Annotated in this window: 50 protein-coding genes (1 of these 50 running past the window's edge); 26 read left to right on the forward strand and 24 right to left on the reverse strand. The window is 68.6% G+C overall.

Annotated features, from left to right (window positions below; genetic code table 11):
- Positions 1–131: 131 nt before the first annotated feature.
- Complete coding sequence (locus QT382_RS20050; RefSeq protein WP_289255896.1) at positions 132–986, forward strand: 23S rRNA (adenine(2030)-N(6))-methyltransferase RlmJ; 855 nt, start codon at positions 132–134, stop codon at positions 984–986.
- A 13-nt stretch (positions 987–999) separates the two neighbouring features.
- Here the strand turns inward: QT382_RS20050 and QT382_RS20055 are convergent, their stop codons facing one another.
- The gene (locus QT382_RS20055; protein WP_289255897.1) at positions 1,000–1,641 is read right to left on the reverse strand and encodes an NAD(P)-dependent oxidoreductase; all 642 of its coding nucleotides are present in this window, start codon (positions 1,639–1,641) and stop codon (positions 1,000–1,002) included.
- A 121-nt stretch (positions 1,642–1,762) separates the two neighbouring features.
- On the opposite strand from QT382_RS20055, the gene QT382_RS20060 reads away from it, so the two are divergent.
- From QT382_RS20060 to QT382_RS20070, 3 genes are read left to right on the forward strand one after another with little or no spacing between them, the layout of a single operon-like run.
- Positions 1,763–2,662: a LysR family transcriptional regulator gene (locus QT382_RS20060; protein WP_353957283.1), complete on the forward strand. Its 900-nt coding sequence runs from the start codon at positions 1,763–1,765 to the stop codon at positions 2,660–2,662.
- On the forward strand, positions 2,659–3,819 hold the full coding sequence (locus QT382_RS20065; protein ID WP_289255898.1) for a CaiB/BaiF CoA transferase family protein: 1,161 nt from the start codon (positions 2,659–2,661) through the stop codon (positions 3,817–3,819). The genes QT382_RS20060 and QT382_RS20065 overlap by 4 nt, the downstream gene beginning before the upstream one ends.
- Before the next feature lie 13 nt (positions 3,820–3,832).
- Positions 3,833–4,516, forward strand: a complete 684-nt coding sequence (locus QT382_RS20070; protein ID WP_289255899.1) for a CAAX prenyl protease-related protein — start codon at positions 3,833–3,835, stop codon at positions 4,514–4,516.
- Here QT382_RS20070 and QT382_RS20075 read toward each other — a convergent pair.
- On the reverse strand, positions 4,488–5,258 hold the full coding sequence (locus QT382_RS20075; RefSeq protein ID WP_289255900.1) for a helix-turn-helix domain-containing protein: 771 nt from the start codon (positions 5,256–5,258) through the stop codon (positions 4,488–4,490). The genes QT382_RS20070 and QT382_RS20075 overlap by 29 nt on opposite strands.
- 120 nt (positions 5,259–5,378) lie before the next feature.
- Here QT382_RS20075 and QT382_RS20080 point away from each other — a divergent pair, with 120 nt between their 5' ends.
- Positions 5,379–6,635, forward strand: coding sequence for an amidohydrolase family protein (locus QT382_RS20080; protein WP_289255901.1), 1,257 nt, complete (start codon positions 5,379–5,381; stop codon positions 6,633–6,635).
- Positions 6,632–8,530, forward strand: coding sequence for an MFS transporter (locus QT382_RS20085; protein ID WP_289255902.1), 1,899 nt, complete (start codon positions 6,632–6,634; stop codon positions 8,528–8,530). Before QT382_RS20080 ends, QT382_RS20085 begins: the two co-directional genes overlap by 4 nt.
- Here QT382_RS20085 and QT382_RS20090 read toward each other — a convergent pair.
- Both QT382_RS20090 and tgt read right to left on the reverse strand, forming a co-directional pair.
- Positions 8,516–9,022: a hypothetical protein gene (locus QT382_RS20090; RefSeq protein ID WP_289255903.1), complete on the reverse strand. Its 507-nt coding sequence runs from the start codon at positions 9,020–9,022 to the stop codon at positions 8,516–8,518. The two genes, QT382_RS20085 and QT382_RS20090, sit on opposite strands and share 15 nt — an antisense overlap.
- A 36-nt stretch (positions 9,023–9,058) precedes the next feature.
- On the reverse strand, positions 9,059–10,186 hold the full coding sequence (tgt, locus tag QT382_RS20095; RefSeq protein WP_289255904.1) for a tRNA guanosine(34) transglycosylase Tgt: 1,128 nt from the start codon (positions 10,184–10,186) through the stop codon (positions 9,059–9,061).
- A 68-nt stretch (positions 10,187–10,254) separates the two neighbouring features.
- Between tgt and QT382_RS20100 the strand changes: the two genes are divergently transcribed.
- From QT382_RS20100 to QT382_RS20110, 3 genes are read left to right on the forward strand one after another with little or no spacing between them, the layout of a single operon-like run.
- Positions 10,255–11,031: a substrate-binding periplasmic protein gene (locus QT382_RS20100; RefSeq protein WP_289255905.1), complete on the forward strand. Its 777-nt coding sequence runs from the start codon at positions 10,255–10,257 to the stop codon at positions 11,029–11,031.
- Between the two features lie 55 nt (positions 11,032–11,086).
- On the forward strand, positions 11,087–11,860 hold the full coding sequence (locus QT382_RS20105) for a substrate-binding periplasmic protein (protein WP_289255906.1): 774 nt from the start codon (positions 11,087–11,089) through the stop codon (positions 11,858–11,860).
- Positions 11,861–11,878: 18 nt separating this feature from the next.
- On the forward strand, positions 11,879–12,475 hold the full coding sequence (locus tag QT382_RS20110) for an IMPACT family protein (RefSeq protein WP_289255907.1): 597 nt from the start codon (positions 11,879–11,881) through the stop codon (positions 12,473–12,475).
- Here the strand turns inward: QT382_RS20110 and QT382_RS20115 are convergent.
- The 6 genes from QT382_RS20115 to QT382_RS20140 all read right to left on the reverse strand — a co-directional run bounded on the left by QT382_RS20115 (position 12,436) and on the right by QT382_RS20140 (position 23,600).
- Positions 12,436–14,748 (reverse strand): hybrid sensor histidine kinase/response regulator, encoded by a 2,313-nt coding sequence (locus QT382_RS20115; RefSeq protein WP_289255908.1) that lies wholly within the window; start codon positions 14,746–14,748, stop codon positions 12,436–12,438. The genes QT382_RS20110 and QT382_RS20115 overlap by 40 nt on opposite strands.
- 8 nt (positions 14,749–14,756) lie before the next feature.
- Positions 14,757–15,809 carry a tRNA preQ1(34) S-adenosylmethionine ribosyltransferase-isomerase QueA gene (gene queA, locus QT382_RS20120; RefSeq protein WP_289255909.1) on the reverse strand — a complete coding sequence of 351 codons (1,053 nt, stop codon included), beginning with the start codon at positions 15,807–15,809 and terminating at the stop codon, positions 14,757–14,759.
- Positions 15,810–15,895: 86 nt separating this feature from the next.
- Positions 15,896–18,103 (reverse strand): YCF48-related protein, encoded by a 2,208-nt coding sequence (locus QT382_RS20125; protein WP_353957288.1) that lies wholly within the window; start codon positions 18,101–18,103, stop codon positions 15,896–15,898.
- Positions 17,988–18,395, reverse strand: a complete 408-nt coding sequence (locus QT382_RS20130) for a hypothetical protein (RefSeq protein ID WP_289255911.1) — start codon at positions 18,393–18,395, stop codon at positions 17,988–17,990. The genes QT382_RS20125 and QT382_RS20130 overlap by 116 nt, the downstream gene beginning before the upstream one ends.
- A gap of 250 nt (positions 18,396–18,645) precedes the next feature.
- Positions 18,646–21,003: a YCF48-related protein gene (locus QT382_RS20135; RefSeq protein ID WP_289255912.1), complete on the reverse strand. Its 2,358-nt coding sequence runs from the start codon at positions 21,001–21,003 to the stop codon at positions 18,646–18,648.
- Positions 21,004–21,152: 149 nt separating this feature from the next.
- On the reverse strand, positions 21,153–23,600 hold the full coding sequence (locus tag QT382_RS20140; RefSeq protein WP_289255913.1) for a PKD domain-containing protein: 2,448 nt from the start codon (positions 23,598–23,600) through the stop codon (positions 21,153–21,155).
- A gap of 129 nt (positions 23,601–23,729) precedes the next feature.
- Here QT382_RS20140 and recG point away from each other — a divergent pair, with 129 nt between their 5' ends.
- Positions 23,730–25,784, forward strand: coding sequence for an ATP-dependent DNA helicase RecG (gene recG / locus QT382_RS20145; protein ID WP_289255914.1), 2,055 nt, complete (start codon positions 23,730–23,732; stop codon positions 25,782–25,784).
- 142 nt (positions 25,785–25,926) lie between these two features.
- Positions 25,927–26,820: an alpha/beta hydrolase gene (locus QT382_RS20150; RefSeq protein ID WP_289255915.1), complete on the forward strand. Its 894-nt coding sequence runs from the start codon at positions 25,927–25,929 to the stop codon at positions 26,818–26,820.
- Between the two features lie 19 nt (positions 26,821–26,839).
- Here the strand turns inward: QT382_RS20150 and QT382_RS20155 are convergent, their stop codons facing one another.
- Together QT382_RS20155 and QT382_RS20160 are read right to left on the reverse strand one after the other, a co-directional pair.
- Positions 26,840–27,775, reverse strand: coding sequence for an alpha/beta fold hydrolase (locus QT382_RS20155; protein WP_289255916.1), 936 nt, complete (start codon positions 27,773–27,775; stop codon positions 26,840–26,842).
- Between the two features lie 131 nt (positions 27,776–27,906).
- A complete protein-coding gene (locus QT382_RS20160; RefSeq protein WP_289255917.1) occupies positions 27,907–29,136 on the reverse strand; it encodes a cytochrome-c peroxidase in 1,230 nt (409 codons plus the stop codon).
- An 89-nt stretch (positions 29,137–29,225) separates the two neighbouring features.
- On the opposite strand from QT382_RS20160, the gene QT382_RS20165 reads away from it, so the two are divergent.
- Positions 29,226–30,917, forward strand: a complete 1,692-nt coding sequence (locus QT382_RS20165) for an SMP-30/gluconolactonase/LRE family protein (RefSeq protein ID WP_289255918.1) — start codon at positions 29,226–29,228, stop codon at positions 30,915–30,917.
- Between the two features lie 9 nt (positions 30,918–30,926).
- On the opposite strand, the gene QT382_RS20170 is transcribed toward QT382_RS20165, so the two are convergent.
- Positions 30,927–31,541, reverse strand: coding sequence for an ABC transporter ATP-binding protein (locus tag QT382_RS20170; RefSeq protein ID WP_289255919.1), 615 nt, complete (start codon positions 31,539–31,541; stop codon positions 30,927–30,929).
- A gap of 7 nt (positions 31,542–31,548) precedes the next feature.
- Positions 31,549–32,589, reverse strand: coding sequence for a hypothetical protein (locus tag QT382_RS20175; RefSeq protein ID WP_289255920.1), 1,041 nt, complete (start codon positions 32,587–32,589; stop codon positions 31,549–31,551).
- A 143-nt stretch (positions 32,590–32,732) separates the two neighbouring features.
- Between QT382_RS20175 and QT382_RS20180 the strand changes: the two genes are divergently transcribed.
- The gene (locus QT382_RS20180; protein ID WP_353957284.1) at positions 32,733–33,221 is read left to right on the forward strand and encodes an FKBP-type peptidyl-prolyl cis-trans isomerase; all 489 of its coding nucleotides are present in this window, start codon (positions 32,733–32,735) and stop codon (positions 33,219–33,221) included.
- Between the two features lie 22 nt (positions 33,222–33,243).
- On the opposite strand, the gene panC is transcribed toward QT382_RS20180, so the two are convergent.
- Positions 33,244–34,071: a pantoate--beta-alanine ligase gene (gene panC, locus QT382_RS20185; RefSeq protein ID WP_289255921.1), complete on the reverse strand. Its 828-nt coding sequence runs from the start codon at positions 34,069–34,071 to the stop codon at positions 33,244–33,246.
- A 7-nt stretch (positions 34,072–34,078) separates the two neighbouring features.
- Positions 34,079–34,897: a 3-methyl-2-oxobutanoate hydroxymethyltransferase gene (gene panB, locus QT382_RS20190; RefSeq protein WP_289255922.1), complete on the reverse strand. Its 819-nt coding sequence runs from the start codon at positions 34,895–34,897 to the stop codon at positions 34,079–34,081.
- A 124-nt stretch (positions 34,898–35,021) separates the two neighbouring features.
- Here panB and QT382_RS20195 point away from each other — a divergent pair, with 124 nt between their 5' ends.
- The 6 genes from QT382_RS20195 to QT382_RS20220 all read left to right on the forward strand — a co-directional run bounded on the left by QT382_RS20195 (position 35,022) and on the right by QT382_RS20220 (position 41,538).
- Positions 35,022–35,945 (forward strand): hydrogen peroxide-inducible genes activator, encoded by a 924-nt coding sequence (locus QT382_RS20195; RefSeq protein WP_289255923.1) that lies wholly within the window; start codon positions 35,022–35,024, stop codon positions 35,943–35,945.
- A gap of 168 nt (positions 35,946–36,113) precedes the next feature.
- On the forward strand, positions 36,114–37,241 hold the full coding sequence (locus QT382_RS20200; RefSeq protein WP_289255924.1) for a trypsin-like serine protease: 1,128 nt from the start codon (positions 36,114–36,116) through the stop codon (positions 37,239–37,241).
- A gap of 185 nt (positions 37,242–37,426) precedes the next feature.
- Positions 37,427–39,577 (forward strand): catalase/peroxidase HPI, encoded by a 2,151-nt coding sequence (gene katG / locus QT382_RS20205; protein WP_289255925.1) that lies wholly within the window; start codon positions 37,427–37,429, stop codon positions 39,575–39,577.
- Between the two features lie 46 nt (positions 39,578–39,623).
- Positions 39,624–40,121, forward strand: coding sequence for a Dps family protein (locus QT382_RS20210; RefSeq protein WP_289255926.1), 498 nt, complete (start codon positions 39,624–39,626; stop codon positions 40,119–40,121).
- A gap of 4 nt (positions 40,122–40,125) precedes the next feature.
- On the forward strand, positions 40,126–41,037 hold the full coding sequence (locus QT382_RS20215; protein ID WP_289255927.1) for a DPP IV N-terminal domain-containing protein: 912 nt from the start codon (positions 40,126–40,128) through the stop codon (positions 41,035–41,037).
- 30 nt (positions 41,038–41,067) lie between these two features.
- Complete coding sequence (locus tag QT382_RS20220) at positions 41,068–41,538, forward strand: nuclear transport factor 2 family protein (RefSeq protein WP_289255928.1); 471 nt, start codon at positions 41,068–41,070, stop codon at positions 41,536–41,538.
- Positions 41,539–41,562: 24 nt separating this feature from the next.
- Here the strand turns inward: QT382_RS20220 and QT382_RS20225 are convergent, their stop codons facing one another.
- Together QT382_RS20225 and QT382_RS20230 are read right to left on the reverse strand one after the other, a co-directional pair.
- Complete coding sequence (locus QT382_RS20225; RefSeq protein ID WP_289255929.1) at positions 41,563–41,964, reverse strand: tetratricopeptide repeat protein; 402 nt, start codon at positions 41,962–41,964, stop codon at positions 41,563–41,565.
- Entirely contained in the window at positions 41,964–43,760 is a 1,797-nt protein-coding gene (locus QT382_RS20230) for an OPT/YSL family transporter (RefSeq protein WP_289255930.1), read from the reverse strand. The genes QT382_RS20225 and QT382_RS20230 overlap by 1 nt, the downstream gene beginning before the upstream one ends.
- 86 nt (positions 43,761–43,846) lie before the next feature.
- Here QT382_RS20230 and QT382_RS20235 point away from each other — a divergent pair, with 86 nt between their 5' ends.
- From QT382_RS20235 to QT382_RS20250, 4 genes are all read left to right on the forward strand, one after another.
- Positions 43,847–44,461: a DJ-1/PfpI family protein gene (locus QT382_RS20235; RefSeq protein ID WP_289255931.1), complete on the forward strand. Its 615-nt coding sequence runs from the start codon at positions 43,847–43,849 to the stop codon at positions 44,459–44,461.
- Positions 44,462–44,620: 159 nt separating this feature from the next.
- On the forward strand, positions 44,621–45,679 hold the full coding sequence (locus QT382_RS20240) for a hypothetical protein (protein WP_289255932.1): 1,059 nt from the start codon (positions 44,621–44,623) through the stop codon (positions 45,677–45,679).
- Between the two features lie 11 nt (positions 45,680–45,690).
- Positions 45,691–46,113 (forward strand): hypothetical protein, encoded by a 423-nt coding sequence (locus QT382_RS20245; RefSeq protein WP_289255933.1) that lies wholly within the window; start codon positions 45,691–45,693, stop codon positions 46,111–46,113.
- Between the two features lie 70 nt (positions 46,114–46,183).
- On the forward strand, positions 46,184–47,836 hold the full coding sequence (locus QT382_RS20250; protein WP_289255934.1) for a peptide chain release factor 3: 1,653 nt from the start codon (positions 46,184–46,186) through the stop codon (positions 47,834–47,836).
- Position 47,837: 1 nt separating this feature from the next.
- Here the strand turns inward: QT382_RS20250 and QT382_RS20255 are convergent, their stop codons facing one another.
- The 6 genes from QT382_RS20255 to QT382_RS20280 form a co-directional block, all read right to left on the reverse strand.
- Positions 47,838–48,398: an outer membrane beta-barrel protein gene (locus QT382_RS20255; protein ID WP_289255935.1), complete on the reverse strand. Its 561-nt coding sequence runs from the start codon at positions 48,396–48,398 to the stop codon at positions 47,838–47,840.
- Positions 48,399–48,491: 93 nt separating this feature from the next.
- The gene (locus QT382_RS20260; RefSeq protein WP_289255936.1) at positions 48,492–48,893 is read right to left on the reverse strand and encodes a thioredoxin domain-containing protein; all 402 of its coding nucleotides are present in this window, start codon (positions 48,891–48,893) and stop codon (positions 48,492–48,494) included.
- Between the two features lie 108 nt (positions 48,894–49,001).
- Positions 49,002–49,754 carry a substrate-binding periplasmic protein gene (locus tag QT382_RS20265; protein ID WP_289255937.1) on the reverse strand — a complete coding sequence of 251 codons (753 nt, stop codon included), beginning with the start codon at positions 49,752–49,754 and terminating at the stop codon, positions 49,002–49,004.
- Between the two features lie 126 nt (positions 49,755–49,880).
- On the reverse strand, positions 49,881–51,143 hold the full coding sequence (locus QT382_RS20270) for a hypothetical protein (RefSeq protein WP_289255938.1): 1,263 nt from the start codon (positions 51,141–51,143) through the stop codon (positions 49,881–49,883).
- Positions 51,140–52,081, reverse strand: coding sequence for an MBL fold metallo-hydrolase (locus QT382_RS20275; protein WP_289255939.1), 942 nt, complete (start codon positions 52,079–52,081; stop codon positions 51,140–51,142). Before QT382_RS20275 ends, QT382_RS20270 begins: the two co-directional genes overlap by 4 nt.
- 53 nt (positions 52,082–52,134) lie before the next feature.
- Positions 52,135–53,898 (reverse strand): DUF885 domain-containing protein, encoded by a 1,764-nt coding sequence (locus QT382_RS20280; protein WP_289255940.1) that lies wholly within the window; start codon positions 53,896–53,898, stop codon positions 52,135–52,137.
- A 234-nt stretch (positions 53,899–54,132) separates the two neighbouring features.
- Here QT382_RS20280 and QT382_RS20285 point away from each other — a divergent pair, with 234 nt between their 5' ends.
- The 3 genes in view from QT382_RS20285 to QT382_RS20295 are tightly spaced (at most 27 nt apart) and all read left to right on the forward strand, a layout consistent with a single transcriptional unit that may run on beyond the window.
- Positions 54,133–54,903: an ABC transporter ATP-binding protein gene (locus QT382_RS20285; protein WP_289255941.1), complete on the forward strand. Its 771-nt coding sequence runs from the start codon at positions 54,133–54,135 to the stop codon at positions 54,901–54,903.
- The gene (locus QT382_RS20290; protein WP_289255942.1) at positions 54,903–55,613 is read left to right on the forward strand and encodes an ABC transporter ATP-binding protein; all 711 of its coding nucleotides are present in this window, start codon (positions 54,903–54,905) and stop codon (positions 55,611–55,613) included. Before QT382_RS20285 ends, QT382_RS20290 begins: the two co-directional genes overlap by 1 nt.
- 27 nt (positions 55,614–55,640) lie before the next feature.
- Positions 55,641–55,801, forward strand: partial view of an ABC transporter substrate-binding protein gene (locus tag QT382_RS20295; protein ID WP_289255943.1) — the 5' end (the start) only. Its footprint extends 1,051 nt past the window's final position; the window shows 161 of its 1,212 coding nt (coding positions 1–161); its start codon is at positions 55,641–55,643; its stop codon lies beyond the right edge, outside the window.

Genomic DNA, 55,801 nt, shown 5'->3' on the forward strand with positions numbered 1-55,801 from the left:
CGAGGCCCGCAGGCTAACCGGGCCACCGGCGTTCTGCAGCCCCGCAGGCGACAGCCGCACCGCCCGCAATGCCTCGCGGCCAAGCTCAGCAAAATGCCGGCAAAGCTGGTAGCGGCTGAGACAATGGCGCCATGCTCGCCTACCGACACGCCTTCCACGCCGGCAACCACGCCGATGTCCTCAAGCACCTGGTCCTCACCCAGGTGCTTCGCTACATGGGCGAGAAGGACAAGGCCTACACCCTGGTGGACACCCACGCCGGCGCCGGTGGCTACTCGGTCGAGGGCCGCTATGCGCAGAAGAAGGGCGAGTACGCCGGCGGCGTGGCCAGGCTCTGGGACGCCAAGGACCTGCCCGAGCCGCTGCAGCCCTATGTAGAGCTGGTCAAGGAATTCAATCCGGACGGCCAGCTGCGCCAGTACCCGGGCTCGCCGGCCCTGGCCAATCTGCTGATGCGCGAGCAGGACCGGCTGCGCTGCTACGAGATCCACCCTACCGACCAGCGCATCCTCGCCAGCTACCTGGAGCCACGTGCCAACACCCAGGTCTTCGACAAGGACGGCTTCAGCTCGCTGAAGGCCGAGCTGCCGCCGCCCTCGCGCCGGGCGGTCGTGCTGATGGACCCGTCCTACGAGCTCAAGACCGACTACGGCAAGGTGCTGGCCGCGCTGCGCGAAGGCCTGCAGAAGTTTCCCGAGACCGTGTTCCTGATCTGGTATCCGCAGCTCGCGCTGCTGGAATCCAACCAGCTGCCCCAGCGCCTCAAGGCCACGGCCGACCAGATGGCCAAGAAGGGCTGGCTGCATGTGCGCCTGACCGTCACGCAGCCCGACGACAAGGGCTTCGGCATGCTGGGCAGCGGCATGTTCGTCGTCAACCCGCCGTTCACGCTGCACGACCAGCTCAAGGACTGCCTGCCCTGGCTGGTCGAACACCTGGGCCAGTACGACGGCGCCAGCTTCCTGCTGGAGCAGCAGGTCAGCTGAGCGCCGGCCTCACTCAGTAGGCGGCCGTGAAGCGCCGCTGGATGTGCTTGGGCGCCTCCAGTTCGTCGACGATGGCCACGGCCAGATCGGCCACGCTGAGATTGGATTCGCCGTTGGCATCGGCCAGCAGCTCCTCGCCACCCAGGCGGTAGCTGCCGCGGCGCTCGCCGGGCACCAGGTGGGCGGCCGGCGAGACGAAGCTCCAGTCCAGGCCCTTCTCGCCGCGGATGCGGTTCAGCAACTCGCGGGCCGCCAGGGCACCGGCCTTCCATTGCTCCGGGAACTCCGGCGTATCGACCAGCTGCACGCCGGGCGCCACATAGAGGCTGCCAGCACCGCCGACCACGACCAGCCGGCGCAGGCCGGCCTGCTTGGTGCCGGTGAGGATGGCAGCCGAGCCGCGCAGGAAGTCCTCGTACAGATTGGCATTGGCCCAGCCGGCGTTGAAGGCGCTGACCACCGCATCGGCTCCGCGCACCGCGGCGGCCACGCTGTCCGGGTTCATCACATCGGCCTGCACCGCGCTCAGGCCTTCGCGGGCCACCAGCTTGGCCGGGTCGCGGCTCAGGGCCTTGACCTGGTGGCCGCGGTTCAGCAGTTCGTTCAAGAGGGCGCTGCCTACATAGCCGGTGGCTCCGATCAGGGCGACTTTCATGAGGATCCTTTGCGGGCCGCGTGGCCCTCAGTTGCGATGCTTGAACTGTAGGAACTTCACAATCACCGGATAAGTCCTCAGAATCGCCGCAGACTCTTTAGCCAACCTTCACAATCAAGCGATGCTGGACCAACTGAAACGCATGGCGGTGCTGGCCACCGTGGTCGAACAGGGCAGCTTCGTGGCCGCGGCACGGCAGCTGAAGACCACCACCTCGGCCGTCAGCCAGCAGGTGCGGCTGCTGGAGCGCGACATGGGTGTGACCCTGTTGCACCGCTCGACCCGCAAGCTCGCTCTGACGCCGGCCGGCGAGCGCTTTCACGAGGGCTGCGCCGCCATGCTGGCCGCGGCCCGCGGGGCCCAGCAGGGCCTGCTCCAGCTGCGAGACGCACCGGAAGGCGAGCTGCGGATTGCGGCGCCGGTGGGCTTCGCCCGTCATGTCGGTCCGGCCCTCGCGCCGCTGCTCGCCGCCCATCCCGGCCTGAGCCTGCACCTTGAAGTCGAGGACGGCTTCACCGACCTGATCGCCAAGCGCATAGACCTGGCGATCCGCTTCGGCCGCCTGCCCGACAGCGCCTGGGCGGCGCAGCGCATAGGCGCTCAACCGATCTCGCTCTACGCAGCGCCGGCCTACCTGGCGAGGCGCGGCGTGCCGGCGCGTCTCGAGGAGCTGGAGTCGCACGACTGGCTGCTGCTGCGCCCCGGCACCGACGGTCCGCAGCAGCTGGACCTGCAGCAGCAGTCGGTGCAAAGGCAGCTGCGCGTGCGGCCACGCGCCAGCAGCAACAACCAGCTGAGCCTGCAGCAGCTCTGCGAATCCGGCCAGGGTCTGGCCCTGCTCGGCGATGAGGATGTTCGCGAAGCCCGCGAGGCCGGCCGCCTGCTGCCGCTGATGCCGGGCCTGCATCTGCCGCCGCTGCCCATCTACGCGCTGGCTCCGCAGCGCGACGCCCAGCCGGCCAAGGTGCGCCACGCGATCCAGGCGCTGAAGGAACACCTGGCCGCGATACTGCCGCCATGAACGCGTCCGTCGACAACAAGAACGGCCCGCTGGCCGGCCTCAAGGTGCTGGAACTCGGCCAGCTGATCGCTGGCCCCTTCGCCGGCAAGACCCTGGCCGACTTCGGCGCCGAAGTGATCAAGGTCGAGCCGCCCGAAGGCGACCCCTTGCGCCAGTGGCGCATGTTGCACGAGGGCACCAGCGTCTGGTGGCAGGTGCAGAGCCGCAACAAGCAGAGCGTCACCCTGGACCTGCGCACCGAGCAGGGCCGTGCCGACGTGCGCGCGCTGGCCGCCGAGGCCGATGTGCTGATCGAGAACTTCCGCCCCGGCCTGATGGAAGACTGGGGCCTGGACTACGCCACCCTGTCGGCCGCCAATCCGCGCCTGATCATGTTGCGCATCAGCGGCTACGGCCAGACCGGCCCCTACCGCGACCTGCCCGGCTTCGCCGTCGTGGCCGAGGCCATGGGCGGGCTGCGCCACCTGATGGGCGAACCGGGCCGGGTGCCGGTGCGGGCCGGCGTCAGCCTGGGCGACACGATGGCCGCCCTGCATGGCGTGATCGGCGTGCTGATGGCCCTTCAGGCGCGCCAGCGAACCGGCCGCGGCCAGGTGGTCGATGTGGCGCTGTACGAGTCGGTCTTCAATTGCATGGAGTCGCTGCTGCCCGAGTTCAGCGCCTTCGGTGCGGTGCGCCAGCCGGCCGGTTCGGCCCTGCCCGGCATCGCGCCCAGCAATGCCTACCGCTGCGCCGACGGCCAGGTCGTGATCGGTGGCAATGGCGACTCGATCTTCAAGCGCCTGATGGCGGCCATAGCCCGCGACGACCTGGGGCAGGACCCGCAGCTGGCCGGCAATGCCGGCCGCGCGGCACGGGTCGATGAGCTGGATGCCGCCATCACCAGCTGGACGGTCCAGCGCTCGGTGGACGAGGTGGTTGCCACGCTGCAGACGGCCCGCGTGCCGGTGGGCCGGATCTACACCGCCAAGGACATCGCCGAGGATCCTCACTACCGCGCCCGCCAGATGATCGAGACCATCACCACGGCCGCCGGCCTGCAGCTCGACGTGCCCGGCATCGTGCCCAAGCTGAGCGAGACGCCGGGGGCGATCCGTTCACTGGCGCCCGAGCTGGGCGAGCACAACGACCGCCTGCTGACCAAGCGCAGCTGCTAGGCTGCGCCTCGCCATGACCCTGCTCCAACGCTTCCACCCCGCCGCCCTCGCCCGCTGCCTGCCCTTCGCCGTCTTCATGGCCTTGCTGGGCCTGCGCGGCGCCTTGCCTGAAGGCCTGCAAGGACTCGATCCGCGCTGGATCTACGGCCTGGGCGTGCTCGTGGTCGGCGGACTGCTGCTGCACTACCGCCGCGAGTACGGCGAGCTGAGCCGGCAGAACCTGCCCGACGCCAGCGAATGGCTGATCAGCCTGGGCGTGGGCGTGCTGGTCTTCGTGCTGTGGATCAAGCTGGACGCGCCCTGGATGCAGCTCGGCACGCCCACTGCCAGCTTCGTGCCGCTGGATGCGCAGGGTGGCCTGATCTGGCCGCTGGTCGTGATGCGCCTGCTGGGCGCCGCCCTGCTGGTGCCGGTGATGGAAGAACTGTTCTGGCGCAGCTTCCTGATGCGCTGGATCGCGCAGCCGCAGTTCCAGACCGTGGCACCACGGGACGCCGGCCTCAAGGCGCTCGTGCTGTCCACCTTCATCTTCATGCTGGCCCACACGCTGTGGCTGGCCGCCATCGTCGCCGGCCTGGCCTATGCCCTGCTCTACATGCGCACCGGCAAGCTCTGGACCGCCGTGATCGCCCATGCGGTCACCAATGGCGCGCTGGGCCTGTGGGTGATCAGGACCGGGAACTGGCAGTTCTGGTGAGCCGCCGCGGCTTCTGCAGCTGCCGGAAGCCCTCGAACAGCCAGGAGCGCATGCCCATCACCAGGGTGTACTGGCGCTTCTCGGCCTCGCTCAGCTTCTGCTGCTGAAGGTGCTGACGCGCGAAGTCCTCGGCCAGCTGGCGCAGTCGCTCGACCAGCTCGCGCGCCGCCGCCGGACTGAGCTGGCCGTGGACCAGGGTGATCAGCTCGCCCTCGCCGTCGAAGCCGCCGGCGAAGAAGTCGTGCATGACCCGGTCGCGGAAGAAATTCATCACGGGGCCCTGCGGCCGCCAGCGCAGCGTCTTGGCCACCAGCAGCTTGTAGCGGTTCTGCGGCCGCAGCTCGAGCACGCCGAGCCGGTCCAGCTGGGCCAGGCAGCGCGTGGCCTCGGCCGGGCTGATCGAATAGTGCTCGACGATCTGCTCGAAGCTCCACTGGCTGAGGCAGCAGATCGCCACCAGCAGCAGGCGCGGGTCGGCCACGACGGCGCGCTCCTGGGCCAGCGTCAGCTCGCGCAACTCGGGCCGCTGCTCGGCCACGCGACCGGCCAGCTCGGCGAAGTCGGTCCTGAGCACGCGGCAGATCTCGTCGACCCGCGACAGCGGCATCTCGCCGCCGCTGGCGAACATGCGCTTGACGCTGGATTCCGACAGGCCCAGCTGCCGGGCCAGTTGGGCATAGCTGAGGCCGGCGCTCTTGAGCTCGGCCTTGATCACTTGGACCAGGGTCTGGGTGCTGGGCATGGCGCTACGGTAGCGTAAAACGATACCGGCGGCGGCCAGCCTCGACACCGCAGCATTGAGAACCCGGCTTGGGCCCGCCTGGCCGCGAGCATCGCGTCCCATCCAAGGGAGCAGCGATCCATGCATCAAGCCAATCGACGTCATCTGCTGTGCTGCGGCGCTGCCGCCGCGGCCGGCCTGTTCACCGCGCTGGGCAGCACGCCGGCCCGGTCCATGCGCCTGATGATCAACGACTGCGCCGGCGCCCTGCCTCCGCAACTGAAGGACCATCCTCTGCTGCAGCGCTGCTGGCAAGACCTGGACCCGGCCCAGTTATGGGATGTCCATGCCCATCTGCTGGGCACCGGTGATTCCGGCTCGGGTTGCCGCATCTCGGCCCAGATGACGCAGTGGTGGCATCCGGTGGAATCCATACGCCGCAAGGTCATCCTGGCCGGTGCCTGCGTGCCGGCCGATGCGCCGAGCATCGACCGTGCCTACGTGGAGCGCCTGCTGGCCCTGACCGCCGACTTCCCGGCCGGCGCACGCTGGATGCTCTATGCCTTCGACGTAGCCATGGACAAGCAGGGTCGGCCGCGGCCCGAGTGGACCACCTTCCATGTGCCGGACGGCTATGCCAGCCGCACCAGCCAGCAGCATCCGCAGCGCTTTGCCTGGGTCGCCTCCATCCATCCTTACCGCGAAGATGCGCTGACGCGCTTGGACGCTGCGATACGCGGCGGCGCCGTGGCGCTGAAGTGGTTGCCCAGCAGCATGAACATCGACCTGCGCGAGCCACGGCTGCGGCCCTTCTACGAGCGCCTGGCCGCGGCCCGGCTGCCACTGATCGTCCACTGTGGGGAGGAGAAGGCCGTGCCCGGCGCGGGCCGCGAGGAGCTGGGCAACCCGCTGCATGCACGCGTGCCGCTCTCCATGGGCGTGCGGGTCATCATGGCCCATTGCGCCTCGCTGGGCACGGCCCTGGACCTGGACCAGAAACGGCCGCGGCCGGCCCAGGCCTTCGACCTGTTCGCCCGGCTGATGGACGAGCCGGCCTGGCAGGGTCTGCTGCTGGGCGATGTGTCGGCACTGTTCCAGTCCAACCGCCGGCCCGAGGCCTGGCAGACGGTGCTGGCCCGCCAGGACTGGCATGAGCGTCTGCTGCACGGCTCCGACTATCCGCTGCCGGGCGTGGGTCCGCTGTACCGGCTGGGCGGCCTGGTGCGCGCCGGGCTGCTGGTCGAGGCGGATGTGAAGCCGCTCGAGCAGATTCGCTCGCACAATCCGCTGCTGTTCGACCTGGCGCTGAAACGGGTTGTCCGCCACCGGGGCCAGGCCCTGCTACCCACCGTGTTCGCCACCCGTCGCCACTTCGTCATCGCACAGGCCCAAGCATGAGCAAGCAAGCACACAGCAACCAGTTCGCCCTGCTCGGCCAGCGCCGCTTCGCGCCCTTCTTCTGGACCCAGTTCCTGGGCGCGGCCAACGACAACCTGTTCAAGTTCGCCTTCACCGTGCTGGTGACCTACCAGCTGCAGCTGAGCTGGCTGCCACCGGCCCAGGCCGGCCTGGTCATTGGCGCGCTGTTCATCCTGCCCTACGTGCTGTTCTCGGCCACCAGCGGCCAGCTGGCCGACAAATACGACAAGACGCGGCTGATCCGCTTCATCAAGTCGCTGGAGATCGCCATCATGGCGCTGGCCGCCTGGGGCTTCCATGCGAGCAATGTCCCGGCCCTGCTCGGCTGCGTGCTGCTGCTGGGCCTGCATTCCACGCTGTTCGGCCCGGTCAAGTACGCCTACCTGCCGGCCCAGCTGAACGAGCGCGAACTGACCGGCGGCAACGGCATGGTGGAGATGGGCACCTTCGTGGCCATCCTGCTCGGCAACGTGGCCGGCGGCCTGCTGATCGCCAAGCCGGTGGTCGGCGCGCAGCAGGTGGCCATCGCCTGCCTGGGCCTGGCCCTGCTGGGCCGGCTCACGGCCCAGGCCATTCCGCTGAGCCCGGCGGCCGACCCGCTGCTCAAGATCAACTGGAACCCGGTCACCGAGACCTGGAGCAACCTGAAGCTGGCGCATCAGCAGCTGGCCGTTTTCCGCTCGCTGCTGGGCATCTCCTGGATGTGGTTCTTCGGCGCCGTGTTCCTGTCCAACTTCCCGGCCTTCGCCAAGGACGTGCTGCACGGCAACGAGCAAGTGGCCTCGCTGCTGCTGGTGGTGTTCTCGGTCGGCATTGGCGTGGGTTCGCTGCTGTGCGAGCTGCTGTCGCGCCGCCATGTGGAGATAGGCCTGGTGCCGCTGGGCGCCATAGGCATGAGCGTGTTCGCCATCGACCTGTTCTTCGCCTCCAGCGGCCTGGCGCCTGGTCAGCAGCCGCTGGCGCTTGCCGGTTTCATGGCCGTGCATGCGCACTGGCGAGTGCTGATCGACCTGGGCCTGATCGCCCTGTTCGCCGGTCTCTACAGCGTGCCCATGTATGCGCTGATCCAGCTGCGCGCCGCGCCTTCGCACCGGGCCCGCATCATCGCGGCCAACAACATCCTCAACGCCATCTTCATGATCGTCAGCTCGGTGGCGGCCGGCACCTTGCTCAAGTCGGGGCTGACGATTCCGCAGCTGTTCCTGGTCGTGGGCCTGGCCAATGCGGTCGTGGCCTTCTACATCTTCATGCTGGTGCCCGAGTACCTCCTGCGCTTCGTGGCCTTCATCGCCACGCGCCTGGTCTACCGCTTCCGCGTGGTCGGCGACGAGCACATCCCCGACAGGGGCGCGGCCGTGCTGGTCTGCAACCATGTGAGCTTCGTCGATGCCGTGCTGCTGATGGCGGCTTCGCCCCGGCCGATCCGCTTCCTGATGGACCACGAGATCTTCAGGCTGCCGCTGCTGGGCACGCTGTTCCGGCTGGCCAAGGCGATTCCCATAGCGCCGCAGAAGACCGACCCGGCCACCTACGAGGCCGCCTTCGCCCAGGCCCGTGCCGTGCTCGACCAGGGCGAGCTGCTGTGCATCTTTCCCGAAGGGGGCCTGACCCGCGACGGCGCGCTCCAGCCCTTCAAGGGCGGCGTGATGAAACTGCTGGAGGGCCGGCCCGAGCTGCCGGTCGTGCCCCTGGCCTTGCAGAACCTCTGGGGCTCGTTCTTCTCTCGGGTCGAAGCCGGCCAGGCCATGGTCAAGCCGTTCCGGCGCGGGCTGTGGAGCCGCGTCGGCCTGCAGGCTTCGGCGCCGCTGGCGGCGGCGGAGGTGACGCCCGAATTGCTGCAGACCCGAGTCGGCCAGCTGCTAGGCCGCGCCTGACGCAAACATCCGCTTGACGACTCGCCGCACCCGCAGCCGGATCGCGCGGGCCAGGCGCCAGGCGGCACTGGCGCGTACCCAGGCCAGCAGCTGTTCCTTCCAGGCGGTCCAGCGCGTGTAAAGCCTTGCGAACCAGGGCAGGCTCATCAGGGCCGGCTGGGTCAGCGCAAAGAGGCGCGCCACGATGGCCGTGCCTATCACCTTGGCAGCAATGATCACCGCCAGCCCGAGGCCGGCCCGGCCGATGCTGATCAACCAAAGCGCCATCAGCTTGACCGGCAGCAGCAACAGCCCTGGCAGGAAGAACACCAGCAGCGCCAGATAGGGCGGCAGGCGCTGGATCAGCGCCTCCAGCTGGCGCAGCACCGGCAGCCGGCCCAGCCAGGCCATGGCGCGCTGCAGCGGCGCCCAGCCCCATTCCTCGAACAGGATCAGCAGGGCCAGCACCAGGCGGAACGCCCAGCGCAGCGGTTTCAGCAAGGTCTTCAGCATGGCGGCATCTTGCCTGCCCGGCTTGCAGGTGCCGGACTACACCCCGCGAGCGCGGTCCGCCGCAAAGCGGGCGCGGAAAGCCTCGAAGCCGCCGGCATCCAGCGACTCGCGCACTTCCTTCATCAGGTTCAGGTAGTAGTGCAGGTTGTGGACCGAGGTCAGCATAGGACCCAGCATCTCGCCGCAGCGGTCCAGGTGGTGCAGATAGGCACGGCTGAAGTTGGCGCAGCAGTAGCAAGTGCAGGTCTCGTCCACCGGGCGCTCGTCGGTCTTGTAGCGCGAGTTGCGCAGGCGCAGGTCGCCGAAGCGGGTGAACAGATGGCCGTTGCGGGCATTGCGGGTGGGCATCACGCAGTCGAACATGTCTATGCCTTGGCGCACGCCCTCGACCAGGTCTTCCGGCGTGCCCACGCCCATCAGGTAGCGCGGCTTGTGGGCCGGCAGCTGGTGGGCTATGTGGTCCAGCACCCGCAGCATGTCTTCCTTGGGCTCGCCCACCGACAGGCCGCCGATGGCATAGCCCGGCAGGTCCAGCTCGGTCAGGCCGGCCAGCGAATGGTCGCGCAGGTTCTCGAACATGCCGCCCTGGACGATGCCGAACAGCGCGTTCGGGTTCTGCAGCTTGGCGAACTCGTCCTGGCAGCGCTTGGCCCAGCGCAGGCTCATCTCCATCGAGGCTCTGGCCTCGCGCTCGGTGGTCAGCTTGCCCTTGCTTTCATACGGCGTGCATTCGTCGAACTGCATGACGATGTCGCTGTTCAGGATGGTCTGGATCTGCATCGAGATCTCGGGCGTCAGGAACAGCTTGTCGCCATTCACCGGCGAGGCGAACTTGACGCCTTCCTCGCTGATCTTGCGCATCTCGCCCAGGCTCCAGACCTGGAAACCGCCCGAGTCGGTCAGGATGGGCTTGTCCCAGCTCTCGAACTTATGCAGGCCGCCGAACTGCTTCATGATGTCCAGCCCCGGCCGCATCCACAGGTGGAAGGTGTTGCCCAGGATGATCTGGGCGCCCATTTCCTCCAGCGAGCGCGGCATCACGCCCTTGACCGTGCCATAGGTGCCCACCGGCATGAAGATAGGCGTCTGCACGACGCCATGGTTGAGGGTGAGCGTGCCGCGGCGGGCGCGGCCTTCGGTCTTGAGCAGGTCGAACTTCAGCATGGTGGGGCGATTGTCGCAGCCGCAGCCGCCCTACACTGGGCCCACAACCTCGTTGGGTCGCTGCCGGCATGAGCCTTCTCGTTCGCCGCCGTTCCTTGCTGATCGCCCTCCCCCTCCTGCCTGCTTCAGCACGGCAGGCCCGAGCCGGCGCGCCGCCTGTCGCCCTGCAGGCCTTCGCCCATCCGCTGCCACCGCTGGCTTTCGAGCAAGAAGGCCAGGTGAGCGGACTGGCCACCGAGCTGTTGCGCGAGATGGCAAGAAGGGCCGGCCTGCCGCTCGCGATCGCGCTGCAACCCCGGCTGCGCGCCGAGAAGTCTTTTGCCGAGCAGACCCACAGCCTGCTGTACCCGCTGGCCCGGCTGCCCGAGCGGGAGGGCCGCTTCCGCTGGATCGGTCCCATCCTGCCGCGGCGGGTCCAGATCTATCGCCTGGCTGAGCGCACGGACATTCGCTTCCAGGGCCTGCGCCAGCTGAACGGCCTCACCGTCGGCGCAATGACCGGGTCGGCGACCATGGAGCAGCTGCTGCAGCTGGGCCTGGGTCCGGGCAAGGAGCTGGACCTGGCGACCAGCTACGAGGTCTGCATGCGCAAGCTGCTGGCCGGGCGCACCGACCTGGTCGTGATGGGCGACCTCAATGCCTACTGGCAGCTCCGCCAGCAAGGCGAAGCGTCGGCGCGCATCGTCGCCGTCGGCGAGCTCGACCAGCCGCCGGCCGACTATGCGTTCGGACTGCGGCCCGACGCGAGCGACGCCTTGCAGCAGCAACTGCAAACCCAGCTCGACGCCTTGCGCCGCAGCGGCCACGTCGAGCAGCTGAAACAGCGCTTCGGGCTGCCCGCCTGATGGGCGGATCGATACACTCGAAAGCCTCCGCCTTGGCGCCCAGCCTTCGACAAGCATGCGCAGTACCCTGCTGATTTCGCTGCTGCTCGCCACCCTCGGCGCTGGCGCCCTTGCCGAGCCATGCGGCCGTTTTCGCATGGCCTATTACGAGTACAGCGGGCTCTACTACCGGGGCGAGGACGGGGCCTACAAGGGCATAGACAAGGAGCTGGTTGAGGAGATCGCCCGCCGCACGGGCTGCCAGTTCGACACCGTGACGGAATCGCGCATTCGCATCTGGGCCCTGATGGAGCAGGGCCTGCTCGACATGACGGCCTCGGCCATCCCGACACCGGATCGCGAAAAGGCCTTCGAGATGCTGCCCTACCTGCGCTCTCACCAATATGCATTGCTGCACCCCAGGGTCGCGCCGGTGCCCGCCACGGCGGCCGAATTCATTGCCGACCGTCGGCTGCACCTGCTGGTGGTGCGCGGCTACCGCTTCGTCCCCAGCCTGGAAGCCTGGGTGGCCGCCTTGCGCAGCCAGAGACGCGTGGTTGAAGCGCCGGACCAGCCGGCGGCGATCCGCGCCTTCAGGGCCGGCCGGGCCGATGCCATGCTGATAGGTGGCAACACGCTGGCCCATGCACGGCTGCGCGAGCCGGACCTGAACCGCTACCCCGCCTTGTCCTATGCACCGGACGAGCCCTCGATCGCGACCCTGGCACTTTCGCGCGAGCGGATCCCGGCCGCCGACCGCGACCGCATCCGCGCTGCCGTGGTCGAGATGCAGCGCGATGGCAGCCTGGCCGCCATCGTGCAGCGCCACCTGGGAATCCATCCGCACTAGACGACCGACAATCCCGCCATGCCGCACAGCCTGGCCATCCCGGTCCACAGCGAACTGATCATCAAGAAGAGCCGCTTCATTGGCTGCGTCGAGCCCTGTCCGGACCGGGAGACGGCCCTGGCAAGGGTGTATGAGCTGCGCGAGCAGCACCCGGGCGCGGTCCATGTTTGCTGGGCCCTGCTGGCCGGCGGCCAGTCGGCGGCCAACGACGACGGCGAGCCCGGCGGCACCGCCGGCCGGCCGATGCTGGAGGTGCTGCGCCACCAGGACCTGGAGCTGGTGCTGGCCACCGTCGTCCGCTACTGGGGCGGCGTGAAGCTGGGAGCCGGCGGCCTGGTGCGCGCCTACACCGATGCCGTGGCCCAGGCGCTGCTGAAGGCCGACAAGATCCCGCTGGTCCGCCAGGCCCGGCTGCGCTGCACGCTGCCGTATTCGATGGAAGGCCTGCTGCGGCGCGAGATCGAAAGCGCCGGCGCGCAGCTGGGCGAAGTCAGCCATGGCGCCCAGGTCGAGCTGAACCTGAGCCTGCCGGAGAGCGCCGTCGCGGGTTTCAAGGCCCGGCTCGACGACGCCACTCAGGGCCGTATCGGCTGGCTCAGCTCCGACGCCGGCTGAGCCGACAGCAGCTTCTCCAGCGCCGCCATCAGGGCTTCGGCGCGGAACGGCTTGTGCAGCACCGGCACGCCGCTGGCCTGCAGCTCGGCCAGCTGCTCGGGCGCGGTGTCGCCGGTGATCAGCAGGGCCGGCAGGCCGCCGCAGCGCTCCTGCACCTGCTTGACCAGGGCGATGCCGCGGATGTCGGGCAGGCGCTGGTCGCTGATCAGCAAGTCGGCGAACAGGGCAGCGTCCTCGACGCCCACCGGCAGGGCCGAAAGCAGGCTCTGGCCCGAGCCATGGGCCAGCACCGTGGCCCCCCAGGCTTGCAGCCGCGCCTTCAGGCTGGCGCGCACCGCGTCGTCGTCCTCGACCAGCAGCACCCGCATGCCGACCAGGCTCAGCGGCTCGGCCTCGACCGGGGCCGGCGCCAAGGGCTTCAGCAGCTCGCCTTGCGGCAGCAGCAGGCTGAAGCAGCTGCCGCGACCCAGCCGCGAGGCCAGGCTCAGCCGGTGGCCCAGCAGGTTGGCGCTGCGCCGCACGATGGCCAGGCCCAGGCCCATGCCGCCCTCGGGCCGGCGCTGGCGGGCCGGGTTGTCGACCTGCACGAACTCTTCAAAGATGGTCACCTGGTCGGCCGGGGCGATGCCAATGCCGCTGTCCCAGACCTGCAGCAGCACGGCCGTGCCGCGTCGCCGCGCCGCCACCAGCACGCCGCCCCGGCGGGTGTAGCGCAGGGCATTGCTGACCAGGTTGCGCAGGATCTGCTCCAGCAGCACCGGATCGGACATCACGGTCAGCGAGCTGGGCCTGAAGCGCAGGCGCAGGCCGCGGCTGCGCGCATGGTCGGCCTCGTGGACCGCGATGGCATCGAACAGCGGCTGCAGCCGCACGCTCTGCACATGGGTGCGCACCGTGCCCGAGTCCAGGCGCGAGAGGTCCAGCAGGCCGACCAGCAGGCGCTCCAGTGCGCCCACGGCCTCGATCACCTGGTCCAGCATGCGGCGCTGGGCCGGTGCTTCGACCTGCTCACGCATCAGGCCCACCGACAGGCCTATGGCCACCACCGGCTGGCGCAGGTCGTGGCTGGCGCTGGAGAGAAAACGGCTCTTGGCCGCATTGGCCAGTTCCAGAGCGCGGGTGCGTTGGGCCACGCGCTGCTCCAGCTCGGTGTTGAGGTGCTGGACCTCGGCCATCGCATTGATCATCCGCGTGATCAGGGTCCAGCTGAACAGGGCCAGCACCACCGGCATCAGCAGCGGCATCCAGTAGCGGTCCATCACCGTGGTGTGGCCCTGGTGATAGAAGTAGTCGTGCACCCCGGCGGCCAGCACCAGCACCAGGCCGACCGCGAAGCCGCGGTAATGCTGCCAGCCGGCGTCGCGCGCATGGCGCAGCACCAGCCACAGCGCCGGCAGGGACAGCAGGATCATCAGCGGGAAGGCCCAGGCGCGTATCCACAGCAGCAGGCCCCAGGGCAGCAGCAGCGCGGCCAGCAAGGGCAGGCCGACGGCCGCGGCGTAGAGCGAGCGCCGCCACCACAGCAGCTGGCGGCCGGCCAGGGCCATGGCCAACAGGCCCAGCAGCAGGACGGCCACGGCAAAGGAGCTGAAGTAGAGCCAGTCCACGAGCACATGGCTGTTCAGCGGGTTGTGCGTGAAGTAGCTGTAGTTGCGCACCGAGGACATCAGCCACAGCGCGCCCACGCAGCCGATCGCCACCTCGGAGCGGCGCCGCCACCAGATCAGCAGCAGAAAGGCCGACAGCGAGGCCCCGCCCACGTTGAGCCAGCGCGGCAGGTCGGCCCACAGCATGTCGGCCCGTTCGAACTCGCCGGCCATTTCCTCGGCCGGCCCCAGGTTGAGCACCGACAGGCCGGCACGCGGCCCGTTGTCGACCCGCAGCTCCAGCGTGTTGACGCCGGGCCTGAGCATGGCCGGCGGTATGCCCACCCAGAGGGTCTGCATGCGGCCGCGCTGTTGCAGCGCATCGGCGCCCAGGTCGCCGCTGAGGTGCTGGCCGTTGATCCACAGCTCATGCGCGCTGGAAAGGCGCTCGGCCCACAGGGCCCAGGGCAGCTGCGGCCGCGCCTGCAACTCGAACTCGACCCGGTAGATGCCGCGGCTGCCGGTGGCCAGGCCGCGCCGGGCCCAGCTGTCGGGCAGCTCGAGCTTCTGCCAGGGCCCGTCCACGCCGGTGGCGAACTCGGCCCGCCGCAGCCGCATCACGCCCTCATGCTGGGCCCAGGCCGGCAGGGCCAGCAGCATCAGGAGGGCGAGCAGCCAGGCGCGCATGGGTGACTTCAGTCGTTGAGGGTGCCGAGACGGTTCAGCAGCATCGCATCACCGTAGCTGAAGAAGCGGTAGCGCTGCGCAATCGCATGCTCATACAGCGCTCGGATTCGCTCATAACCGGCCAGGGCGCTGACCAGCATCATCAGCGTGCTGCGCGGCAGATGGAAATTGGTCAGCAGGCCATCGACGACGCGGAAGCCGAAGCCCGGCGTGATGAAGATGTCGGTCTCGCTGGCGCCGGCCCTGAGCTCGCCGCCGCGGGCCGCCGATTCCAGCGCCCGCAGGCTGGTCGTGCCCACGGCAATGACCTTGCCGCCGGCGGCGCGGGTGCGCTGGATCGCCTCGACGGTCGCGGCCGGCACGTCGAACCATTCGCTGTGCATCTTGTGTTCGGCGATGGCCTCGACCCGCACCGGCTGGAAGGTGCCGGCGCCCACATGCAGGGTGACGCTGGCGGTCTGCACGCCACGCTCGGCCAGCCGGGCCAGCACGGCTTCATCGAAATGCAGCGAGGCGGTGGGCGCCGCCACGGCGCCCGGATGGCGGGCGAACACGGTCTGGTAGCGCCGCACGTCGTCGGCCGAGTCTTCATGCTCGATGTAGGGCGGCAGCGGCACATGGCCGTGGGCCTCGAGCAGGGCGAAAGGATCGCCGGCCAGGCGCAGATGGAACAGGCCGTCGTCCGGCCCGCAGCGGCCCATCACCTCGGCGTCAAAGGCCTCGGCGAAGCGGATCACCGCACCGGCCTTGGGCGACTTGCTGGCGCGCACATGGGCCCAGACTTCCTGCGTGCCGGGCAGCACCCGCTCGACCAGGGCCTCGACCGCGCCGCCGCTGGCCTTGCGGCCGTAGAGCCGCGCCTTGATCACCTGGGTGTCGTTGAAGACCAGCAGGTCGCCGGCCTTGAGCAGCTCGGGCAGCTCGCGGAAGGTGCGGTCGACGGGAGCGTCGTCGCGGCCATCCAGCAGGCGCGAGCCGCTGCGCTCGGGCGCCGGGTGCTGGGCGATCAGCTCGGGCGGCAGTTCAAAGTCGAAGTCGGCGACCGTGTAGGAGCGGGACATGGTTGCGATTGAGGGCCGGACGGACCCGTGCCAAACAAGGGAGGCGGCGATTGTCCCATCGACCGCCGCCTCCACCGCCGCCGCACTCAGTTTCCGCCGCTGGCCGTGCTCAGCAGGGCGCCGCCTGAACCGCTGATCCAGGCGGTCTTGGCATCGACCACGTCGATCGCCCGCAGATCCTCCTGAACCAGGCTGGCCTGAACCCGCCAGGTCTGGCCCCCATCGGTGGTCGCCATCAACAGGCCGGCCTCGCCGACCAGCCAGCCGATCCGCGCGTCGAAGAACTTGACCGCCAGCACCCGGGCGTCGGCATTGCCGATGGCGACGGTCGCCCATTGCTCGCCGCCGTTCAGCGACTGCATGACCATGCCCCGTGCGCCCGGTGCCCAGAGCGGCGCCAGACCCGCCACCGCCGTGCCCGTCGTCGTGCCCACGGTGGCGGTAGACCAACTGGCCCCGGCGTCGCGCGAGAACAGATGGCGTCCGTCCGTTGCGATGGCAGCCCAGCGGTTGGCGTCGGCAAACAGGATGCACTTGATGCCGGTTACGGCATTGAGGCCCTTGAGCTCGGCCCAGCTGCCGCCGCCGTCACGGGTCACCTGCCAAATGCCGGCTGCGGTGCGACCCACCGCCAGCTGGGCATCGCGGGCGCTCAGCCAGCTCAGGCCGGGGTTGGACTTGACCGCGGTCCAGGTGCGACCGCCGTCGGCGGTCTTGAACAGTCCGGTGGCGTCGTTGAGCCAACCGAGCTTGGCATCGATCAGCTGGACTTGAGGAACGATGCTGGAAGCGCTGGAGCCGTCGCGGCGTACCGTCCAGGTCCGGCCACCGTCGCTGGTCTCGCTGACGGTACGGCCGGCGACCGTGAGGCCATGCAGGGCGTCGGAGAACGAGGTGCTGCGCGGAACCCGGAAGGCTTCCTTGGCGGCGAGCACCGGCCAGGTCTGACCGCCGTCGCGACTCAGGCGGTGCTCGTTGAGGCCCTTGAGCCACAGCAGGCTCGGGCCTTTGGCCACGACGGGGCCGTAGAAATAGATCCAGCCCTCGGGCTGCGTCATGGCCGTCCAGGTCCTGCCCACGTCGGTACTGAGCCTGAAATACCTGGGACGCGCATACATACCGTCCGGCGGCGCGTAGTACTCGGCCAGAAAGGTATCTCCCTGCACCAGGTAGATCCGGTAATTGTTGTAGGCGTTGCCCAGCAGGCCGGCCTTGAACGGCCCCTGCTCCGTGTTCCAGGTCTTGCCGTCGTCGGTGCTGTAGTAGAGCGTGCCGTTGTCAGTCTGCAGCACCAGCCGGTTGTTGTTCGAGCCCGCCGAGCGCAGGAAGAGGTTGTCGTAGGAGCCGGGCGCCGTATTGATGACGTCGCCCCAGCGCAGGCCCCCATCCGCGCTGCGGTAGGTCCGGGTACCCTTGCTCCAGATACCCATCACCACCACGTCCTGGCCCTTGGGCGCCAGGATCTGCACCGACAGGTAGTTGTTGCCCGCGCCCAAGGCCAGCACCAGCGTCCAGGTCAGGCCCGCATCGGCAGACTTCAGGATCGAGTTGCTGGCGGAATCGAAGTACCAGAGCTCCCCGGTGTCGGACACATGGGTAGGCTCCCGATCGAGCTTGCGCCAGCTCGTCCCGCCATTCGTGGTGGCGCAATAGACTTCCGACCCGGACAGGTAGGCGATCTCGGCATTGATCGGCTTGATCCGGCCGGCACTGCCTCTCGGGCAGGCGGCCGGAATGCGGCTGAGCGACCACTTGTCACCGCCATCGCGCGTGTGCAGCACCACATCGACGCTGCCCAGGGCCCAGCCGTTCTTGCTGTCGCTGAAGGCGACCGAGACCAGGTCCTCCAGCGTGCCGGACCGCTGGGCCACCCAGGTCACACCACCGTCGCCGGTCTTGGCGATCTCGCCCCGCTCACCGACGCGCCAGCCGGTCGTGCCATCGAGAAAAGCCAGGTCGGCCAGATTGGCGCTGGCCTGCGGCGTCTGCCAGCACCAGCCAGCGCTGGACGCACCGCTGCACAGCAGGCCCTGCACATTGGCCTTGGTGTCTATCGTCAGCTTGTGCTGCACTTCGCGGCTCTGGCCGCCGGCATTGCTCAGCTTCAGCACGACCGTGTATTCGCCGCCCCGCAGATAGGCATGGTTGGGCGAAACCTCGGTGCTGCTGCCGCTGCCGTCACCGAAGTTCCAGCTGTAGCTGAGCCCGCTCAGGCTGTCGGCCGAGCTGGCGAATTTGACCGATGCGCCAGCACTGGCCGTCGCAGATGCCGTGATGGCCAGACTGGCCGGGATCGGGGTTGGGGCCGGAGCTGGGGCGGGTGTGGGAGCCGGAGCTGGGGCTGGAGCTGGTGTCGGAGCCGGGGCTGGGGCCGGCGTTGGAGCTGGGGCCGGCGCTGGCGTCGGAGCCGGAGCCGGAGCCGGGGCTGGAGCGGGTGTCGGAGCCGGGGCCGGTGCGGGCGCCGGAGTCGGCGCTGGTGTTGGAGCTGGTGTTGGAGCTGGAGCTGGAGCTGGAGCCGGGGCCGGCGCTGGGGCCGGAGCTGGCGCTGGAGCCGTCGCGGTGGCATCGCCACCTCCGCCGCCACAACCACCGAGTGCGGCAGCCAACAGCGCGGCCGTCGCGATCATTGACTTGTCGATGGGCCTATGAGCCATGTTGCACTCCCTCGTAGTTTTAGCCGCGGCAGTCTACAAGCGAGTGGAGCTTCTCTAACTCGTTATTTGCTCGCTCACCCAAAGGAAGGAAAAGGAGTGCAATGGTCTCTGGGGCAGTACCGATTCGCCCCATGGGGACAGGGCCGGGGTGCCCCCCCAGCCCTGTCTGTCTCCGGTCAGGCTCAGAAGCCGCCGTTGCCGGTCGCCAGCACCGTACCGCCGTCGCCGAGGGCCCAGGCGGTCTTGGCATCGACCACGATGATGCGGCTGAGGTGGCGCAGGGTACCGGTCAGCTGTCGCGCCCAGGTCTTGCCGCCGTCGGTGGTGGCGAAGACCGTGCCGCGATTGCCGGCAATCCAGCCGACCTTGGCGTTCGCGAAGGCCACGTGGTTCAGGGTGTCGCTGCTGCCCAGGTTGACCTCGGTCCAGCTCTGGCCCTTGTCGATCGAGCGGCGAACCACGCCCTGCTCGCCGACGACCCACAGGTTGCCCGCCTCGGCCGCGGTCATCGACAGGAACTGGACCTGGGTGCCGGAGTAGCGCTGGCTCCAGGTCTTGCCGTTGTCGCTGCTGGTGGCAATCATGCCGGTGTTGCCGTAGCCCAGCAGAGGCAGGTCCGCGCCCATGTAGAGCGACTGGACATTGGCCACCGGCGAGGTGTCGGTCCAGGTCTGGCCACCGTCGCTCGTCAGGGCGAAGCTGCTGGAGTAGTAGCTGTAGCTGTAGGCCGCCCAGGCCCGCTTGTCATCGACCAGGCCGATGCGGCGGAAGCCGCTCTGGCCCACGCGCACCGCCGAACTCCAGCTGGCACCACCATCGGTGCTGCGCGAGAAGCGGCCATCGCCCAGCAACAGCCAGGCCAGCTTGTCGCCGTAGACCTGCATGTCGCCGTAGCCCTGGATCAGGCCGGGCAGCTTGGTCTTCCAGCTCAGGCCGCCGTCGGTGGTTTCGGTCATCTCGCCCTGCTGGCTCAGCAGGAAACCATGCTTGCCGTCGAAGAAGCCGCCGCCCACGTAGGTGGCCTGCTGGCCAGGGCTGCTGCCTTGGAAGCGCTTCCAGGTCTTGCCCTGGTCGCCCGACACATAGGCGCTGCCTTCGGAGGAGCGCACCGTGACCGTGTCGGTGTTGATGCGCTTCAGCCCCCAGAGGGAACTGCTGGACGCGGTGCCGACGGCAATGGCGGTCCAGGTCTGACCCAGGTCCTCGCTGCGGTAGACCGTGCCATAGGAGGGCACCAGCAGCGTGTTGCCCAGGGCCAGCGTACCGCCGAAGGTGGACGAATACATGCCCGACGGCGTGCTGACCTTCTTCCAGCTGCTGCCGCCGTCGGCACTGCGGTAGACCGACGAGCCGAAGGCAGCCACGACGTTCTTGTCGGTGGCCGAAGCGCGCATGATCTGCGGCATCGAGCTGCCGCGCTGGTCTTCCGCCTCCAGGCCCGAAGGCTCGATGCGGGTCCAGCTGGCGCCGCCATCTTCCGAACGCCGCAGCACCCGCTTGTATTCGTAGTTGTAGGTGTAGGGGTCATAGCGGTACAGGACGCTGCTGAGCATGACCACGCTCTCGTCGAACACCGCGACCGCGGACCCGTTCATCGAATAGCCCGGCTCCGACAGGGTCATCACGACGCTGCTCGACTTGCCGAAGTCGGTGGACTTGTTGAGCTGGCTGCCGTAGCTGGCCATCGACCAGAAGACACCCTTGGGCGTGATCAGGCTGGGCTGCATGCCGGAGGTGGCCCATGTCTTGCCACCGTCGCTGGTGTAGCGGTAGCTGTAGCCGACCCCCATGATGGCCGTGTTGGCATCCAGGGCCTGCAGGGCGCCCACCGAGTTGTAGTAGGAATCTGTCTCCGCGATCTTGCTCAGCGTCCAGGTGGCGCCGCCATCGCTGGTGCGCAGCAGCGCGCCGTAGTCGCCGACGATCCAGCCGTCCTTGTCGCTGCTGAAGGAAATGCTGCGCAGTGTGCTGGTGACACCCGACGGCACGGCCGTCCAGGTGGTGCCGGCATCGGTGGTCCTGAAGATCTCGCCGTTCTCACCCACCATGAAGCCGCTTGTGGCGCTGAGCATCAGCAGGTCGGTGCGTTCGTTGCCGGTCGGCTTGGGTTGCTGCCAGCACCAGCCGGTCGAGGAGGCGCCGCTGCAGACCAGTCCCTTGACGTTGGCCAGGTTGGTGACGCTGACCTTGATCCGCTGCTCGCGGCTGGCCCCGGCCGAATTGCTGACCTTGAGGACGACCTCGTAGTCGCCGCCCTTGCTGAAGCTGTGCTTGGGGCTGGCATCGCTGCTCTGCTTGCCGTCGCCGAAGTCCCAGGCAAAGGTCAGGCCGCTGAGGCCGGACGCACTGTTGCCGAACTGGAATTCGGTGCCGGCTTCACCGGCAGCCGGCGCGGTCAGCGACAGGCTCTCGGGTACCGCCGTGACCGGTGGCGTCGTGGGCGCCGGCGGGCTGTCGTCACCGCCGCCGCAAGCTGCCAGCAGCACCGCTGCGGCAAGGCCAATCCCGTGAGCACGCAGGCTCACATGCTTGTTGTTCATCATTTCTCCCTCTTGACTCGACCTCGTTGGGCCGGCGGGATTGTGCCGGCAGGCAATCGGCTTTTCGCCCCCAGTTCACCCCCACCAACGGGGGGGGCGAACCATTGGCAGGCTTCATTGCCCGCCGTTGCCGATGTCTGTCAGGGGTGTCAGCGACCGCCGGTGCCCGTAGACACCACCTCGCCGCGCGTGCCACCCAGCCAGCCGGTCTTGCTCGAGTTGAAGTGGATCGCGGACAGCGAGGAGCCGGTGGTCAGGCTGCGGTCCTGCCAGGTCGCACCGCGGTCCGTGGTGGTGAACAGTGCGCCGCCGTCGCCGGCGATCCAGGGCTGACCATCGGCGGCCACGCCCACCGCCCGCAGCGCCGGCCAGTCCTTGCCGGGCAGCTTGTGCTCGGTCCAGGTCTGGCCGCCATCGCGGGTCACGTGCACGTAGCCGACCACCGGCGCCGCCAGATAGCCGACCACCCACCATTCGTTGGCGTCGACCATCAGCATCTGCTTGAAATAGAACTGCGCGGTCGGAATGACGACGTTGGACCAGGTCGCACCGCCGTCGCGCGTCACCGAGATGCCGGCCTTCTCGATATTGATCAGGCCCAGCTGGTCGTTGACGAACTGGATGTCGTTGCTCAGCACGGCATTGCCGGTGCGGGTCCAGGTGGCGCCACCATCGGTGGTTCGCATCAGATAGCCGGCGTCCAGCACCACGTCACCATTGTTGGCATCGCGGAAGTGGGCGGTCCAGACATGGGCGGCGCCGAACTGGGCCCGGCCCTTCTCGGTCCAGGTGTCGCCGCGGTTGTCGCTGAAATACACGTTGCCGTTGCGTGCCGTCCAGGCCTTGCTGCCGAAGACCTGCAGCTTGCTGCGGTAGTTGGCCGGGAAGAAGAACGCCGAGAGATCGCCGAGCTGCTGTACACGCCAGTTGCGCCCACCATCGTCGGTGGCCAGCAGGCCGGAGCCGGAGGTGGTGGCCAGTCCCTTGCCGGTCTGACCGTCCCAGAAGCCCAGGGCCGTGATTGAGCCCAGGTCGTCGGCATTGGCAATCCGCACCCAGCGGCCCGTCGCATCATCGCGCCTGTATTGCGCGCCATTGTTGGCCTCGACCACGACCCGCCCTGCCTCGCCCGACAGGATGCGGGTCACGCCGATTCCCGCCTCGGCAAGGCCAGTCTTGGTCCAGGTCTTGCCCTCGTCCAGGGTTTCGTACAGCACGCCCAGGGTCTCGCCGAACTGGCGGTAGACCGTCAGCAGACGCGCCGGATTGCTGCGGTCGGCCCAGCCTTCCACCCGAATGCCGGTCGGGGCTCCGCCGGCGACGACGGCCTGAGTCCAGTTCGCACCGCCGTCGGTGCTGCGGTAGACCGTGCTGCCGAGCGCCCAAAGCACCCGGCCGTTGGTAGGCACAAGGAGCGTGGGGTAGTAGATCGGCCTTTCCGTGGCCGGGCTGATCCGGGAGCGCGACAGGCGGACGCCGTCCTCCTTGATCGCGATGCGCTCCCAGGTCTGGCCGCCATCGAAGGTCCGCAACACGGCACGCAGGTCGGGACCGTTGCTGATCGGCTGGTCGGCCCACTGCACGCGCACGGCCGTCAGCTCATCCACCGCGGTGAGATCGTCGGTCCAGAAATACCAGCCGGGGCCGCTCGACTCCCAGGGCTCGCGCGTGGTCGGGGTCGGGCCATAGGCCTGGTAGGCCTGGCCCAGGTCGGTGTAGCGGCCATCCGGAGCCCAGAGTGCGCTCGAAGGCCGAGCCGTGGCCACCGTCTTGGCCACGCTCAACCAGGTCGTGCCGCCGTCGCTGCTCGCCGCGGCCAGGCCGCTGCGGCGCACCACGATGCGGCGGCTGTCGAGCAGGTCCAGCGTCTGGCCGAGGCCGGTCGAGTTGAACCCGGGCGCCATGCTCTTTGCCGCCCATTGCGTGCCACCATCGGTGGTCAGGTACAGCGTGCCGTCCTTGGCCAGGGCCGCGCCGACTTGCGCATCCACGAAGTTGATCGATACAAAGGACTTGCCCGCGGCCTTGAAGCCGGCGGTCCAGCTGCTGCCGCCATCGGTGGTCTTGAAAAGCTGACCGTCGGCGCCGGCCGCCCAGCCCAGGCTGGCGCTCAGCAGGGCGACGCCGTTGAAGCGCTCGCCGACCCGCGGCGTCTGCCAGCACCAGCCGCTGCTGTTGGCGCCGCTGCAGCTCAGATTGCGCACATGGGCCAGGCTGTTCACCACAACGGTCTGCGTCGCTTCGCGGAACGTGCCAGCGGCATTGGTCACCTTGAACTTGACCGCGAAGTCGCCAGTCTTGGCATAGGCATGCTTGGGGCTGGGCTCGGCGCTGGTGCTGCCATCGCCAAAGTCCCAGGCAAAAGTCAGCCCGGTGAGGCCCGACACGCTGTTGCCGAAGGACTGCTCGACGCCGATCTCGGTGGCGGCCAGGGCGGTCAGCGTCACCTGGTCCGGCAAGGCCGTGCCTTGCGGCGGCTTGGGCGGTTCGACGGTCGAGCCTCCGCCACCACCGCCGCCGCCACAAGCGGCCATCAGGCTGGTCAGCGCCACAGTGGCGGCAAGGGCTCGCAGGCGCGAGCGATGGACGGCGTTCATTCTTGTGCTCCCTCGTCAGCAGCTATCGACGACGGGCGCGATTCTGCCGGCATTTCATTTCAGTTGCCGGCCACCGGATTCGTCCTTTTGGGGGGAGATCTCGCTCAGTGCAAGGCAGAATTCCCGCCCATGCCCGAGGCCGCCCCCGCATCAGCCAACAAACCCAAGTCCGCCCCCCGCAAGGCCATGGACAAGCTGGGCCTGTTGCGCGACATCGACCTGGCCCTGCACCTGCCGCTTCGTTACGAAGACGAGACGCGGCTGACGCCCATCGCCGAGGCGCTGGAAGGGCAGACGGTGCAGTGCGAGGGCCGGGTCACCGAGTGCAAGGTGGAGCTGCGCAGCCGGCGCCAGCTGCTGGTGCGAATAGAAGACGCGAGCGGCGAGCTGCTGCTGCGCTTCCTGAATTTCTATCCCTCGCAGCAGAAGCAGATGGCGCAGGGCCAGCGGCTGCGGGTGCGCGGCGAATTGCGCGGCGGCTTCTTTGGCCGCGAGATGGTGCATCCAGTGGTCAAGGCGGTGGACGAGACCACGCCGCTGGCGCAGGCCCTGACCCCGGTCTACCCGGCCAGTGCCGGCCTGCCGCAAGCCTATCTGCGCAAGGCCATCGAGGCGGCCATGAAGCGCGCGCCGCTGGAAGAAGTGCTGCCGTCGCGCAGCGTGCCGGCCCAACTGCCCTCGCTGCGCGAGGCGCTGAATTTTCTGCACCATCCGCCACCGCGTGTGCCGCTGGCCACCCTGGAGGACCACACGCACCCGGCCTGGCAGCGGCTCAAGTTCGAGGAGCTGCTGGCCCAGCAGCTGAGCCAGCTCAAGGCGCAGAGGGAGCGCGCCCATCTGAAGGCGCCGGCGCTGCAGGGGCGACGCGAGGGCCTCCATGAGCAACTGCTGGGCCATCTGCCGTTCCAGCTGACCGGCGCCCAGCAGCGCGTGGTCGAGGAGATTGCGCAAGACCTGGCCCTGGCCAAGCCCATGCACAGGCTGCTGCAGGGTGACGTGGGATCCGGCAAGACCGTGGTCGCGGCGCTGGCCGCGGCCGTGTGCATGGATGCCGGCTGGCAATGCGCGCTGATGGCGCCGACCGAGATCCTGGCCGAGCAGCATTTCCGCAAGCTGATCGCCTGGCTGGAGCCGCTGGGCGTGCGCGTGGCCTGGCTGACCGGCTCGGTCAAGGGCAAGGCGCGCCAGAAGATGCTGGACGCCGTCGCCTCTGGCGAGGCCAACCTGGTGGTGGGCACGCATGCGGTGATCGAAGACAAGGTCGCGTTCGCCAAGCTGGGCCTGGCCGTGGTCGACGAGCAGCACCGCTTCGGCGTGGCGCAGCGACTGGCGCTGCGCAAGAAGCTGGCCGCGCAGGCGCTGGAGCCTCACTTGTTGATGATGAGTGCCACGCCCATCCCGCGCACCTTGGCGATGACCTATTTCGCCGACCTGGACGTGTCCACCATCGACGAGCTGCCGCCCGGCCGCAGCCCCATCGTCACCCGCGTGTTCGCCGACAACCGGCGCGACGAGGTGATCGCCAAGATCCGCGACGCTGCCGACGAGGGCCGGCAGGTCTACTGGGTCTGCCCGCTGATCGAAGAGTCGGAGGCCCTGGACCTGAAGAACGCCACCGACACCCATGCCGAGCTGAGCGCCGCCCTGCCCGGCCATGCGGTCGGTCTCCTGCACGGCCGCATGTCGCCTGGCGAGAAGGCTGCGGTGATGGACGCCTTCAGCGGCGGCCTGAGCAAGGTGCTGGTCGCCACCACGGTGATCGAGGTCGGCGTCGATGTGCCCAATGCCAGCCTGATGGTGGTCGAGCATGCCGAGCGCTTCGGGCTTTCGCAGCTGCACCAGCTGCGCGGCCGCGTGGGCCGCGGCGCCGTGGCCAGTGTCTGCGTGCTGCTCTACACCGCGCCGCTGTCGGTGACCGGCAAGTCGCGGCTCAAGGCCATGGCCGAGACCACCGACGGGTTCGAGATCGCCCGCCGCGACCTCGACATCCGCGGCCCCGGCGAGTTCATGGGCACGCGCCAGAGCGGCGCCGAGCTCTTGCGCTTCGCCGACATCCAGGAAGACGCGCCCCTGCTCAAGGCCGCGCGCGCGCTTGCCCCGCAGCTGCTGGACGAACATCCGGACGCCGCGCGCCGCCAGGTCGAACGCTGGCTGGGCGGCAAGGCCGAGTTCCTCAAAGCCTGAGTTGGACTGCAAGCCTGAACTCCGGCTTTCCTGCCTGCCTATACTGCGCCCGCTTCACCGGCGCGACAGCGGCGCACCTGCAGTAGCGTCCTTCGCTTTGTTCGACCTTCTTGCAACGAGGCCATGCAGCCTCGGCCTATCGATGAACAAGACGACCCCGACCCTGCGGCAACGGCTGTTGCTGCTCCCCTTGCTGGCGGCGGCCTTGAGCGCCTGCTCGACCATTGAGGTGAAGGACAGCGACCTCTTCGTCCGCAGCACCCGGCCGATCCCCGACGACTGGTGGAGTCAGGCCCAGACGCTGGCGAGCGACAAGGGCGCGAAGCTGGAGCAGGTGCGCTTCCAGTCGGCCGACGGCACGGCCCTGGGCGGCCTGTTCCTGCGCCAGAACGGCGCCCGCGTGACGGCCGTCTACTTCCAGGGTGGCGGCAACCTGGTCCAGCGCACCTACGGCGGCCTGATCCGCCAGGCATCGTCGCTGCCGGTCAATGTGCTGTTCTGGGATTACCGTGGCATGGGCCTGTCCGCCGGGCAAGGCGGCACGACCCATCTGATCGAAGACGCCCAGGCGGCGGTGCGCGAGGCCAGGCGCCTGTCAGGCGAGAGCCTGCCGGTCGTCTACTGGGGCTTCTCGCTGGGCACCCTGGTCAGTTCGCACCTGGCCAGTGTCCAGCCACCCGACGCCTTGCTGCTGGAAGGCACGCTGACCACCGCGCAGGACTGGGCCGAGAACCAGGTGCCCTGGTATGCCAGGCCCTTTGTCCGCATCAAGCTGGACGACAGCGTGAAGTCCTATGACAACCACAACGCGCTGCGTGCCTTGAAGGCACCGACGCTGATGCTGGTGGGCAGCAAGGACGAGGTCAGCCCGACCTCGTTCACTCGCAGCCTGGAGCAGGCCATGCAGCACCGCAGCAGCTGCCTGCGAGTGATGGAGGTGGCCGAGGTGCCCCATGGCGGCGCGCTCTACAAGCCCGAAGCGGTTCAAGCCGCGCAGGCCCTGCTCGAGAAGGGCGCCGCGCGGCAGGGCTGCTGAAGCCGGAATCGCTCCGCGTTCACCGCTGGGCGATGAAGCCCTTGACGGCGCCGACCAGCCAGTCGGCGTCGTCCCACATCAGGAAGTGGTAGCCGGCCTCGCTCATGCGGATGTCCACGCCCTTGAGGTTGGCGTACTGGGTTTCGAAGATCTTGCGGGTGCTTTCCTGCGTGGCGCCCATGGGCTTGTAGGCGGCCCAGGAGCCCAGCACCAGGGTCGGCACCTGGATCTTGGACAGCTGCGGACGCAGGTCCGTGCCCCAAAGCTCGGTCATGGCCTGGGCCGTGGTGGCCCGGTCGCTGCTGAGGCCCCAGGCGACCACGCGCTCTATGCCTTGCGCGTTGTTCGTCATGCCCGGTGCCATGGCCTTGACCTGGGCCGCAGCCTGCTCGTCGCTGGCCGCGGCCATCTGCTGGCGCATGCCCTGCAGCATGGGCTTGAGGCTTTCGGCCGTGGCGTTCGGGTCGCGCACCGCGCCTATGAAGGCCAGTGCGTCCACGATCACCAGGCGCTCGAAGCGCTGCGGCGCCTCGCTGCCCAGCATCAGGGCCAGTGCGCCACCGAGGCTGTGGCCCATGACCACCGGCTTGGCGAGCTTCTTGTCGTCCACATAGGACTGCAGCTGCTGCCGCATGCTGTTCAGCCATTGCTCCTGCTGGACCGGCTTGGCGCCGGCAAAGCCGGGCAGCTGGACGATGTGGCACTGCACTTGCGGCTGCAGGGCTGCGCAGGTCTCGGTCCAGACCGAGGCGGCGCTGTTCAGGCCCGGGATCATCAGCACCGGCTTGCCCGTGCCCACCACCTGGACCTGCAGGTCGCGGTAGCTGGTGGCGGCCGGCGCGGCGGCGGGGGTGGCGGGGGTGGCGGCCTCGCTGCGGCTGCTGTTCAGCGACGCGATGATGGCGATCGCCAGGATGAACCAGGGGGCGCGGGTCTTGAACGGCTGGGTCTGCATGGTGTTTCTCCTCCTGCGGTTGATGGACAGTGGGGCGGACTGTGCCGGGCAGGACCGCCGGCCTCAGCCGGCCTGCGACGAATGGCAAGGCCGGCGGATGGCTGGCGACGGACGCGGGCGAGCGGGAGAAATCAGCGGCAGGCGGGCGGTGGCGGCGTGCCGACCACGTGGCCGTCGCTGAGCGTGCGCAGGAAGCATTCCAGGTCGATCAGGTCCTGGGCGCTCATGGGCGGCCGGTCGCCCGGCTTGCGGCCGACGAAGGGCGGGAAGGTCGACAGGTTGGCCCGGTAGGCAGCCGGCAGGTCATCGAACTTCTGCACCTGGCCGCCCTGCACCGGATACCAGCGCTCGGGCTCGGTATCGCGCGTGTTGTAGAAGTCCAGCACCTGGGCCAGGGTGTTGAAGCGGCCGTTGTGGAAGAACACCGGCTTGAGCGCGATGTTGCGCAGGCCCGGCGTGCGGAACAGGCCGCACAGGTCCTTGCGGTCCGCCAGGTCCTTGCGCAGCGGGCCGCACAGGCCCAGGTCGAAGTAGTTCGGATCGCTGTTGGCCGGGATGGCCGGGTTGCGCGGCACGCCGATGGCGGCATAGCCGAAGTCGGTGAACAGCGGCGGCTTGCCGTCGGCGCTGAAGTCGAAATGGCAGGCCGAGCAATTGCCGCGCGAGGGATCGCGGAACACCTGCTGGCCGCGCTGCTCCGGGGCCGTGAACACGGCCCGGTTCGACTGCACCAGGTCGAACTTGCTGTCGTAGGGATGCAGGCTGCGGTCCTCGAGCTGGAAGGCCTGCAGCGCCTGCTCCAGCTGGGCGGTCACGGTGGTGCCGTCGCCGTTGCTGCCGAAAAGGACGGAGAACGGCTGGGAAGTCGCCGAGACGCGCAAGCGCCGCGCCAGCGCATCGGCATTGGCGTTGTCGAATTCCAGTGGGTTGAACAGCACCAGATGGGCCTGGGCCGCGAAGCTGTCGGCCCGGCCGTCGGCGGTCAGGCCGCCTGAAAGCGAGGCCAGGTCGAAGGGCGGCAGGCGCTCGAGATAGCGGATCGAGGGCGCAGCCCGCTGGCCGAACTCGCTCTCGAACTGACCGCCTATCTGCACCGCCAGTGCATTCGGTGCGCCATGACTGAAAGCCGGGTCATGACAGGTGGCGCAGGACATGCGACCCGAGCCCGACAGCAGTCGGTCGTTGAAGACCTGCTGGCCCAGGGTGGCCAATGCGCTGAGCGCCGGGGCCGGCGCAGGGGCCGGCGCGGGAGCAGGTGCTGGCGCGGGGGCGGGCGCCGGTGCGCCGCCGCCACCGCCACCGCCGCAAGCGGCGAGCGAAGCGCTCAGCAACAAACCCAGGGTGTGCGATATGCGGATCATGGGGCGCCGATGCTAACCTCTCGCAGCCCAACCCGCGCCTCGATGCGCGATGGCTTGAAGCCAAGCAAGCAAAGTACAACGAGGAGACCATGAGCAAGATCCCGCCGATCAGCGCCCCGCCCCAGCCCAAGACCCGACGTGAAGTCCTGGCGCTCAGCCTGCCCGCCCTGCTGGTCGGTTGTGGCGGTGGTGGTGGTGGTGGCAGTGCCCCCAGCCCCGCGCCAACGCCGGCACCGACGCCAGCCCCCACACCTGCGCCGACACCCGCTCCCACGCCTGCTCCTACACCGGCCCCGACGCCCGCGCCCGGACCCGCGGTCGCGCCTGCCTGGTCCGGCTACGCTGGCAATGCTCAGCACCAGGCACAGAGCACGGTGGCCAGCCAGTCGCTGCAGCGCCTGCTGTGGAGCACGCCGGTCGACCTCGTCCCTCCCTACCGCAGCGGCGGCTTCCTGCTGATCCATTACGGCTCGCCGGCGATCTCGGCTGCCAACACGGTGCTGGTACCGGTCAAGACCACGGCCGACGGCGACTTCCGGGTCGAGGCCTGGAACGGCGCGACCGGGCAGAAGCTCTGGCAGCAGACCACCGACTACCGGTTGCCCACCAGCAGCTGGACGCCCAGCTTCAACATTGCGCTGGATCGCTACAAGCGGGTCTATGTGCCCGAGTCCGGCGGCCGCCTGCTGCGCCGCGCCGACGTCGATTCGGCCACCGGCACGGTGGAACGCTTCTGCTTCTACGGCAACAGCGTCTACGCCGCGAACGCGGGCCTGCTGGACAGCCAGATCCGCATCTGCACGCCACTGACGATCGACGACGCCGGCACCGTGTATTTCGGCTTCCAGGCCTCGGCCGGCAACCTGGCCAGCCTGACCAGCGGCTTCGCCCGCGTGACCGCCGACGGCACCGGCAACTGGGTCAGCGCCGCGACGGTTGCAGGCGACCCGAGCATCAGCGGGCCGGCCCTGAACGCGGCACCGGCACTGTCGCTGGACCAGAAGACGCTCTACGTGGTGGTCAGCACCGCGGTGACCAGTGGACAGAACCAGTCGGGCTATCTGCTGGCGCTTGATGCCACCACGATGGCGATCAAGGCCAAGCAGCTGCTGCGCGAGCCGCAGAACAATGCCCTGGCCCGTGTCACCGATCTTTCCACCGCCTCGCCCATGGTCGCGCCCGATGGCGACGTCTACTTCGGCGTCACCAATGCCTCGCGGGACATCCACAACGGCCGCGGCTGGCTGCTTCACTTCGACGCCGGGCTGACGACCAGCAAGATCCCGGGCTCCTTCGGCTGGGACGACACGCCGGCCGTGGTACCCGCCAGCCTGGTCCCCAGCTACAAGGGCAGTTCCAGCTACCTGCTGCTGGTCAAGTACAACAACTACGCCGGCATTGGCACCGGCGACGGCCAGAACCAGATGGCCGTGGTCGACCCGTTCGCGTCGCAGGAAGACCGCTTCACGGCCCCCAGCGAGAACAAGGTGCAGGTGATGAAGGAAGTCCTCACGGTGAACGGCCTGACCTTCGACACCAGCACCAACCAGGGCGTCCGCGAATGGTGCGTCAACACCGCGGTGGTCGACCTGCAGACGGGCGCAGCCCTGGTCAACAACGAGGACGGCAAGATCTACCGTTGGGACCTTCGCACCAACCTGCTGAGCGAAGGCTTCAAGATGAACGACGGCATCGGCCAGGCCTACACACCCAGCCTGATCGGCCCTGGCGGCATCGTCTACGCGATCAACGGCGCCCGGCTGCACGCCATAGGCGCCTGAGCCAACGCTTCAAGCCAGCTCGACCACGGCGCTGGGCTCCACACCCAGCGCCTCGTGGCTGACCACCAGGGTCAGCCGCCCGGTCTCGGCCGCGGCCTGTGCCAGCACGCTCTGCAGATGGGCCTGGGCCGCGGCGTCCAGTGCGATCAGAGGCTCATCCAGCAGCAGCACCCGCGTGCCCAGGGCCAGCGCCGCGGCCAGCGCGGCCTTGTGCTGGGTGCCGGTCGAGAGCGCGCGCAGCGGCTGGTTCAGGAAAGGCCGCAGGCCGAAGCCATCGACATGGCGCTCGAACAGGGACGCGTCGGATCGCGGGTAGAGCCGCCCCAGGAAGCCGAAGCGCTCGACCGGGCTCAGGTGCTCGAAAGGCGGCGGCTCGGCGCCGACGAAGGCCACTTCGCGGCGGTAGTCCAGGCCCTGGGTCTTCAGGTCCATGCCCGCCACGCGGGCCGAGCCCCATTGCGGCTGCAGCGCGCCAGCCAGCAGCTTGAGCCGGGTCGACTTGCCCGAGCCGTTGGGACCGCGCAGCCAGCACAGCCCCGGGCCGAATTCGTGGCTCCAGAGATCGACGATGCGGCGGCGCTCGTAGGCGAAGCTCAGCGAATGGGCGGTCAGCACAGGGGTCATGGCGGCTTCAGAGGGCCAGGCATTCGGTGCCCAGCACGATCCAGACGGTCAGGAACAGCAGCCAGCGCGCGGCGCGGGCCTCGGCGCTGCTGTCCTCGGGCAGGTAGAGGTTGAAGACCGGCATCAGCAAGGCCGCCAGCAGCAGGCCCGGCCCGGCCAGCGGCGCGAGCGTCCAGGGTCCGAGCAGCAGCATCGCCACCAGCAGCGGCCAGACCAGCAGGCAGGGTGACAGCGCCAGCAGCCGTTCGGCATGCGGCCAGGCGCTCTGAGCCAAGGGCAGCTGGACGCTGGCCAAACGCAGGGCCGCCAGGTCGCGCCGGGCCAGCGCAAAGGCACGGGCGCTGCCGAGCATGCCCGCGAAGGCATAGGCCGCCAGCCACCAGCGCAGCTGCTCGGGCGCGGCCCAGGCCTGGCGCATGCACAGCAGCAGCGCCGAGCCACAGGCCAGCAACCACAGCCCGAGCGACCGGGCCGGGCCACGCGCCATCGGCAACAGCAGCAAGGCGGCCCAGACCCGCGGCGCACGGCCGGCATAGCGGGTTTCGGCTCCCCAGACCCGGCGGCCCGGCCGACGCCGCCAGCGCAGCAACAGCACGCCCAGCAGCAGGCCGGTCGCCAGCGACGCCGTCAGCGCCAGTGCCGACCCCAGCCAGAGGCCTTGCATCCAGGCCGGCCGGACCAGGCCCCAGTTCAGCCAGGAGACCAGGTACAGCAGGACCAGCGGTCCCTGGGCCAGGGCCACCACGGTGGCATCGGCTTTCCAGCTCTCGCCAGTGGGCAGTGGCAAGGCGCGCTCGGCCTCGAGCCAGGCTCGCGGCAGCAAGGCCTCGCGCAAGGCCCAGCTCAGGGCGGTGGCGATCAGCGCGTGCCCCAGCACACCCAGCAGCAGCAATGGCGCCGGCTGGGCGACGGCCCAGAACAGGGGCAAGGCCGGCCAGCCCAGCGCCTTGGGCGCGTACTCGCCCAGCACGGCTGCGAACACCAGCACGAAGCCGGACCAGCGGCGCAGCAGCGCCCAAAGGGCCGAGGCGCTGTAGCCCAGCCTCATGCGGCTGGCGCCGGGGCCGGAAATGGCGGGATTCGCACAAACGCTGGGCATGCGGAGGGTCACAGAACGGGGCCGAGGCGGCGATGCTAAGGGCACGGCTATAGTCCGCCGGCCTCTTTTTTCTCCCTAGCCCTCGCCTGCCCATGTTCCCGAAGTCCGCTATTTCCCGCCGCACCACCCTGTCCGCCCTGGCCCTCGGCCTCGCACTCTCCGCCTGTGGCGGCGGTGGTGGTGGCGGCGATTCCGGCTCGTCCGGCAACAACGACGTCTACGGCTGGTCGTCCATCACCACGCTGAAGACCACCGACACCACCGTGGGCACCGGCGCCACGGTCGCCACCGGCAACGTGCTGCGTGTGCATTACACCGGCTGGCTCTACGACAAGCGCGCCACCGACCTCAAGGGCTCCAAGTTCGACAGCTCGGTCGACCGCGGCACGCCGTTCGAGTTCCCGTTCGGCATGGGCCAGGTGATCGCCGGCTGGGACCAGGGCCTGGTCGGCATGAAGGTCGGCGGCAAGCGCCAGCTGATCATCCCGGCCTCGCTGGGCTATGGCAGCAACGGCTTCCCTCCCAGCATCCCCGGCGGCGCCGCCCTGGTGTTCGACGTCGAACTGCTGGCGATCAAGTAAGCCGCCAAACAGCCGGAGCTGGCTACAGCTCCAGGTTGTCGATCAGCCGGGTCGCACCCAGCTTGGCGGCCGCCAAGGCCACCAGGGGCGCGCCCTCCTCGGGCGTGCCGAGGTCGCGCTGGCGGCGCAGCACGACATAGTCGGGCAGCCAGCCCTGGGCGCGCAGCGCTTGCATGGCCTCGGCCTCCAGCTGCGCCACATCGCGCCGGCCGGCTTGCCAGCCGGCGATCAGGCCCTTCAGCGTCGCCGACAGGCGCAGGGCCTCCAGCTTCTCGGCCTCGCTGAGATAGCCATTGCGTGAGGACAGGGCCAGGCCCTCGGCGCTGCGGCAGGTCTCGCCGCCACGCACGTCGATCGGCAGGGCCATCTGCGCCACCATGCGGCGCAGGACCATCAGTTGCTGGTAGTCCTTCTTGCCGAAGATGGCGATCTGCGGTTGCACGATGTTGAACAGCTTGTACACCACGGTGCAGACGCCGGTGAAGAAGCCGGGCCGGAAATGGCCTTCCAGGATGTCGGCCAGCTCGGCCGGCGGCTGCAGCTTGTAGGCCTGCGGCTCGGGATAGAGCTCGCGCTCGTCCGGCGCGAACACCAGGTCGCAGCCCGCACTTTCCAGCAGCCGGCAGTCGTTCTCCAGCGTGCGCGGATAGCGGTCGAAGTCCTCGTGCGGCAGGAACTGCAGGCGATTGACGAAGATGCTGGCAATCACCGGGCCGGCCGTCGCGGCGCGAGCCTGGCGCACCAGGGCCAGATGGCCTTCATGCAGATTGCCCATGGTGGGCACGAAGGCGCGGCCGCCCTGGCCCTCGAGTTCGGCACGCAGCTCGGCGATCGTGTGGATGAGTTTCATCGAACGCTCAATAGCCGTGCAGGTCGTCCTGCGGGAAGCTGGCGCCCTTCACCTCGGTCACATAACGGCGCACCGCGTCCTGCACCGAGGAGGCGCCCTGCATGAAGTTCTTGACGAAGCGCGGACGACGGCCCGGCGTGATGTCCAGCATGTCGTGCAGCACCAGCACCTGGCCCGAGCAACCGACACCGGCGCCGATGCCGATCACCGGAATCTTCAGCTCGCCGGCCAGCTCGGCGGCCAGGGCGGCCGGCACCATCTCCAGCACCAGCATCTGGGCGCCGGCCGCGGCCAGCTCATGGGCCTGCTGCTTCAGCAAGGCGGCGCTGGCCTCGTCGCGGCCCTGGACCTTGTAGCCGCCCAGGGCGGTGACCGTCTGTGGCGTGAAGCCCAGGTGGGCACAGACCGGAATGCCGCGCTCGACCAGGAAGCGCACCGTGGCCGCGGTCCAGCCGCCGCCTTCGAGCTTGACCATGTGGGCGCCGGCCTTGACCAGGGCGGCGGCGCTCTTCCAGGCTTCTTCGGTCGAGGCCTGGTAGCTGTCGAAGGGCAGGTCGCCAATGACCCAGGCGCTCTTGCGGCCGCGGGCCACGCAGGCCGTGTGATAGACCATCTCCTGCAGGCTGACCGGCACCGTGCTGGTCTGGCCCTGCAGCACATTGCCCAGCGAATCGCCGACCAGCAGCACGTCGACCCCGGCCTCGTCCAGCAGCGCGGCGAAGGCGGCGTCGTAGCAGGTCAGCATGGCGATCTTGTCGCCGCTGGCATGCATGTCCAGCAGACGCTGCAGCGTGACCGGCTTTCTCTCTTGGGTCGTCGTGTTCATGATGGGCGCAGTGCGCCCGGACAGGCGCGGAATGGCAAGCGGGGCGCAGTGTAGCGGGGGCACCCCGGGTTTGCACGGAGGGAGCCGCAGGGTAGGCTCGCCACTCCAGAAGGAAGTCCCCCGCATGACCCTGACCGAGCTGCGCTACATCGTTGCCGTCGCCCGCGAACGCCATTTCGGCCGCGCCGCCGAGGCCTGCTTCGTGTCGCAACCCACGCTGAGCGTGGCGATCAAGAAGCTGGAAGAAGAGCTCGACGTCAAGATCTTCGAGCGCGGTGCCAGCGAGGTCTCGGTGACGCCGCTGGGCGAGGAGATCGTGCGCCAGGCCCAGTCGGTGATCGAGCAGGCCAGCGCCATCAAGGAGATCGCCAAGCGCGGCAAGGACCCGCTGGCCGGCGCCCTGCGCCTGGGCATCATCTACACCATCGGCCCCTACCTGCTGCCCGAGCTGGTCAAGCACACCATCGAGCTGTATCCGCAGATGCCGCTGATGCTGCAGGAGAACTTCACGGTCAAGCTCTTGGAGATGCTGCGCACCGGCGAGCTGGACTGCGCCATCATGGCCGAGCCCTTTCCCGACACCGGCCTGGCCACCGCAGCGCTGTACGACGAGCCCTTCGTCGTGGCCGTGCCCGCCACCCATCCCTTCGCCCAGCGCCCCAGCATCAGCGCCACCGAGCTCAAGCAGGAAACCATGCTGCTGCTGGGCACCGGCCACTGCTTCCGCGACCATGTGCTGGAGGTCTGCCCCGAGTTCGCCCGCTTCTCGTCCGATGCCGAGGGCATACGCAAGAGCTTCGAGGGCAGCTCGCTGGAGACCATCAAGCACATGGTGGCCTCGGGCATGGGCGTGACCGTCGTGCCCTCGCTGAGCGTGCCAAAAGAACCGGCCCCTCACCTTCGCTTCATCCCTTTTGAAGCGCCGATCCCCAGCCGGCGCGTGGTGCTGGCCTGGCGCCGCACCTTCACCCGCTACGAGGCCATCGCCGCCCTGCGCAATGCGATCTACGCCTGCGAGCTGAGCGGTGTGACCCGGCTGACGGCCTGAGAGCGCCTCCCCCTCATCCAGGGGCAGGGTCGCTCAAAACTCAAGCAAATCATTTAAACTGCGCAAACACCGAGATGAGACCGGCCCCAGAGCCGGCCGTCGCGCCGAGGTCGTGAGCCCCCCGCTGGGCAGGCGACGCCAGAAGTACATCGATTCGAGGGAATCCAGATGATGGTCATCAAGTTCCGGGCCGCCCTGATGGCGGCCCTGGCAGCCGCCGCATGGGCGACCGCCGACACCGCCCAGGCCCTAGAGGTCCGCACCGCTTCCGGCGGCAGCGGCCAACTTCAGTGGACCGCGTCCAGCCACATCGTCGGCCGCGACTCGACCGCCGCCATCGCCTTCGGCGGTGATCCGCGCTACCTGGCCGAATTTCCGCGCCTGAACGGCGTCGCCACGCTGTTGATGAACTACGGCGAGCAAGGCGCCGCCCTGTGCACCGGATCGCTGCTGCAGGACCGTCGCTCCATCCTGACCGCCGCGCATTGCGTCAGCCAGGGCGGCGCCGGCCGGCCGCTCAGCACCACGGCCTTCTTCTATCAGGGCAACGAGCTCGATCCCATCGTCATCGGCAACCCGGCTTCCTATGCGCTGACCGTCAGCGACTACTTCGTGCCGGAGGCCTACACCGGCTATCCGATCGACCAGAACGACCTCGCCGTGCTGCGCCTGGACGACTGGGCACCGGCCGGCATCAGCAGCTACGGCCTCTGGACCGACGGCCCGCTGAACGGCCAGAGCTACGAAGTGGTCGGCTACGGTCAGCGTTCGCTGGAGGGCGGTGCCATGGGCGCCGACCTGGACGCCCCCTACCTGCGCGTGGGCCGCAACCGCTACGACTTCAGCTTCGGCGATGCCGACTTCGGCGGCGCCTGGTCGCAGATCTATGGCCTGCCGGCCAGCCAGATCAATGGCGTGGTCGTGGCCGACTTCGACAGCGGCAGCCCCGACAACGACCTGATCTGCCATCTCGGCGCCGGCGCCTTCGGCGGCGATCCCGCCAGGTACTGCGACCTGGGCGGCGAGCTGGAGGTGTCCACCGGCCACGGCGACTCGGGTGGCCCGCAGTTCATAGACGGCCGCGTGGCCTCGGTCACCTCGTTCGGCCAGAGCTGGGGCACCTACTGGGGCGATGTGGACGGCCTCACCAACAGCAGCTACGGCGAACTGAACGGCTTCGTGCCGGTGTCACTGCACGAGGACTTCATCCGCTCGCACCTGGTGCCGGAACCGGCCAGCCTGGCCCTGGTGGGACTGGGCCTGATAGGCCTGGGCTGGAACCGCCGCCGCCGCTGAGCCAAGGAACAGAAAACAAGAATCGCTGTCATCAGGAGAGGTTCATGGGCTGCCGCGAGGCAGCTCTTTTTTGCCCCTCGCCCCAGGCTATGGCCGCGGTAAAAGCAATCAAATGGTCACGGGCTCGCCCCTCCTTATCGTTCGTTCCAACGCAGCCCTGCTGCCTCTTCAAGGAGACGAACGCCATGTCCAGCGAAGCCAAGTGCCCCTTCCACCATGCCGCCGGCAGCGGCCAGACCAACCGCGACTGGTGGCCGAACCAGCTGCGCGTCGAGCTGCTGAACCAGCATTCCGGCAAGTCCAATCCGCTCGGTGAGCAGTTCGACTACGCGAAGGCCTTCAAGCAGCTCGACTACAAGGCGCTGAAGGCCGACCTGGTCAAGCTGATGACAGACAGCCAGCCCTGGTGGCCGGCCGATTTCGGCCACTACGGCCCGCAGATGGTGCGCATGGCCTGGCATGCCGCCGGCACCTACCGCACCGTGGACGGCCGCGGCGGTGGCGGCCGCGGCCAGCAGCGCTTCGCGCCGCTGAACTCCTGGCCCGACAACGTCAACATCGACAAGAGCCGCCGCCTGCTCTGGCCGATCAAGCAGAAGTACGGCCAGAGCATCTCCTGGGCCGACCTGTTCATCCTGGCCGGCAATGTGGCGCTGGAATCGATGGGCTTTCGCACCTTCGGCTTCGCCGGCGGCCGCGAGGATGTCTGGGAACCCGACGAGGACGTGAACTGGGGCGCCGAGATCCAGTGGCTGGGCGTCGATCCGCAACGCGTCACCGAGGACCGCGCGCTGCAGGGGCCCTTCGGCGCCACCCACATGGGCCTGATCTATGTGAACCCGGAAGGCCCCAATGCCAGCGGCGACTACCTGGCCGCGGCCCAGGACATACGCGCCACCTTCGGCCGCATGGCCATGGACGACGAGGAGATCGTCGCCCTGATCGCCGGCGGCCACACCTTCGGCAAGGCCCATGGCGCGGCGCCCGAATCGCACAAGGGCCCCGAACCCGAGGCCGCGGCCCTCGAGGCCCAGGGCCTGGGCTGGCACAGCAGCCACGGCACGGGCCATGGCAAGGACACGATCTCCAGCGGCCTGGAGGTCACCTGGACCAAGACTCCGGCGCTGTGGAGCAACAACTTCTTCGAGAACCTCTTCAAGTACGAATGGGAGCTGACCCATTCGCCGGCCGGCGCCAAGCAGTGGATCGCCAAGGACGCGCCCGATGTCATCCCCGATGCCCATGTGCCCGGCCTGTTCCACAAGCCGACCATGCTGACCACCGACCTGACGCTGCGCTTCGATCCGGCTTTCGGCAAGATCTCCAAGCGCTTCCTGCAGGATCCGCAGGCTTTTGCCGAGGCCTTCGCCCGCGCCTGGTTCAAGCTGACCCACCGCGACATGGGCCCCAAGGCCCGCTATCTGGGCCCGGAAGTGCCCAAGGAAGACCTGATCTGGCAGGACCCGCTGCCGGCCGCCACGCACCAGCCCACCGCGGCTGACATTGCCGAGCTGAAAGCGCGCATTGCCGCATCCGGCCTGACGGTGGCCCAGCTGGTCTCGGTGGCCTGGGCCTCGGCCTCGACCTTCCGCGGCGGCGACAAGCGCGGCGGCGCGAACGGGGCGCGCCTGGCCCTGGCTCCGCAGAAGGACTGGGCGGTCAACCGGATGGCAGTCCAGGCCCTGCCAGTGCTAACCGCGATACAGCAGGCCTCTGGCAAGGCTTCGTTGGCCGATGTGATCGTGCTGGCTGGCGGTGTTGGCGTCGAGCTGGCGGCCAGGGCGGCCGGCGTTGAGCTGGAAGTGCCGTTCGCGCCGGGCCGGGTCGATGCGCGCCAGGACCAGACCGATGTCGAGTCCTTCGCCGTGCTCGAGCCCATCGCCGATGGCTTCCGCAACTACCGTCGGGACCGCCTGGGCGCGCCGACCGAGGCCCTGCTGATCGACCGCGCCCAGCAGCTGACGCTGACCGGCCCCGAGCTGACTGCGCTGATAGGCGGCCTGCGGGTGCTGGGAGCCAACTTCGACGGCGGTCCGCAAGGCGTGTTCACCGATCGGCCCGGCGTGCTGAGCAACGACTTCTTCGTGAACCTGCTGGACATGGCCACGGTCTGGGCACCGGTCGGCGGCGACAGCGAAAGCTTCGAGGGTCGCGACCGCCAGACCGGCGCCGTCCGCTACACGGCCAGCCGCGCCGACCTGGTGTTCGGCTCCAACTCGGTGCTGCGCGCCTATGCCGAGGTCTATGCCAGCGCCGACGGATCCTTGCCCCTGGTCAAGGACTTCGTTGCCGCCTGGACCAAAGTGATGAACCTGGACCGCTTCGACCTGGCCTGATGGTGGCAAGATCTGACCCGGCGTCGTCCTTCAGGAGTTGACAGACATGGCCAACAAGAAACCCGCGGCAGCGAGCATCAACATAGGCATCAGCGACAAGGACCGGGCCGCCATCGCCGGCGGCCTGGCCAAGCTGCTGGCCGATACCTACACGCTCTACCTGACCACGCACAACTTCCACTGGAACGTGACCGGGCCCATGTTCAATTCGCTGCATGCGATGTTCATGGCCCAGTACACCGAGCTCTGGAATGCGGTCGACCCGATTGCCGAACGCATCCGCTCGCTGGGCCATGTGGCGCCGGGCAGCTACGCCCAGTTCGCCAAGCTCAGCAGCCTCAAGGACGCACCGGCCACGCCGCCCAAGGCCATGGAGATGGTGCGCATCCTGATGCAAGGCCATGAAGGCGTGGCCCGCACGGCGCGCAGCCTGTTCCCGGCGGTCGAGAAGGCCTCGGACGAGCCAACGGCGGACCTGCTGACGCAGCGGATCACCGTCCATGAGCAGACGGCCTGGATGCTGCGCAGCTTGTTGGAAGAGTGACGCGATGAGAGTCGTTGTGCTGGCCGGCTTGTTCCTGGCGGGTTGTGCCGGCCTGCCCTTGGCGCCGCCGGCGGCCGACCTGCTGTTCAGCTCCACGCGCGACGGCCCGGCCGCCCTCTACCTGCTCAAGGCCGGCCAAGCCGAGCCGGAGAAGCTGGCCAGCGGCCCCGGCAACTGGCCGGGCTGGGCCCCCGATGGCCGCCGCATCGTGTTCCAGAGCCGGCGCACCGGCAACCTCGATATCTACACCTTGGACCTCGCCGGTGGCGAGCCGCGCCAACTGACGAATGACGTGGAGCCCGACTACCTGCCCGAGTGGTCGCCCGACGGCACCGAGATCGTCTTCACCTCCTGGCGCAAGGAAGCGGGCGAGACCGAGCGCGCAGCCCACCTCTACCTGATGAAGCCCGACGGCAGCGGCCAGCGCCGCCTGCCCATCGCCTCGCTGAAGACCTCGGCCGGCGCCAGCTGGTCGCCGGACGGCAAGCGCCTGGTCTATTCGCGCCAGATGGACGGCAAGGGCGCCGAGCTCTTTGTTGCGGACCGCGACGGCGGCAACGAGAAGCGGCTGACCCAAGACAGCGCGCAGGACATCCACAACGGCTCGCCGGCCTTCTCGCCCGACGGGCAGTGGATCGCCTTCTACTCAGACGCCGGCAAGGGCAATGCCCAGCTGCAAGTGATACGGCCGGACGGCAGCGAGCGCCGCACTGTGCGGGCCGAAGGCAAGAACTGGTACCCGCGCTGGTCGCCGGACGGCCGCTGGCTGCTGGTGACCGGCCCTTCGCTGGACGGGGCCGACGCCAACAACATGGACCTGCTGGCGGTTCCGCTGCAAGGCGAGCCGCAACCGCGCCTGGTGGCCGGCGGCCCCAAGCGCGAGCAGGAAGGCAGCTGGCGGCCCGCGCCGCGCTGAACGTTCTCTGAAGCCTGGAGTGAACACTCGATGATGAAGAAATCCCCTGCCCTCGCCTGCTTGTCGCTGGCCCTGGTCCTTGGACAGGCAATCGCCGCCGAGCCGACACGCGACGAGCTGACCCGCCAGGTCGAGGCGCTGGACCGGGAGTTCTTCGACGCCTTCAACAACTGCAAGCTGGACAAGCTCACCGAGATGGTGGCCGAGGACCTGGAGTTCTTCCACGACAAGAACGGCCTGATGCGCTCGCGCCAGGCCTTCATCGAGGCGGTCAGGCGCAATGTCTGCGGCAAGTTCCGCCGCGAACCCATGGCCGGCACCATGGTCGTGTATCCGCTGGAGAAATTCGGCGCCATCCAGATGGGCGACCACAAGTTCTGCCCGGTCAAGCCCGGCCCCTGCGAGGGCAAGGGCAAGTACGTCAATGTCTGGCAGCGCAAGGGCGAACGCTGGGAAATGATGCGGGTGCTCAGCTACGAGCACCTGCCGCTGACCGAGTAAGTCAGCAAGCCAGCGCCGCGCCGTTCAGCCGCGGGCCTGGACGAAGGCGAGGTACTTGGGGTCCTCGCATTCAAAGGCCTTGGCGCCGCCGGCCTTGAAGGCCGCCGCCAGCCATTCGGCGGCCGCGGCTTCTTCGCCCAGCTCCAGCAGCGACTGGCCCAGGCGCAGCTGCACCAGCAAGTCCTCGCCCGCTTCCTCGAAGCTGTTCACCGCGGCCTGGAAGGTGTCGCGGGCCGACTCGTAGTCGTCGAGCAGGAACTGCATGTCGGCGATGGAGACGAGCAGGCCCAGGGCCTGCTCCTGCTCGCCCCAGGGCTCGGGCACTTGCTCCAGCGCCTGCTCGAACAGCTCGAGCGCGGCCTCGAAGTCGCCTTCGTCGGCCCGCTCGTCGGCCTGGTCGATCAGGGCCTGGATGCTGCTGCCCATCAAAGCACCGCCATCAGGCCCACGATGCCTATGCCCAGTGCCGCCAGCGCGTCACCGGCGATCAGGCCGCCGCCGAACAGCGAGGTCGGCTTCATGTCGTCGGGCAGGGCGGCCTCGCCATTCTTGGGCTTGGGCGCCAGCGTGTGGATCAGGCTGGAGATCACGCCGCCGGCACCGAACCACAGCGAGGTCGGCAGGTTGACGAAGCCGCCGAACGAGGAGGCATAGGGGCTGGGCAGCAGCACGGCATCGACGACGAAGTCGGTGGCGAAGCCGGCCTTGCCGCTGGCGGCGAAACGCTTGTAGCCCTCGCGGCTGCGGATGAACTTGCGCAGGAACTCGGTGGCGAAGCCCAGCACCAGGCCGATCAGGATGGCCTGGGTCTGGTAGGGCTTGGGATCGGTGATGGAACGCAGGGCACCGACGAACTTGTAGGTCATGGCCGAGGTCCATTGGGCCGGGGCCTCGGAAGCCTTCATCACCGTCTGGTCCAGGCGCAGCACCGGATGGGCGCTCATGAAGAACTCGGCGATCACCACGGTCATGATGGCGCCCACCACCAGGCCGATGGCCTGAAAGCGGAACTGCAGCGCCCGGTTGGAGCCGAGGCGCCAGCCGGTGGAGCGGTCCTGTTGCATGTCACCGGCGACGCTGCAGGAGACGAAGACCACGGTGGCACCCATCAGGGCCAGGATGGGGTCATGCAGGCCCAGCGTGGCCAGCAGGAGCACGGTGACCACGAAGGCCGAGGAGATCGGATTCCAGTCCGTGAGGCCCAGCGAGATGCCGTTGACCAGGGCGAACAGGAAGACCAGGGCCACGGCGAACAGCATGTAGCCGACCGACAGGCCGAAGAACTGCATGCCGGCCACGACGGTGGCGATGCTCCAGAAGCCCACCCAGGCGATCAGGCGCGGCAGGCTGGCGCGCGGCCCGGTGCGCTGCTCCTCGGGCACCTGCTGCTGGGCGCCAGGCTGGGCAATGCTCTTGGCGACGCGCCAGAAGATCAGGCTCAGGTCCACGATGGCCGCGCCCAGCACCATGCCCAGGGCGATCAGGAAGGCGATCTTGCGGAAGGGCTCGCCTTCCTTCAGCCAACCGGCGCCGATGAAGGTGTTGGTCAGGGCCCAGAAGCTCAGGCCGCCGACGATGGCCGGCACGCCGACGCGGGCGCCGACGATCAGGCCGGCACCGAAGGTCGAGCAGCTGAACTCGGTGGCGGCCAGCCAGGCCACCTTGTTGGTGGCGACACCGCCCACCACGCCCAGGCCCATGCCGCCGAACAGGCGCGAGACCGAGCGGCGCAGCAGCTCGGGGTCGGTCAGGGCGCGCAGGATATTGGCCACGGCCAGGCCCGAGGGGAAGGTCAGCTGCATGCGCTCGACCAGGATGGGCGTGTACAGCATGCCTATGCCGGCCGCCATCATGGCGATGCACATCATGTAGGCGATCAGCTGCCAGTGCGGCACTTGCGGCATGCCCATCCAGACCATGGCCTGGATCAGGGCGCTCATGGCCATCATGCCGGCCACCGAGGCGGCCGTGGTCTGGATGTAGTTGGCGCCGTGGCGGCCCTCGGCGCCGTAGCCATAGGTCACGACCGAGCCCAGGATGCCGGCCAGCACCTGGCCGCCGACGAAGAAGCCGATCGAGAAGTTCATGAAGGCGGCCGTGATGCCGCCCAGCGGGCCGAGGATGAACATGCCTACGCAGGCCAGCAGCGTGTAATAGCCCCAGCTGCCGACGGGGGGCAGCCAGGCCCAGCGCCGGTTGTCGGCAATGGCAATAGCGGTCATGGGATGAATGCGGGAGAACCCGGGATTTGCGATGGCGCGCATGATGCGCGCCCGCGGCCCTCCGTTCGCTCCACAATTACCCCACCATGCCGGCCCCCACCCGCATCGCCATCCTGACTTTCGATGGCTTCAACGAGATCGACAGCTTCGTCGCCCTCGGCCTGCTGGGCCGGGCGCGCGCCCAGGGCTTCGCGCCCGAGCTGTGCGGCCCCGGCGCCAGCGCCCGCTCGATGAACGGCGTCAGCGTGCAGCTGCAGCGGCCGCTGGAATGGGCCAACGAGGCCGAGGTCGTGCTGTTCGGCTCGGGGCTCTACACCCGGGCCATCGCCGAGAACTCGGCCCTGCTGGACCGCCTGCAGCTGGACCCGCTGCGCCAGCTGATAGGCGCGCAATGCTCGGGCGCCCTGCTGCTGGCGCGCCTGGGCCTGCTGGGCGGTGCGCCGGCCTGCACCGACAACAGCAGCAAGCCCTTCCTGGTCGAGGCCGGCGTGCGCGTGCTCGACGAGTCCTTCCATGCCCGCGGTCCGGTGGCCACGGCCGGCGGCTGCCTGGCGGCCCAGTACCTCGCCAGCTGGGTGATGCATGTCAAGCTCGGCGAGGCCGCGGCCCGCGAGGCGCTGCGCCGGTCGGCGCCTGTGGACGAGCAGGACGCCTATGTGGAACGGCTGCTGAGCAAGATCCGACCCTTCGTCGCCGCGTAGGCAGCCCGCCACGTTGCCGATTTCCGGCTTGCAGTCCGCAAAGCATGCGGCGCATGATCGACGGACCCCGCTCTTCCACACCAAGCCTAAACGTTGGGAGTTGCCATGCCTCGTCCTCATGCGGTTTCGGGACTGCGGTCCCTGGGTCTGGGTCTAGCGTTGACGGGCCTGAGCGCCCTGGCGCCGGCCGGCGAACTGAACTTCACCGGTTTCGGCACCGTGGGCCTCGGCACGGCCCTGTCGGGTGTCAAGCAGCGCTACTTCGGCTTCGACTGTCCCTGCTACATCGCCAACTATCCCGATGTCGGCGTCTACGGCAAGAAGCTGGACCTGGGTCCGGACAGCCGCTTCGGCCTGCAGGCCACCTACCGGCTCGACGGCGGCGCCAGCTTCACCGGCCAGGTCACGGCCCATGGCGGCAACGACCTCAAGCCGGCCATGGACTGGGCCTACGGCTCGCTGCCGCTGGGCGACGCGTTCACGCTGCAGGTGGGCCGCAAGCGCCTGCCGCTGTTCGGCTATTCCGACTTCTTCCAGGTCGGCTATGCCTACCCCTGGGTGCGGCCGCCGGGCGACCTCTACGGCTGGCAGATCGTGGCCTACAACGGCGCCAACCTGCTCTACCGCCGCAACTACGGCGGCCTGTCGGTGTCGGCCAATGTCTGGGCCGGCAGCGAGAACGACAAGGGCAACCGCATGCTCGACAAGATCTACTACGACGCCCCGGTGGACGAGAAGTGGAAGGGCATCGTCGGCGGCTACCTGGAGCTGGGCACCGACTGGGGCGCAGCCCGCTTCGTGATGATGACGAACAAGGTCGACCGCCTGGTGTCGGGCACGGTCAACAAGAGCGGGGTCAAGCAGAACTTCTACGGCCTGACCTTCAACGTGGACCACAACGACTGGGTGCTGCGCACCGAGTTCAACCGCTTCGTGCGGCCCGACGCGCCCAAGGACATCTACAACGTGTACTTCGTCGGCGCCGGCCGCCGCTTCGGCGACTGGCTGCCCATGCTGACCTATTCGCGCTTCACCGAGGACTACAAGGACGATCCCACGGCCAACGAAAAGCACAACACGCTGGCCGCCACGCTGCGCTGGGACTTCCGCGACAACATGGCGTTGAAGCTCGAGTACGACGTGTTCAAGGACAAATCCGGCTTCCCCTTCGTCGGCAACAGCAAGGCCATCGCGGTCTCTGTGGACTTCACTTTCTGACGGAGGCCGCCATGAAGAAAACAGAACTCTCGAACATCGCGTTGGGCATGGCCGCTTTCGTCCTCAGCGGGGCCGCCCTGGCCGGTCCGGTCGTCGTGGCCAACCCGGCCCTGGCCGGCAAGCCCGGCGCCGACGACATCAAGGCGGTCTTCCTCGGCCAGTCCACCTCGCTGCCCGGCGTGGGAAACGTGACGCCCGGCCTGCCCAAGGAAGGCAAGGTCCGCGAGGACTTCCTCTCCAGCTACGTCGGCAAGAGCAATCAGCAGTTCAAGGCGGTCTGGACCCAGCTGATCTTCACCGGCAAGGCGCCTGCGCCCAAGCAGTTCGACAGCGAAGACGAGCTCAAGAAATGGATCTCGTCCACGCCCAACGGCATAGGCGTGCTGGACAGCGCCAAGGTGGACGGCTCGGTCAAGGTGATAGGCGGGCAGTGAGCCGGCAAAGCCTGCGGGGATAATCGCGGGTTCGCCCCCGAAGGCCCCCATTCCCGCAGACCCGTCCGCCATGTCCACCGAGCTGAACTCCCGCATCGACGGCGAGGTGCGCCGCCGCCGCACCTTCGCCATCATTTCCCACCCCGACGCGGGCAAGACCACGCTGACCGAGAAGCTGCTGCTGTTCTCGGGCGCGATCCAGATCGCCGGCTCGGTCAAGGCCCGCAAGGCCACGCGCCACGCGACCTCGGACTGGATGGAGATCGAAAAGCAGCGCGGCATCTCGGTGGCCTCCTCGGTCATGCAGATGGAATACCGCGACTGCGTGATCAACCTGCTGGACACGCCGGGCCACCAGGACTTCTCGGAAGACACCTACCGCGTGCTGACCGCCGTGGACGCCGCGCTGATGGTGATCGATGCGGCCAACGGCGTGGAGCCGCAGACCCGCCGCCTGCTGCAGGTCTGCCGCGCCCGCAACACGCCCATCCTCACCTTCGTCAACAAGATGGACCGCGAGGTGCAGGAGCCGCTGGCCCTGATGGACGAGATCGAGCGCGAGCTGGGCATGACGGTCGTGCCCTTCACCTGGCCGGTGGGCATGGGCAAGCATTTCCATGGCGTGATGGACCTGCGCCAGCAGCGCATGCGCGTGTTCGCCCCGGGTGAAGACCGCGCGGCCGGCACCGAGGAGGTGCTGGAAGGCCTGGACAATCCGGCCTATGCCGAGCGCTTCGGCATGCAGTACGAGAACGCACAGGGCGAGATCGAGCTGGTCAACGAGGCCGCCCCGGCCTTCGACCACGAGGCCTTCCTGACCGGCAGGCAGACGCCGATGTTCTTCGGCTCGGCGGTCAACAACTTCGGCGTGCAGGAAGTGCTGGACGCCCTGGTGGAACTGGCCCCGGCGCCGGGCGAGCGCAGCGCACTGCAGCGCACGGTCCAGCCCGAGGAACCCAAGTTCACCGGCGTGGTGTTCAAGATCCAGGCCAATATGGACCCCTCGCACCGCGACCGCATCGCCTTCCTGCGCGTGGCCTCTGGCCATTTCGAGCGCGGCATGCGGCTCAAGGTCGTGCGCTCCGGCAAGGAACTGCGGCCCAACACGGTGGTGAGCTTCCTGTCGCAGCGCCGCGAGCTGCTGGACGAGGCTTTTGCCGGCGACATCATCGGCATCCCCAATCATGGCGTGCTGCAGCTGGGCGACACCATCACCGAAGGCGAGGCCCTGCAGTACACAGGCCTGCCCTTCTTCGCGCCGGAAATGTTCCGCAGCGTCGAGGTGGCCGACCCGCTCAAGACCAAGCAGCTGCGCGAGGGCCTGCGCCAGCTGGGCGAGGAAGGCGCGATCCAGGTCTTCCGCCCCGAGGCCGGCAGCGTGCTGCTGCTGGGCGCCGTGGGCCAGCTGCAGTTCGAGGTCGTGGCCCACCGCCTGGAGCATGAATACGGCGTCAAGGCCCGCATCACCGCGGCCCGCTACAACGTGGCGCGCTGGGTGACCTGCGACGACGTCGAAGGCCAGGGCGGCAGCGGCGAGAAGGAGCTGCGCCGCTTCATAGACCACAACGCCCACCGCGTGGCCTGGGACGCGGTCAACGCGCCCACCGTGCTGCTGGAATATGCCGGCGAGCTGCGCGCCATGCAGGAGAACTGGCCCCGCATCCGCTTCCACGCGCTGCGCGAGCACGCGGGCCTGGTGTTTCAGCAGCGGATGGAAGGCTAGGTCAGAACCGCCACTCCCCACCCAGTGATACCGAGTTCAGCCGGGTGCGGGTGTAGCGCAGGGCCTCCAGCTTGAGGCCGAAACGCGGGCTGAAGTCGTAGGCGATGCCGCCGCCCAGGCTGGCTTCTGTCTGGTGGGCGGCATGGGGGCTGCCGGGGCCGCGCTCGAAGCTGGTGCGGCCCAGGCCGAGGCGGCCGTAGGCCTGCCAGCCCTCGGCGCCCAGCGGCACGAAGCCCAGGGCGGCAAGCCCCAAGTGCTCGCTGGGCTCCACATAGTCCTTGCCCTTCAGGCCGTTGAACAGGCTGCAGAACAGGCCGCAGAGGTCGCGGCCGAAGACTTCCACGGCCAGACCGGCGTTGACTCGGTAACCGAGGCTCACACCGGGTCCACCGTGGCTGCCGGGCTGCAGCTGCGGGCCGCTGACCCGGGCCACCTGGACGCCCAGATAGACGCCGGGGCTCGCCGGTTCCTGCTTGGTTTGGGCCGACGCCGCCAGGCTGGCGGTGGCAAGCAAGGCCGCGGCCAGCAGCGGCCGCGGCTTGAGTCGCGATGGGTTCTTCATGGTTGCTCTCTCCCTGACAGGTTATGTGCGGAGAGAGCATGCTAGACCGACCTGGCTTAATGCCAGCTTAGCGTCGGCCCGGTGTCCCCGGAATCACCAGCGATACGGGTCATGCGGCCGGCGGTCGTAGCGGTCCGGCACGCCGTCGCGGTCACGGTCGGGCTCGCGTTCCTCGCAGCGCTCCCAGCGATCACGGAAGTGACGGTGGTGGCGATGGTGCGACTCGTAGCGGTCGGGGATGCCGTCGGCGTCACGGTCCCAGCGGGTCGGTTCGCGATAGACCGGATAGGCCGGGTAGACCGGCCGACCGTAGCGGTCCACCACCGGCACCGCCACGCCATGGCCGCGGTCCGAGGCCAGCTGCACGGCCACCGGTGGAGTCGCCACGTTGACGGCCCAGCGGACCTCCGGATGGGCCTGCGCCAGTCCGGCCGACAACAGGCCGACGGCGGCGGCGCTCAGGACGACGGCGAAGCGGAAGTTCAGCAGACTCATGACGGGCTCCTTGGTGTTCCAGGGGTCGCTCGGGCGGCCACCCCTGGTCCCGACAACGCGAAGTCAGGCTCGCGCGCCGACGTGACAAGGTGTAAGGGCCGGGCCGCCCTACTTGCTCGGGGACCGAAAGTAGCGGGCGCGTAGCGACTTGAGCTCGCCTTCGGCACGCAGGCTTTCAAAGGCCTTGGCAAAGCGTTCGAACACCTGGTCATCGACGGCCGGATTGAAAGCGTAATAGCAGCCGTAGCCCTTCTGCAGCTGGTGGATCACGCCCAGCTGCGCGCCATCGAGTCCCAGGCGCGAGGCCTGGTGGGCATAGGGCAGGATCAGGCCGGCAATCATGTCCAGGTGGCCGGCATAGAGCATCTTGGTCGAGGTCTCGCTGCCTGGCGTGACATAGATGGCGCGCTCGGCAACGCCGGCTTCGCGCAGCAACTGGGCCGCCGGCGAACCGCGCACCGCGCCGATGCGCAACTGCCGGACACTCGGCAGTCGCGGATCAAAGCTCAGGCCGCTGGTGGCCAGCGCCATCACCACGATGTCGCAGTCGTCAATCGGGCCGACCCAGCGGTACTGGGACTCGCGGGCTGGCGTTCGCACCGTCACGTAGAGCAGGCTGTTGTTGAGCTGCCGAACCGTCTGCTGCGCGCGTGCCCAGGGCTGCTGGCTTCGCTGCAGGCGCAGGCCCGAACGCTGGGCAATGCGGTCCAGCAGCTCATTGGCCAGGCCCAGGAAGCGGCCGTTGTCGAGATAGGCGAAGGGCGGCGCGTCTTCGGAGACGGCCAGCAGTTCATCGGCGGCCCGGGCCGCGGGCAGCAGCAGGGCCAGGCAGATCAGGCAAGCCAGGCCGGGACAGCGCATGGCGTTCGCTCCAGTGCAACGGCCTCCCCGTCGTGGACCCTGGCTCCGGGACCTTGATGCTGTTTTATCCCGCGCCGGCCGATGCCAGTCCAGCCCCTGGAGCGGGGGACGGGTCTACCCGTGTACTCAGCGCCGCCAAGCCGAGGCTGGCTGGCCGGTCATCCACTCGTAGAACTTCCATGCGTGCCGCTGGCGCTCATCTGCGGTGCTGTCGTAGTAGCGCTGCACCGCCGCGCGCACATCCACCTTCTGCTTTTCACAGGCAGCGGTGCAGGCTCGGTAACCCTCTTCAGGCCATCCGGACAGCGACTCCTCAGCGAGGCCATAGCTTCGGGGGCTTGCGTGGACCTGTCGCACTCGCTCCTCGCAGGCCGGCACACATTGCAAGGCCTGTAGCCGCTGCTCGCAGGCGGCCGGGCTGGCGGTCGCAGGCGCTATGGCCTTGAAGTCCGCGTAGCGGGTGTGATCGTGCACGGTGCCGAGCTGAAGCGTCTCGACGGGATCGCCGGGTGACAGACGCAAGAGCAGCCGCGTCAGGTAGTGCCCATACATCCCGTCGGCACCGAACCCCAGCAGCTCGCGCTGCGCCGGCTCGCCGCCCCAATGCGGACTGTAGGCGAGCCGGCCGGCGGGGCCGACAGGATCGGCGAGCTCAACGATAGAGCGCCCAGCCAGGCCTTGGGAGTTGGCCTGCAGGTCGAGCATCGCCAGGTGCAGGGCGGGAAACTCCGCCGCCGCGTCGGCAGGAAACCAGTATTCGGGCGTCATCCGTACCGAAGCCATGTCGCGCCGCGGCGGTGGCGGCAAATGCGGCAGACCCTGGACGCGGACGGCATAGTCCTTGGCGGTCACATGCAGCACCAGCCTGTCCATCGCCTTGCGCCCCAGCTGTGGCAGCAGGAGGGCGAGCGGCAGACCGGGACCATCGCCTTCGTCCAGCTCGATTTGCCAGGCCTGAGCTGCGCCACCACAGCGCATGCCCACGCAGCTTGCGTGGGCCAGTTCGGGGCGCTGCGGCCGGATGTAGTGACTGGGCAGGCGGACGATCGGGCGTCGCCAGTTCAACTCGGTCCTGCAGCCATCCAGGTCCGGCTGCAGGACCAGCTGCGGCGCGGCGTAACGCTCCAGGCTCATCAGGGCTTCGCTGTCCACGGGCCGCCATTCACGACCGGGCAGACTGCCCAGCTGTTCACGCGCAAGCCGAACGGTGAACACCCGCCTGGGGCCATCCACCACCAGCAACGCCACCGGCCAGCCGCCGCTGGCGTCGGCATCGGCGCGGCCAACGATCAGCTCCGGCTCCTCCCAGGGGCGTGCTTGCTGCCCATGCGCCGGCGTCAAGCCGGACAGCAGTGCCGCAAGCAGCGCCAGACTCCGCAGCCGGCTCAAGGCAGCCGCGTGTAGTTCACCGGCAGCCAGCTGTAGCCGCCCTTGCCCTGAGCGCGCACATGGCCGATGCCGGGGAAGGACACATGGGTGAAGGCCAGCCAGTAGCCACCGGCGGCAGCCTCGGCATAGACCTTCTTGCGGGCCGGCATGGCCTGCTTGTCGTCGCTGTCGAAGGCGATGGTGACCGTGGGGTCCTCGAACTGCACCGAGGCCACATGCATCAGGTCGCCGCCGAACAGCATCTTCTGGCCCTTGCTCTCGGCCACGTAGACCGTGTGGCCGGGCGTGTGGCCGTAGGCCGGCTGGGCGCGCACGCCGGGCACCAGCTCGGTGGCGCCTTCGAAGGGCTTGAGGCGGCCACCATCGACGTAAGGCTTGGTGGACATCTGGGCGCCCAGGAAGAAGTCGCGGGCCGAGGCCGGTGCCTTGTTCATCTGCTCGGTGCTGAGCCAGAAGTCGGCGTCGCGCTTGTCCAGGCGCACCACGGCGTTGGGGAAGGCGGCCTTGCCGTCGGCCAGCAGGCCGCCCACATGGTCGCCGTGCAGATGGGTGATGTAGATCTCGTCGACCTGCTCGGGCTGGTAGCCCGCGGCCTTCAGGTTGGCCAGCAGGCGGCCCAGCGTCGGGCCGAACAGGCCGGAGGCGCCGCTGTCCACCATCACCAGCTTGGCTCCGGTGTTGATCAGGTAGGCATTGACCGAGGTCTCGGTCGGCAGGCCCAGGTGGTGCTGCTTGAGCGCCTTGGCCACCTGGCCGGGATGCTTCTCCTTGAGCAGCTTGTCCACCGGCAGGTCCAGCGTGCCGTCGCTCAGCGCGGTGATCTCGAAGTCGCCCAGCATCATGCGGAACACGCCCGGCGCCTGGGTCTTGAGCTGCGGGGCCGCGGCCTGGGCGGCCGTGGACAGGACGATGGCAAGGGCGATCAGGCTGCGCTTCATGGGGGCTCCTCGGTGGGTGTTCTGATAGGGCCGCGCAGCTTAAGCGCGAGGCCCTACCGCTGCTGTGACGCGACCCATTCCCCCACGACTTGTGAGAGTACGGTCAGCGGCACATTGCCGGTCTGCAGCAACAGTGTATGGAAACGCGGCAGCGAGAACTTGTCGCCCAGCCTGGCGCGGGCCTGCTGGCGCAGCTCCAGGATGTGCAGCATGCCGAGCTTGTAGGAGCAGGCCTGGCCGGGCATGACCACGTAGCGGTCCACCTCGTGGCCGGGGATGCCGTAGTCCAGCGCCTGCTGGCGGGTCCACTTCATGGCATGCAGGCCGGTGTCGGCCACCAGGCGCTTGGCGCGGAACAGCTCGGCATCGAGCTGGCCCAGACGGCCGGGGATGTCGTCGCCGTACCAGCCGCTCTCGGCCGCCAGCTGCTCGGAGTACAGGGCCCAGCCCTCGGTGAAGGCCGAGCCGCCGCTGAACACGCCGTCGCGCCGATAGCGCGGTAGATTGGTCGCTTCCTGCTGCAGGGCGATCTGGAAGTGGTGGCCGGGCACGCCCTCGTGGTAGGTCAGCGTGCGCATGTTCGTCATGCGGTAGGTCGGCCCGGGCAGCGGCGCCCAGAAGATGCCGGGCAGGCTGCCGTCCTTGGCCGGTGCGCTGTAGTGGGCGGCCGCGGTCTTCTCGGTGAACGGCGGCTCGCGGCGCACCTCGACCGGCGCCTTGGGCAGGATCTCGAACAGCGACTTGGCGCGCTGCTCGGCATCCCGCAGCAGCTCGGCGTAGCGGGCGATCAGGGCGGGCTGCGGATTGGGCTCGCGCGGCTGCAGCGAATCGTCGAGCTGCTTCATGCGCTCCATCACCGTGCCCTTGTCGAAGCCCAGCTTCTTCAAGAGGCCATCCATCTCGGCTTCGATGCGGGCCACCTCGGCGCGGCCGATGCGGTGAATCTGCTCGGGCGTGTAGTCGGTGCTGGTGTTGCGGCGCAGCTCGTAGGCATAGGCCTTGTCGCCGCCGCTCAAGCGCCAGAGGCCGGCGTCCATCGTGGTCTTGGGCAGCTGCTCCTTCAGCAGGGCCTGGGCACGGCGCAAGGCCGGGATCACCGAATCGGCCACCTGCTTCTCGGCTTGGTCCAGGGCCTTGGCTTTCGCCTCGGGCTTCAGGCCGGACAGCTTGTCCATGCGCTGGGCCAGCGAGACCACCAGCACATTGCGCGCCGGCTCGTCGGCCAGCAGGCGCTCGAACTGGCCCAGCGCCGCCTCGGTGATGAAGCGCGGCATCAGGAAGCCGCGCTCGGCCGCGGCGCGGGCGCGGGTGATGCCGTTGTCGATCTGGCCCGCCGCCTGCGAGAGCCGCGCCAGGTAGTTGGCGATGTCGCGCTCGTGGCGGATCGGATGGGTCTGGCTGAGGAAGTTCACCAGGCTCACATGCAGGCCGCGGAATTGGTTGAAGACGAAATCAAAGTCCTCGTAGGGCTCGCCGTCCACCGTGCTGCGCAGCGACCACTCGACCATGGCGGCCGAGCTGCGCTGCTGCTCGTTCAGGCCCTTGCGATCGAACGCCGCGAGCTGCTGCAGCGCCGCCTTGGCCGAGGCGATGCGCGCGGCTCGCTGCGCCGGCGTGTTGGGGGTCAGGCGGCCGTCCAGCTGCTGCTGCTCGGCCTCGGGCAGGTACTGGCGCACCGTGGCCAGCGTCGGGTCGGCGCGCATGCGTTCCACCGCCAGGCCTTCGGCCCAGCTGTCGAAGTCGGGGGCGCCGGCCCGGGCCGCATTCAGCGACAGCAGCGCGGCAAGGACGGCAAGGCGGAGCAGGGGCTTCTTCATGGCGATGCGAGCAGGTAGGCGAAGTGCCGGATGCTAGGCGCAAGCGCGCGCCCTGACGAAGCGCATGCGCCATCGCTGTGCGCGTCGCGCCACTCCTGACACTGCGCTGACAAGGCCGCCCGGGGAAATCCCTTGTGCAGATCTACGTAAAGGGAAGGTCCGGGGACGACAGCCAGAGGCCCCCTGCCCTACATTCCCTGGGTTCGGCCGCAGCGGCTTCAGCAGCAAGAGTCCATGAGCGAACTGATCCTGGAGACGAAGAACCTCAGCAAGGATTTCAAGGGATTCACGGCCGTGGACGGCGTGAACCTGCAGGTCCGGCGTGGCCATATCCACGCACTGATCGGCCCCAACGGCGCCGGCAAGACCACCTGCTTCAATCTGCTGACCAAGTTCCTGACGCCGACCCGCGGCAACATCCTGCTGAGCGGCGTGGACATCACCGGCGAGAAGCCGGCCCAGATCGCCCGCCGCGGCGTGATCCGCAGCTTCCAGATCTCGGCCGTGTTCCCCCACCTGACGGTGCTGGAGAACGTGCGCATAGGCCTGCAGCGCTTCACCGGCACCAGCTTCCATTTCTGGAAGGGCCTCGGCGGCCTGCGCCAGCTCGATGCCCGCGTGATGGAGCTGCTGACCCAGGTCGACCTGCAGGACATGGCGCACCTGCGTGCCGGCGACCTGCCCTATGGCCGCAAGCGCGCGCTGGAGATCGCCACCACCATGGCCATGGAGCCCGAGCTGATGCTGCTGGACGAACCCACGCAGGGCATGGGCCATGAGGACGTGGAACGCGTGACCGACCTGATCAAGCGGGTGGCGCAGGGCCGTACCGTCTTGATGGTGGAGCACAACATGCGCGTGGTCGCCAAGATCGCCGACCGCATCACCGTGCTGGCGCGTGGCGCGGTGCTGGCCGAAGGGACTTACGAAGAGGTCTCGAAGCACCCCGCCGTGCTTGAGGCTTACATGGGATCTGAAGCCACCGAGCTGCAAGGAGCGCATTAATGACGGCGGCTTTGGAGATTAGCAACCTGCACGCCTGGTACGGCGAGAGCCACATCCTGCACGGCATCAACCTGACGGTGCACAAGGGCCAGGTCTTGACCCTGCTGGGCCGCAACGGCGCCGGCCGCACCACCCTGCTGCGCGCCATCATGGGCCTGACCGGCGCCCGCAAGGGCTCGATCAAGGTCCATGGCACCGAGGCCATCGCCCTGCCCACGCACCGCATTGCGCACCTGGGCCTGGGCTACTGCCCGGAGGAGCGCGGCATCTTCGCCTCGTTGACCACCGAGGAGAACCTGCGCCTGCCGCCGCCGCTCAAGAGCCAGCGCGGCAAGGTGATGGGCGAGGACCAGATCTACGCCATGTTCCCCAACCTGGCCGAGCGCAGGAACAGCCCCGGCACGCGGCTCTCGGGCGGCGAGCAGCAGATGCTGGCCGTGGCCCGCATCCTGCGCACCGGCGCCGACATCCTGCTGCTGGACGAGATCTCCGAAGGCCTGGCCCCGGTCATCGTCCAGGCCCTGGCCCGCATGATCACGGCCCTCAAGGCCGAGGGCTTCACCATCGTGATGGTGGAACAGAACTTCCGCTTCGCCGCGCCGCTGGCCGACCATTTCGTGGTCATCGAGCATGGCGAGGTCGTCGAATCCTTCCCGGCGTCCGACCTGGCCGCCAAGCAGTCCAAGCTGGACGAACTGTTGAGTGTCTGATTGATCCACCCTTGTAGGAGACAGCCGATGAAGACCCGCACTTTCAAGCGCATTGCCCTGGCCAGCCTGCTCGCCTGCGGCGCCGTCACTGCCCAGGCGCAAGTCTCGGGTGACGTGATCAAGATCGGCATCATCACCGACATGTCGGGCCTGTATGCCGACATCGACGGGGCCGGTGGCGTCGAGGC

Source organism: Pelomonas sp. SE-A7, assembly GCF_030345705.1.
Classification (GTDB): domain Bacteria; phylum Pseudomonadota; class Gammaproteobacteria; order Burkholderiales; family Burkholderiaceae_C; genus JAUASW01.

What these genes read in the sequence shown, in the direction of transcription:
- QT382_RS20050 (WP_289255896.1), top strand. Translation starts at nt 132, where the DNA reads ATGCTCGCCTACCGACACGCCTTCCACGCCGGCAACCACGCCGATGTC.
- QT382_RS20055 (WP_289255897.1), bottom strand. Translation starts at nt 1,641, where the DNA reads ATGAAAGTCGCCCTGATCGGAGCCACCGGCTATGTAGGCAGCGCCCTC.
- QT382_RS20060 (WP_353957283.1), top strand. Translation starts at nt 1,763, where the DNA reads ATGCTGGACCAACTGAAACGCATGGCGGTGCTGGCCACCGTGGTCGAA.
- QT382_RS20065 (WP_289255898.1), top strand. Translation starts at nt 2,659, where the DNA reads ATGAACGCGTCCGTCGACAACAAGAACGGCCCGCTGGCCGGCCTCAAG.
- QT382_RS20070 (WP_289255899.1), top strand. Translation starts at nt 3,833, where the DNA reads ATGACCCTGCTCCAACGCTTCCACCCCGCCGCCCTCGCCCGCTGCCTG.
- QT382_RS20075 (WP_289255900.1), bottom strand. Translation starts at nt 5,258, where the DNA reads ATGCCCAGCACCCAGACCCTGGTCCAAGTGATCAAGGCCGAGCTCAAG.
- QT382_RS20080 (WP_289255901.1), top strand. Translation starts at nt 5,379, where the DNA reads ATGCATCAAGCCAATCGACGTCATCTGCTGTGCTGCGGCGCTGCCGCC.
- QT382_RS20085 (WP_289255902.1), top strand. Translation starts at nt 6,632, where the DNA reads ATGAGCAAGCAAGCACACAGCAACCAGTTCGCCCTGCTCGGCCAGCGC.
- QT382_RS20090 (WP_289255903.1), bottom strand. Translation starts at nt 9,022, where the DNA reads ATGCTGAAGACCTTGCTGAAACCGCTGCGCTGGGCGTTCCGCCTGGTG.
- tgt (WP_289255904.1), bottom strand. Translation starts at nt 10,186, where the DNA reads ATGCTGAAGTTCGACCTGCTCAAGACCGAAGGCCGCGCCCGCCGCGGC.
- QT382_RS20100 (WP_289255905.1), top strand. Translation starts at nt 10,255, where the DNA reads ATGAGCCTTCTCGTTCGCCGCCGTTCCTTGCTGATCGCCCTCCCCCTC.
- QT382_RS20105 (WP_289255906.1), top strand. Translation starts at nt 11,087, where the DNA reads ATGCGCAGTACCCTGCTGATTTCGCTGCTGCTCGCCACCCTCGGCGCT.
- QT382_RS20110 (WP_289255907.1), top strand. Translation starts at nt 11,879, where the DNA reads ATGCCGCACAGCCTGGCCATCCCGGTCCACAGCGAACTGATCATCAAG.
- QT382_RS20115 (WP_289255908.1), bottom strand. Translation starts at nt 14,748, where the DNA reads ATGCGCGCCTGGCTGCTCGCCCTCCTGATGCTGCTGGCCCTGCCGGCC.
- queA (WP_289255909.1), bottom strand. Translation starts at nt 15,809, where the DNA reads ATGTCCCGCTCCTACACGGTCGCCGACTTCGACTTTGAACTGCCGCCC.
- QT382_RS20135 (WP_289255912.1), bottom strand. Translation starts at nt 21,003, where the DNA reads ATGAACAACAAGCATGTGAGCCTGCGTGCTCACGGGATTGGCCTTGCC.
- QT382_RS20140 (WP_289255913.1), bottom strand. Translation starts at nt 23,600, where the DNA reads ATGAACGCCGTCCATCGCTCGCGCCTGCGAGCCCTTGCCGCCACTGTG.
- recG (WP_289255914.1), top strand. Translation starts at nt 23,730, where the DNA reads ATGCCCGAGGCCGCCCCCGCATCAGCCAACAAACCCAAGTCCGCCCCC.
- QT382_RS20150 (WP_289255915.1), top strand. Translation starts at nt 25,927, where the DNA reads ATGAACAAGACGACCCCGACCCTGCGGCAACGGCTGTTGCTGCTCCCC.
- QT382_RS20155 (WP_289255916.1), bottom strand. Translation starts at nt 27,775, where the DNA reads ATGCAGACCCAGCCGTTCAAGACCCGCGCCCCCTGGTTCATCCTGGCG.
- QT382_RS20160 (WP_289255917.1), bottom strand. Translation starts at nt 29,136, where the DNA reads ATGATCCGCATATCGCACACCCTGGGTTTGTTGCTGAGCGCTTCGCTC.
- QT382_RS20165 (WP_289255918.1), top strand. Translation starts at nt 29,226, where the DNA reads ATGAGCAAGATCCCGCCGATCAGCGCCCCGCCCCAGCCCAAGACCCGA.
- QT382_RS20170 (WP_289255919.1), bottom strand. Translation starts at nt 31,541, where the DNA reads ATGACCCCTGTGCTGACCGCCCATTCGCTGAGCTTCGCCTACGAGCGC.
- QT382_RS20175 (WP_289255920.1), bottom strand. Translation starts at nt 32,589, where the DNA reads ATGAGGCTGGGCTACAGCGCCTCGGCCCTTTGGGCGCTGCTGCGCCGC.
- QT382_RS20180 (WP_353957284.1), top strand. Translation starts at nt 32,733, where the DNA reads ATGTTCCCGAAGTCCGCTATTTCCCGCCGCACCACCCTGTCCGCCCTG.
- panC (WP_289255921.1), bottom strand. Translation starts at nt 34,071, where the DNA reads ATGAAACTCATCCACACGATCGCCGAGCTGCGTGCCGAACTCGAGGGC.
- panB (WP_289255922.1), bottom strand. Translation starts at nt 34,897, where the DNA reads ATGAACACGACGACCCAAGAGAGAAAGCCGGTCACGCTGCAGCGTCTG.
- QT382_RS20195 (WP_289255923.1), top strand. Translation starts at nt 35,022, where the DNA reads ATGACCCTGACCGAGCTGCGCTACATCGTTGCCGTCGCCCGCGAACGC.
- QT382_RS20200 (WP_289255924.1), top strand. Translation starts at nt 36,114, where the DNA reads ATGATGGTCATCAAGTTCCGGGCCGCCCTGATGGCGGCCCTGGCAGCC.
- katG (WP_289255925.1), top strand. Translation starts at nt 37,427, where the DNA reads ATGTCCAGCGAAGCCAAGTGCCCCTTCCACCATGCCGCCGGCAGCGGC.
- QT382_RS20210 (WP_289255926.1), top strand. Translation starts at nt 39,624, where the DNA reads ATGGCCAACAAGAAACCCGCGGCAGCGAGCATCAACATAGGCATCAGC.
- QT382_RS20215 (WP_289255927.1), top strand. Translation starts at nt 40,126, where the DNA reads ATGAGAGTCGTTGTGCTGGCCGGCTTGTTCCTGGCGGGTTGTGCCGGC.
- QT382_RS20220 (WP_289255928.1), top strand. Translation starts at nt 41,068, where the DNA reads ATGATGAAGAAATCCCCTGCCCTCGCCTGCTTGTCGCTGGCCCTGGTC.
- QT382_RS20225 (WP_289255929.1), bottom strand. Translation starts at nt 41,964, where the DNA reads ATGGGCAGCAGCATCCAGGCCCTGATCGACCAGGCCGACGAGCGGGCC.
- QT382_RS20230 (WP_289255930.1), bottom strand. Translation starts at nt 43,760, where the DNA reads ATGACCGCTATTGCCATTGCCGACAACCGGCGCTGGGCCTGGCTGCCC.
- QT382_RS20235 (WP_289255931.1), top strand. Translation starts at nt 43,847, where the DNA reads ATGCCGGCCCCCACCCGCATCGCCATCCTGACTTTCGATGGCTTCAAC.
- QT382_RS20245 (WP_289255933.1), top strand. Translation starts at nt 45,691, where the DNA reads ATGAAGAAAACAGAACTCTCGAACATCGCGTTGGGCATGGCCGCTTTC.
- QT382_RS20250 (WP_289255934.1), top strand. Translation starts at nt 46,184, where the DNA reads ATGTCCACCGAGCTGAACTCCCGCATCGACGGCGAGGTGCGCCGCCGC.
- QT382_RS20255 (WP_289255935.1), bottom strand. Translation starts at nt 48,398, where the DNA reads ATGAAGAACCCATCGCGACTCAAGCCGCGGCCGCTGCTGGCCGCGGCC.
- QT382_RS20260 (WP_289255936.1), bottom strand. Translation starts at nt 48,893, where the DNA reads ATGAGTCTGCTGAACTTCCGCTTCGCCGTCGTCCTGAGCGCCGCCGCC.
- QT382_RS20265 (WP_289255937.1), bottom strand. Translation starts at nt 49,754, where the DNA reads ATGCGCTGTCCCGGCCTGGCTTGCCTGATCTGCCTGGCCCTGCTGCTG.
- QT382_RS20275 (WP_289255939.1), bottom strand. Translation starts at nt 52,081, where the DNA reads ATGAAGCGCAGCCTGATCGCCCTTGCCATCGTCCTGTCCACGGCCGCC.
- QT382_RS20280 (WP_289255940.1), bottom strand. Translation starts at nt 53,898, where the DNA reads ATGAAGAAGCCCCTGCTCCGCCTTGCCGTCCTTGCCGCGCTGCTGTCG.
- QT382_RS20285 (WP_289255941.1), top strand. Translation starts at nt 54,133, where the DNA reads ATGAGCGAACTGATCCTGGAGACGAAGAACCTCAGCAAGGATTTCAAG.
- QT382_RS20290 (WP_289255942.1), top strand. Translation starts at nt 54,903, where the DNA reads ATGACGGCGGCTTTGGAGATTAGCAACCTGCACGCCTGGTACGGCGAG.